Genomic DNA, 43,407 nt, shown 5'->3' with positions numbered 1-43,407 from the left:
GCCCGCATCGCTGAGGAAGCTCGACTGGCTGAGGAAAAACGTTTAGCCGAAGAGGCCCGCATCGCTGAGGAAAAACGCCTTGCCGAAGAGGCCCGCATCGCTGAGGAAGCTCGACTGGCTGAAGAGGCTCGTATCGCTGAGGAAGCCCGACTGGCTGAAGAAAAACGTTTAGCCGAAGAAGCCCGCATCGCTGAGGAAGCTCGACTGGCTGAGGAAAAACGTTTAGCCGAAGAGGCCCGCATCGCTGAGGAAAAACGCCTTGCCGAAGAGGCCCGCATCGCTGAGGAAGCTCGACTGGCTGAAGAGGCCCGCATCGCTGAGGAAGCTCGACTGGCTGAAGAGGCTCGTATCGCTGAGGAAGCGCGACTGGCTGAAGAAAAGCGTCTCGCTGAGGAAGCTCGACTGGCCGAAGAGGCTCGCATCGCTGAGGAAGCTCGACTGGCTGAGGAAAAACGCCTTGCCGAAGAGGCCCGCATAGCTGAGGAAGCCCGCATCGCTGAGGAAGCCCGACTGGCCGAAGAGGCCCGCATCGCTGAGGAAGCGCGACTGGCTGAAGAAAAGCGTCTCGCTGAGGAAGCTCGACTGGCCGAAGAGGCTCGCATCGCTGAGGAAGCGCGACTGGCTGAAGAGGCCCGTGCTCAAGCTCGAGCAGAAGCCGAAGCCCAGGCTAAAATGGCGGCTGAGGCTCAGGCCAACGCTCAGGCAGCGATGGAACAAAATCAGCCTGCGGCTGAACCCCAAATCCATTGGGTGATTCAATCCCGTTCTGTGCGTGTTCGCCAGGGACCTGGAAAAAATCATACCCCTATTGGGCTGGTCCGACAGGGTGAGGTGATGGTTGCCCTAGAGACCCAGGATGGCTGGATGCGTGTTCAACAGGAACACACCCAAGCAGAATCGATTAAGGGCTGGGTTTACGCCAAGCTGTTACGCCCGGCAGCGGCGGTTGAACCCCGTGGTCCACTGGCAGAAGTTGCGGTCAAACAAGCCAATATGCGCACCGAACCCTCTGCAGAATCCACCAAGCTGCTGCGCCTCTACGCAGGGCAAGCGATGGTTATGCTGCAAGAGAGCCAAAAAGGGTGGCAAAAGGTACAACGGGCAGATGGGTTGGGGGGTGCTGGCTGGATCCGTGCTGACTTAGTGCGGGAAGTCGAACAACAAGCCAATACTCAGGTCGCTGAAGAACCCCCTTCACTGCCGCCCATGGATAAAGCCCCAACGGTAGCAGCCGAGTTATTAACCGTTCCTGCCATTCCCTCAGAAGAAGCAGCGTCTGCATCTCAAGCCTTTGTCGGTGAAGAGGGAGAGGGCCTAGAGTCGCTGGTTACACCCGATCTTGTGATGGAAAGTGAGGCTGAGCCTGAGATCATACAGCCCAACCCACTGGAAACATTGATCCACAAACGACCCAAAGATTCTGCTTTTCAGGAAGCCTTGGCTCAACTGCAGCTCGACACCCAACGCTTGGCTGGAAAAGTGTTCTTTGAGGATGTGGGCTTAAGCCAGGATGGTACCCTGATCTTGGTGGGTAGTGACCATATGTTTGAGCCGATCATTACGCGTAATTTACGGCGTCGTAAAATGATTATTCTCGCACGGGCATGGCGGGATAGTAAAAACCTGCGTGACGGTGTGAATATCATTCTCTTTAGCCGTGATGGCACCCAACAGATGCAGATGTTTTTACCTTAAGACATTGACCGTCAGCCTCCCACCTTGGGAGGCTGACGATCCAACATCTTACCCCCTTAAGCGCTCCCCGGCCTTTGTACACCTCTCAGGATCTTTCCACGTAATTCAGACTGGTGAAATTACCCAATTCCACGTATTCTTAGGGGATCTTTACCCGTGACTTTCTGTCAGCTCTCAACCCTGACACTTCATGGGCACCGTGGGGGGTATAGTAGGGATGCATCATCAAGGTGATAGAGATCCAATTTCCAACCACACTCAGGACACCACCTGTCTTGCTCCTTCCCCTGCCCAATTGAAATCAAGCACTTACCACGCAACCCGTCGTGTTCTAACCTTGGTCACCCTCTTTACACTCTTGGTGGCACTGGGGCTTGGTATTATGCTGGGGGCCCTTCCCCTACTCAATTTTTATCAAGGTCATGTTGAGCAGTGGTGGCATGCACTTTTTAACCATCTCTGGCTACTTCTGCCTGCGCTGTTTCTCATGGTGGCCTTAAGCTTTTGGTTGCTCAAGGGTGTCGTCCGGCCACTCTTACTGGCTTATGATGGCCGTATTCAAAACTTGGAACAACAACTCCACAGCCAACAGCGCCAAACCGGTACCGACCAAGCGGCACTGGCACAAGCCAAAAAGCACTCGGACCAGATGGTTCAGATGCTCAAATTTTTGCACCGCATCTCTGAAGAGACCCAAACCAGTACCGACCAGAAAATCCGTCAGGGGTTGGATTATGGGCAAGCACTTTTTGGTATGGAGGCGGCCTTTATCAGCCAGGTCCGTGATAATGTCTGCCGCATTACCTACGCCATGGGTCGTGAAGAGATGTTGCAGAACGGTAGCCGCCTACCTGTTGATAAAAACTGCTGCCTACACCAGCTTAAACCCGATAGCGAAGGCACCATCCCCCCCCTGATCAATCAGGCCTGTCATCATATGGTCTGTGCCCAGCGCTTTGGCTTTGAGACCCTGATTTCCGCCCCCTTGGTGGTGGAACATCAATCCTATGGCGTACTGGCCTTTGCCAGCCATCAGCCCGCACCACAGCTACCCCAAAAAGCTCACACCACCATGCTGCAGCTCATGGCCCAATGGATCGGTGCCCATTTGGCTCAACAGCAGCGTATGCAGGCACTACAGTGGAGTAACGAGCGGTTAGCACGTTTTCGGGCTACCCTGGATAACCTGGATGACATGATCGCTTTGGCCGACCCACGCACCTTGCGTTTTGTCGATGTCAACCGCGGTATGGTGGAAGCCACCGGCTTATCCCTGGATGAGCTGTTAACCAAAAGACTGTCGGACCTGACCACAGCAGAGGCACAATCGAGCATTGCTCAAACCATGAATCGTCTGGTGAAGGGGCAAGATCGTACGTTGCGCTTTGAGGTTACCCTACCCCAAGCCGATGGCACCGCCCTGCAAGCGGATGCCTTGGTGCAGTGGGTCGAGCTTGAAGAGGGCAAACCCGTTGTGGTGCATCTGCTACGCGATGCCACGGAACTTAAAGAGGCCGAAGGGGCCTTGCGGGTGAGTGAAGAGCGATTGAAATTTGCTCTAGACGGTTCCAATGATGGTTTGTGGGATTGGAATATCAACCATGACGATCTTCACTGCAGTCCCCGATTAGAGGCGATGCTGGGTTTTGAAACAGGTAGCCTGACCGGCAGTATGGCCCGGCTTAAGGCGATGATCCTGGAGCAGGAGCGCCCAGGGGTAGAGGCACTTTTACGCATCCACCTGGATGGCCATGTGGATCTCTACGAGGCCGAATATCGCATTACCACCGCAAGTGGCCGATTGATGTGGATTTTAGACCGGGGCAAGGTCGTTGAACGAAACCAGCAAGGCCAACCCTTACGCGCCGTGGGTACTTTTGCCGATATTACAGCCCGTAAGGATATGGAGGCCGCACTCCATGAAGCGAAAGTAGAGGCAGAGTCTGCCAGCCGTGCCAAAAGTCGTTTTTTGGCCAATATGAGCCATGAAATCCGTACCCCAATGAATGCCATTCTTGGCCTCTCCTCATTGGCACTGGAACAGGCCAAAGATCAACGCCAACGGGATTTTTTGGAGAAAATTAACCATTCCGGCCATTTTTTAATGGGCCTGCTCAATGACATCCTGGATCTTTCCAAAATTGAAGCAGAGCGCATGGATCTGGAAATTCACCCCTTCCGCCTGGATGAGCTGCTCAAACAGTTGGCCGCCAATTTAATGCCGACCTTGCGCAGCAAAAATTTGGAGGTCCACTTTTTTATTGAATCTGGTACGCCCCTGGCGCTGTCTGGGGATGGTCTGCGCTTGGGGCAGGTACTGCATAATCTACTAAGCAATGCGGTTAAGTTCACCCATGAGGGCGAAGTGCGCATCACCATAGGGGCCAAACCAGATCAGCAGCAGGCCAACCTCTACTTCTTTACCTTTCAGGTTCAAGATAGTGGTATTGGCATTCCCTCAGAGCTTCAATCTAAATTGTTTGAACCCTTTATTCAGGCGGATAGCTCCACCACCCGTCAATATGGGGGCACCGGTCTGGGCTTGGCCATTTGTCGACGCTTGATGGAGATGATGAATGGCCATATCACCCTGAACAGTCGTCCTGGTGAGGGTTCACTGTTTACCTGCTTACTCCCCATACAAGCCCAATCGGCCATGGCGGTCTGCTGCCCAGCCCCGGAGGATGCCTTTAAAGGTTTACGCCTGCTTATTGCCAGCCGCAGCCCCTCCCTACCCGATAGCATTCACTTTTCCATGCGGGCGATGGAGATGAAGACGGAACATGTGACCGAGCCAGAAGCTATGGCACAACTGTTACATAGCGGCTTTCAACCGGATGTGGTGTTGTTGGATGAAAACTGTGGCTCCCCTGAAAACCTGCTCACTGCCGTGCAGCGGATTATACAAAACAGCACCCCTAAAAAACGCCCCACTATTCTCATGACCACCCTGCACCAGAATCACGCCTTCTTAGAGCAGCTCAGCCATGCGGGTATGGATGGTCTATTGGATAAACCCCTACTACCCACAGCGCTCTATGATGCCCTGATGCGTATTCTGCACACAGGCTCTTTGGATATGGGGGGTGGTGAGGATATCAGCAGCCGAGATCATGCCACCCACCTGGCAGGCTTAAATATTCTACTGGTGGAAGATCATGAATTGAATATGGAGGTAGCCAAGGCGATTTTGGAACGGGTCGGTATTCGGGTCATAACCGCCCAGCATGGGGAGGAGGCATTGGCCTTGGTCGAGCAGACCAAAGGGGAGGTGCTGGATGCCATTCTTATGGATCTACAAATGCCTATTATGGATGGATTTGAAGCGACCATTAAAATCCGAGCCCTGGACCATTGTCACCAACCCCCCATCATTGCCTTAACAGCCAATGCCTTTAGCCAAGATCGTGAGCGGGCCCTAAAGGTGGGGATGAACGATCACATTACCAAACCCATCTCGCCTAAACAGCTCTACGAGGCCATCAGTCGCTGGACCGAGCCCAAAGATCAGCTGCTAACACATATTGATCAGCTCAGCACTGTGGGTACTCAGGAAGATGCCATCTTGCTTCCCCATTTGGAAGATTGGCAACAACAAGCGGTATTGGAACGCTTTGAAGGCAACACCACACTCATTTTAAGACTGTTGGATCGTCTGGTGGAGGAGTGCCAACTGTTACTTCCCAAAGTTGACGCTCTTTTAAAAGAGCAGAACTGGCCTGAGGCGATGGGTGTGGTTCATGGTTTTAAAGGGATCAGTGGAAACTTAGGTTTAGAAGCGCTGCAACGACAGGCCCTCTCTTTGGAGCAATCTCTCAGAGCGCACGCGGTGGATCCGCAACGGGCACAGCAACACTGGCAGACACTCTCCAGCTCTATCCAGATCTTCGTAGAATCCTACAGCAGCTGGCAGAACCCCCATGAAGTTGAGACCATGGAACCCGTGGATGATCGCCAGCCTTTAGCACCGAAGATACGCGAAGAGCTCTTGCTCCTACTGGCACAACGACAAATGCAGGCCCGGGAGCTTTACCGGCTTCATCAAGCGGCCATTGCCCAGTGGCTGGGAGAAACCCGCGCCGAAGCGTTACATACGGCCATGGAAGAGCTCGACTTTGCCACGGCAGAAAAGGTCATGATCAGCCGAGCATAACCGACCCTACACCATAAGATTGGCCACACCCTCCAGCGCCAACCCATCCACCTGACCAGCGGCATATCGGTAGGAGGCCAAACAAGCCACCATCGCCGCATTATCGGTACACAACCCCGGTGAGGGATAATAGAGGGTAATCCCCTCCTGCTCACACCGCTCGGTAAACCGTTTACGTAGGGTACGGCTGGCGGCCAAGCCTCCAGACACTGTTAAAGCCTGGCTCTCTTGTTGGCGCACAGCCCGTAGGGCTTTTTCGACCAACACATGGCCAATGCTATCGAGCAACGCAGAAAATACCGGGCCTGAGGGAGCATCTGGATTGGCTTTCTGAAAATCCCGCAGTGCGGTTTTTAACCCACTGAAGGAAAAATCCAGATTTGGCCGGTCCAACATAGGCCGGGGAAAACGGTAGAGATCGGCGGGGTGTTCCTGACTGGCCTGATCAACCGCTTTACCTCCTGGCATGGGAAAACCGTACATCTTGGCCACTTTATCCACACACTCACCTGCGGCATCATCCAGACTGCGCCCAATGACTTGCCACTGAAAATGGTCTTCCTGATGAATCAGTAGGGTGTGCCCCCCTGCAACAATCAGATGCACCACCGGCAGAGGAAAAAGATCCTGCTCAATAATATTGGCATAGGGGTGCGACTCAATATGATTAATACCAATTAAGGGAATATCCAATGCCATGGCCAGACTTTTGGCCACCGTCAACCCCACCAACAAGGAACCCAGCAACCCTGGTGTATTGGAAACGGCAATCCAGGAGAGTTGTGCATACTCTATATTGGCTGTCTTTAAAGCTTGATCCAACAGAAGATGGATCACCTCCAAATGCTTACGCGAAGCCCGCTCGGGCACCACCCCCCCGAACTCAGCATGATCCTTGAACTGAGAGAGTGTCACATTGGCCAACAGCTCGCGGTGACCTTGTATAATGGCGACAGAGGTGTCGTCAAAGGTCGTATCAATGGCTAACCCAATAGAACTCACTTGGGGGCTCCTTTTTTGGGCATTTGAGTGGTGGACTCCGGTTTGATATAGAGCGGGTTCAGTGAAGAGGCGCAGGCACTGGATGGATCCTGAGCAAATTTGGCCGTGGCCACGTCAAGTGCCTCCAACACCAGATGCTCGGTCAGCAGCATGGGTAACAGGTCAACCTGATCCAGCGGGGGTAACGTAATACGATGACGCTGCTTTAACCGACGCAAAATCATAGGATGATCCTGCGAAGCCACCCACACCTTTTGCAAATCACTTAAAACAATGTCACCAGTTGGTGTTGCCTGGTCACCCTGCCACTGGTAGTGCTGATAATAGACCTCATCCCTAAACACATTGATGGCTGAGGTTAAAACCGTTGGTTTATCGATCTGTTTACCCGCCCTACTGGCCAACAGCTCCAGACTACCCAACCCAATTGCCGGTACCTGCAACACCCGGGCAAAGGTTTTAATGGCCGCCAGACCAATACGTAGACCGGTAAAGGCCCCTGGCCCCTTCATACCCACCAATAGATCCAGTTGGTTAAGTGACCAGCCAGCACCCGCCAGCTGATTTTTGAGCATTTCATGCAAAACCCCGGAACAGCGGGTACCGGTTTCCGCCCAAAAATGGGCCACCGTCTCACCATCCTGAGCCAGAGCAATTTCGGTTCGGCTGGTTGTGGTATCCAGTGCCAGGACCTTCATGGCCGGGCCTCCTTAAGGGTGGAGAGGTCCTTTATCAGTGGTGCATACACCGCATCTTGGCTCTCCACTTTTAAATGATGCACAGGCTGATCGGGTGAGCCCTGGCGTTCCAGTGTCAAAGCCAGGGTGGGTAGATCCGCTAAAATCTCTGCTGCAATCTGGGGCCATTCAATGAGAGTAACACCCTCTGGATTAATCCAATCATCCACATCCATCATTGAAAAAGCTTCTGCCTCTTCAATACGGTAAAGATCCACATGGTAGATGGCCTGTTCACCCTGGTAGATATTGGTCATGGTATAAGTGGGCGAGATCACCGTACGGGGATCAACCCCCATCCCCCCGCAGATCGCTTTGATCAAGGTGGTTTTCCCTGCAGCCAGATCCCCTGTAAACAGGCAGATGGCATCTGTAGGTAATAGGCTTCCGATACGGTTACCCACCTGCTCCGTACGTGCCAGACTCTCCAGCGACGTCTCCCAGTGAGAGGGTGTGTTCATAACAAGATGGTCCAACATGAAAAAGCGAGGGGTGAATAGGCACACGGCTAAGGTTTTAGCCGTGGGGGATAAGGCGCTTGTCTCTTTCGAGCAAGCACCTTATCAACGCCCATTAGGCCAGGGTTTCAGAAACCTTATTTTTAATGGCTTCAGCTGTGGCCGGTAAAATGTCACAACGGGTGGGTAGTTCCATCAGATCAGCCATAGCCGCTGGCAGTGCTACTGGATTTCCGGTTGCCTGCTTGACTGCATCGGCAAACTTAGCAGGGTGAGCTGTAGCCAGACACACTACATTTTCCGTGCCCTCAGCCGCAGCCACACCAACGGCGGTGTGGGGATCTAGCACATAACCAGACTCTTTAAACACACGGGTAATGGTTGCCAAAGTCTGCTCTTCACTAATGGCTTGAGCACTGAAGATGCTCTGCACTTCGGCCAACTGCTCCGCAGAAACGGAAAAACCACCGGTCTCTGCCAACTGCGCCATACAGCTTTTGACTGCCTGACCATCCCGACCCAACAGGTCAAAAAGGTAGCGTTCAAAGTTGGAGGAGATTTGAATATCCATTGAGGGGCTGATGGTCGGTGCCACATCCCCTTTACTGTAGCGACCCTGAAGAACAAAACGGCTGAGAATATCATTCCGGTTGGTAGCCAAAATCAGCTTCTCGACAGGTAACCCCATTTGACGGGCCAAATACCCGGCAAAGATATCTCCAAAATTCCCCGTAGGGACCGAGAAGCTCACTTTTTTGCTGGGGTCTCCCCCCGTCACACGGGCCCAAGCACGGAAATAGTAGACAATTTGTGCCAAAATACGGGCCCAGTTGATGGAGTTTACCGCACCAAGGCTATACGCCTTCTTGAACGCCAGATCATTGAACAGCGTTTTGACAATGGCCTGACCATCATCAAAATTCCCCTCAATGGCGATGTTGTGAACATTTTCGTCCAACACCGTGGTCATCTGCCGTTCTTGTACGGGTGAAACCCGCTTATGGGGGTGCAGGATAAAGATATCAATCCCCTCCTTACCCCGTACACCATGGATCGCCGCAGAGCCGGTATCCCCGGAAGTGGCACCAATAATGTTCAGGCGCCCCCCCTGTTTTTCCAGCAAATATTCAAACAGGTTACCCAAAAACTGCAGGGCGACATCCTTAAAAGCCAAGGTTGGACCGTGGAACAGCTCCAAAACCTGAACGTTCCCGACCGGCACAACCGGGGTAATCTCTTCATGTTCAAACTTAGCGTAGGCATTGATCACCAACGGACGCAGATCCTCTTCAGGAATATCCTCTTCCACAAAAGGGCGCATCACTTCAATGGCCAACTCCTGATAGGAGAGTTTGGCCCATTGGCGCAGGGTATCGGCATCAATCTGTGGTAGCTTTTCAGGGATCAACAATCCACCATCGGTGGCCAGACCCATCATAACCGCTTCGGAGAAAGAGATGGGGGAAACACCGCCCCGGGTACTGATGTAACGCACAGTCTCAACCCTTTACTAAATTTGAAAGCTCACTGACCCGCCATGTAAAACACACACGTTTCGTGCGTACGGCACCATGACCAGACCATCCATCTACCCATCCATCATAGCCTTACAGTGTACGACGATTTCATGCCCTAGGTAAACACCAGATAGAGGCCGACGCCATAACCCGCACCGCGCTTAAACTCCGCATATATACGTATTTATAGTGTACTTAACACTTACCCACACGCCATAAAACACGGCTATTTAACGCGAGTTTTTGCTACTTTTGGCAAACTTTCTGATATATTAATACCCACATAAGTGTGCATAGCATTAGAAATTATCTAAAAATCTGGTATCTTACCTTTTATACCTTTCTTTTTTGTCTTATCAAAAAGGGTTAAAAAAACAGACTGATCCTACCATGGAACAGCTCTTTTTTCTGACAAACCCCGTTCATCCCATGGTCTTTTAAGGAGTCACCATGCGCTCTCCTGCCTTGCGTTATGCTGTGTTGGCCTCTGTGATCTGGACCCTTATTCTTGGTCTCTCCCTCTCCTGGCAAATTTCAGGGGAAAAACGTCAGACCCTTGAAATGGCGACCAATACAGCAAAAGCAAATTTTAATAAAGACCAAGCCTATCGTAACTGGGCATCCACCCATGGTGGTGTCTATGTCCAACCGGATGAACGCACCCCACCCAGCCCCTACATGGCCCATGTACCAGATCGTGACCTACGCACCACCGAGGGCCGCCAACTAACCTTGATGAACCCCGCCTATATGCTACGACAGATGATGGATGAGTTTGGCCAACTCTATGGCATTAAGGGGCGTATTGTCGGCACAGTGGCCTTAAACCCAAACAACCAAGCCGATTTTTGGGAAACACAATCCATCCGGGAGTTTAAACAGGGTCGCAAAGAGAAGATGGAGCTCACCCAAATTAATGGGCAGCCCTACCTTCGGCTTATGAAGCCCATGATCATGAAAGAGCACTGCCAAAAATGTCATGGGCACCTGGGTTTTGAGAATGGCTCCGTCAGGGGTGGTGTCAGTGTTTCGGTACCCATGGCCTCCTACTACCAGTTGGCCGAGCAAGCCATACAAACCAACACCCTGACCCATGGCGGTCTGTGGGTATTGGGTATATTGGGTATCTCGCTGGTCGCACGTCGTAGCCACAACAGTTTTTTGGAACGGCAACACCACTTGGGTGAACTGCGTCTCTCAGCCCATGTCTTTGACCACTCCCAAGAAGCCATGATGGTTACCGACCACCGTGCCCGTATATTGAGTGTAAACCACGCCTTTGTTGAGCAAACAGGCTACAGCGAACGCGATGCCATGGGGCAAACCCCAAGTTTACTGAAATCCGACCACCATGATCCTCTATTTTATGCGGAGCTGTGGAAGACCCTACTCGCTTCAGGCTCCTGGCAAGGAGAGATCTGGAACCGCCGTAAAAATGGGGAGGTCTTTGCAGTTTGGGAGACCATTGTCATGGTTAAAGATGAGCAGGGTGAACCCAAACACTTTATTGGTGCGTTTACTGACATTACCGAAAAGAAAGAGTGGGAAGAGCGCATTCATCATCTGGCCCACTTTGATATGCTGACGGAGCTGCCCAACCGAGTATTATTCAATGACCGTTTGCAACATGCTCTGGATCAAGCCAAACGGGAAAAAAACCGCATGGCCTTGATGTTCCTAGATCTGGATGGCTTTAAAAAAGTTAATGACTCCCTGGGCCATGCCCATGGTGATCAGTTGCTACAAGAGGTGAGCGAACGCCTGACCCACTGTGTGCGCAGTGCCGATACCTTGGCACGCTTAGGTGGAGATGAGTTTGTGATTTTGCTGGAGAAAATCCACGACCAGCAGGATGTCCAGATGGTGGCGGATAAAGTACTTACAGCCTTGCGGGTACCGGTGGAGCTGGAAGGTAAACATGAGGTATTTGTCAGTGGCTCCCTGGGTGTTGCACTCTACCCAGAAGATGGAGATGATCTACGCACCTTACTCAAAAATGCCGATACAGCCATGTACTCCGCTAAAGAGAAGGGCAAGGACCGGGTTATCTTTTACCAGCCGGAAATGAGTAATATGGCCACCGTGCGGTTGGAATATGAAACAGCCCTACGTCATGCCCTTAAGGAAAACCAGTTTCAGGTACATTATCAGCCCAAGTTTGATCTTGTTTCCCAGCAAATTGTGGGTTTTGAGGCACTGGTTCGCTGGTACCATCCAGAAAAAGGGACCATCTATCCGTCGATCTTCATACCCCTTGCCGAAGAGTTGGGGTTGATCGGCGACATTGATGCCCAGGTGATGGAAAAAGCCATTGAGGATACCGCGCAGTGGAATCAAGCCGGTTTTCCCGTAGTCATATCCGTCAATCTATCTGGGCTGGAGTTGGAAGGTGATTGTGCCCTGGCGGAACGTATTGGCGCATTATTAGAACAATACCAACTCCCCCCCCATCAGTTACAGATTGAGATTACCGAATCGGTCTTCATGGAGATGGATGATAAGCTCCAGGCCTCCATTGATGCTTTACGTGACCTGGGTATTCAGTTGGCCATTGATGATTTTGGCACCGGCTACTCCTCTTTGAGCTACCTAAAAAATCTGTCGGTGGATGTCATTAAAATTGACCAGTGCTTTATCCGAGAAATTACCCGCACCCGAGAGGATCAAGTGATTGTACGTGCCGTGATTGCCATGGGAGAGTCCATGGGGTTAACGGTGGTCGCAGAGGGTGTAGAAGAAGAGCTACAGTCCCACTTTTTGAAAAAAGAGGGGTGCCGAGAGATCCAAGGGTATTGGATCAGTCGCCCAGTACCCATTGATGAGACCATGCCCCTTTTGGAGCACTACAACAAACTGAGTGCATAACCAACAGGGCCTGGCACCCTCACTTTCTGCGCGACCAAACAAGCAAAGGGCAGGAAGTAACCCAGCCTGTGACCAGACATCGTTTAAGCGCAAGAGATCAGGCTAGCGGTGTAAGTGTGACATTCAACCCCCCCTATGGCAGACCAACTAAGCTGTGTGTGCGGGTTATACATCACACCCTGCACACACATGACACACTTAAGGCTTAAGCGGTTTATCCTGCCAGCGGGTATTCCATATCTTCCGAGCCTCTTCCACACCGCAGCAGTTCAAGGGTAGCTGTAACCCGCAGGTGGGGCAGGCAATGTGTATACCTGTGGGTATGGGGGCACCATGGGCATTGGTGGCTTGCGCCTTAACGGTGGTTCCACACAGGGGGCAGGGCTCAAAGCCGGGTAAGGGATGCATGGCTCTACTTTCAACACATACGGTGGATCAGCCCCACGGTTGAAGGGGTATGGGATAGGGCCCCTGCCCTAGAGGCGCACCCCTCCTTCATAACCGATTCCTTAGGGGCACCAACCGCTAAACTCGCGGTTCCGGCATCCGGCCAAATGGCATTCATACCCCTCTCTACAAGAGGTTGAGCGATCTACTGTTCCAGGTGAGTCAGCGATTTTACGTGAACAGCGGGGGTGTGCTGACAGGGCAAGGTGTCTCCACATCTGTGCCGAGCAGACCGCTTTGGGGTGTTGAAACCCTGGCCAGCTCCACGCCGATTATCTTTCCAACATACCCAGTAAGATCAGGCCAATGGCAAATTTAGAGTGGGGTGAGGGGACCAGAGGGTGTCGCGCTTTCAAGGTTTCAGCCAAGGCTTCAATGGGTGCCAACTCACCCTGGAGCAGTTCCAGCTCCACTTCACACAGCCCTTGTTCTTTACCCCCCGCTTCAACCTGGCCACGATCCAGGGCCATCTCTGCTTCGGTACCACAGGGAAAGGTTAAATGGACCGCCCGACGTTCAAAATCTGTCACCATGAGGGGTTGCAACACCGCTTGAGGAGCTTGAACACGTAGATGGTCCAAGGCTTCCCGCATTTCACCTGGGGGAAAATCTTCTAGGTTTTGAGGGTTATGGGGCAAAAAGCCCTCCCACTCCTCGCGGCGGGAAACACCATTAACCACACCACCAAAACCCTTAACCGCAGCCCGCCAGCGCCCATCCCCTTCAGGACGAGACCGAAAGGCCAAATGGTTGTGTAGCAGAATATGCGCTGCCGTATCATAGTATGTTGCCCGATAATCCACCCGCACGGGGGGGGCCGCCAGAGCAGCAATGGCGGGATCCTGCAGGACAGCATCCAGCGTCGCATAATCTGGAGCCGTGAGTTTAATCTCTAACTCCAGAGCCATGGTTTACGCTCCTTCCGGTTTACGGGCACAGATCCAGTATTGACACCCCCCTACCCGCTCGCCATCTGCAACCTCTACCAAACCCGCTTCAGCCAACTGACCACGCAGGGTATCAATCAACAGGCGGTGATCCTCAGGAGGCCCCATCTTTTTGCCATCCGGACGTTGAGGACACGGCGCAAACTTCCCCCAATCCAGGGCCATTAAAACACCACCGGGTTTAAGGAGCCGTTTGATCTCCAGCAAGGCATCCGCCACCGTTACTTCGTGCAGGGTAAAAGCGATAAACACCCCATCATACTGCGCGGCTTCCAGCCCGGTTTGAACCAGGTCGGCACAATGATCGTTCAGGTTGGGGTGGTGCCCCATATGTTTGCGAAAGAAATCCAGCACCTCTTGCTGTAACTCCACCGCCATAACCGATCCTTCAGGCCCCACACCCTCCAATAAAGCCGGAGTAAAAAAACCTGCGCCACAGCCAAGATCCACCAACTGCATACCTGGGGTAATGCCCATCTGTTGCACCAGAGCCGGGGCATCATCAATACCACGACGGGAAGGATCCAGCAGACGTTCCGCTTTTTTAGGATCAAAGCGATGCTTGGGGTGATGATGATGGCCCATTACGGCACCTCCAAAATACGTTCCACCCAATCCCGTAACGCAGGCAGGGTCATGGAACCTGACATCTGATCCTTTAGCTGACCATGGTCAAACAGCATTAGGGTGGGGATGGAGCGAATATTAAACTGATTGGCCAAAATACGATTTTCGTCGGTATTGACCTTAACAATTTTCATACGTCCCATCATTTCACGGGCATAATCGGCCAGCAAAGGGGACATCTGACGGCAAGGTCCACACCAGGGGGCCCAAAAATCGACCAGAACCGGCATAGGTGAGCGTAGAACTTCATCATGGAACTCCGTTTCACCCACGGTAATGGGAAAATCAGGGCCAACTCGGCTTAAAGGCTCCCCACATTTTCCACAGCGGGCATTAAAACCAGCTTTGGTGGTAGGAATTCGGTTTCCAGCACCACAACTGGTGCAGTTGGCGATGAGAGGTTCGCTCATAAAGGCGTTTCCTGAGATAAGGTCATTAAAAAGTTTCTATCTCATAGATGAAGGTAATGGGCCACTTTTTTCAAGTGATAAAAAGGCAGAAAAGTGCGCTTAATTTTTTGATTTTTCAAAAGTGTCACCGCAGCTGGTGTAAAAAAGCCCCCGTTGGGTGGATGCTTCCAACCTGAACGGGGGCTCTTATAGATACCGCTACTCGGCAGGATTTTCTGCCTACTTTCGGACTTTATAGCCTTGAGCTTGCCAGTTGATCATACCACCGGTGACGTTATAAACCGTCTCAAAGCCCGCTTTTTTAAAGCCTACAGAGCCCATCATGGAGCGGTTACCACTACGACAAATAACCGCAATTTCCCGGCCCGGATATTGCTTAACCATATCTGGGGCGCGGCGGCTTACCTCATTCAGAGGAACCAAAACGGCCTGATCAATACGGCCATCACTGTTGAACTCTGCGCTGGAACGTACATCGATGATTAATGGGGGCTGTTTGCCACCCATCATCTTAACCAGATCGTGGGGCGTGATGTTCATGATGTTATAAATTTTGGCTAGGATGGGGCCTTTAAAGAGCATCCCCATCAAGATGAGAACCATTAACAGGGTTACCCAATTGTCTTGCAACCAACTCATGGTTTTTTCGATCCGTGGTAGTCGTGGCTGGAAACATGCGCACGCACAAAACCGCCAGGATCAAGCCAAAGGCCAATCCTGGTGGTTTTGTTGTGTCGCACAGTTGGGGGTATTGGGTCTTTCCATTGGAAGAGTGTGTGTAAAAAAAGCCTTGGCCCTATTTTTTGGCAGCGGCCTCTTCCTCTTCTTGACAGAAAATTTTCTTGGTCAAAGAGACCAGATCCAACACCTTGCAGTCCCCAACCCGGTAGAAGACCTGATTGGCCACCCGCCGGGAAGAGAGAATATTTTTGTCCCGCATGATGGTCAGGTGCTGAGAAACATTGGATTGAGTCGTTCCTACCGATTCAACCAACTCTTGCACCGAGAGCTCTTTTTCGTTCAGAGCAACAATGACCTTAAGACGCAGGGGATGAGCCAGCGCCTTCATGCATCGGGCGACCTTTTCAACATTGTTTTCATCAAAATCGCAACCCACGCATCACCTCAAAGTTTGATGGGTCTGGCATGAGACCTGCCGACCTCAGTTATGTCATTATTAGCTTTTTAGCTTTATCTAATAATAATAGAAGTGTAACGCAGCAACGTCAATCCAAATCGGGGTTAAGCAAATGAGCATGGCGTACCATATTTGGGGTAACCGTGCCAGACCCAATGCAGCCAGATAGAGATGATTATGAATGAAGCCGCAATCCAACCAATAATCGACGGGCCACTGACTGAAAAACAGGTACGTGACTACCTACTGGCCAACCCATCGTTTTTTAACAGCAATGAGGATCTGCTGCCCGCGGCCATCAACGCATCGGGGCGGGTTCTTAGCTTGGAGGCTAGTCAGCTTAACAAACTGCACCAAGAGAATAGCCGGATCCAGGAACATATGGATCAGATCATGGAGCGCATCCGTCAAAACGATGCCATTTACCATGCCTTTCATACCATCCAAAAAACCTTGTTGGTGGAGATGGGCCGTGATGTAGCCAGCCTAATCAACCGGTTCTGCGATGCCTTGGAAGATACCTTCAAGATCTACCGTGTTGCCCTTACCATAAGCGATACAGCACCGGCCATGTTACCGTTACGCCATGCCATGCAAAGTGACCCTGCATTGGCGGGTGCTTTAAGCGGGCGGGTTAATCTCTTGGATCATGCCCAGTTACAGAGCATTTTAGGCAACAGCAGCCATTCGGTGATCCGTGTGGGCCGTGAAGGGGGGGATCGTACGCCCTTCTTTGGTCTGCAGGCTGAACAGATTAAAAGTGATGCGCTGATCCCCATATTCACCCCCCCCTTGGATCTGCTCACAGAGGAAGGCCCAAAGCCTGAGCCGATCGCCTCCTTAAACCTGGGTGGTGAAACCCCCAACCGTTTTCTACCGGGTTACTCCACCGATCTACTACAGGATATGACCGATATCTTTGTCTTAATTCTGGAGCGTACCCTGGAGGCCAACTGACGCCATGGCCCTTCCCCATCAGCAGCGTTTTTTTGATCATCTGATGCAGGAGCGCCGTCTTTCTCCTCATACGGAAAAAGGGTACCGGCGCGATCTTGAGGCATTTGAACGCTTTTTTGCCGACTATGAAGGGGAACCGTTGACGGCGGATAACCTGGCGGCGGTGGATAGTGACCACATCCGCTCTTTTTTAGGGCGGGGTCATCGGGAGGGGTTGGCAAGGACCACCATGCAGCGACGCATGGCGGCTTTAAGGGCTTGGTTCAATTATATGGATCGGGAAGGGTTGGTGACGGGTAACCCTGCGGCTGCTGTTTCCAGCCCCAAGGCCCCTAAGCGGCTACCCCGTGCCCCCAGTGTGGAACAGACCATCAATCTACTGGACCAAAGTGCACCTTTACCCCCTGCACCAGAGGCCAGCGATTTTGATAAAAGCGCCTGGTCTAATCTACGTACCTTGCGTGATGCCGCCCTGATGGAGCTACTCTACAGCGCAGGGCTACGTATTAGCGAGGCATGCAACCTGGATCGGGCGGATGTCGACCTCAGTGCTGGTCAGCTACGGGTCAGACATGGTAAAGGGGGCAAAGAGCGCATGGCGCCCATGGGCCAAAATGCCATTCAGGCCATCGAAGCTTGGCTACAGGCACGCACCAAAGCCAAACCCCATATGGACCCCATGGGACCCGTCTTTACCGGCCAGCAAGGTAAACGTTTAAACAGTCGTGAAGGGCAACGGCTTTTGGCCAAGTGGCGCCAGCGGCTTGATCTGCCAGACAGTGTTACCCCCCACGCCCTGCGCCACGCTTTTGCCACCCACCTGCTCCAAGCTGGGGCCGATCTACGCGCCATTCAGGAGATGATGGGCCATGCCAGCCTGTCGGCAACTCAAAAATATACCCATCTTGATATGCAAGCCCTGGCTAAGGTGTATGATGCCGCGCATCCCCGGGCCCAACGTCGTACACCCCGACCCAGCACCACCCCAACTTTTCGTAAAGAACCATCGTGACTTCACCACTGTTTAACAGCTTGATCAAATCTTTAATCTTCCCACCAGGTAATCTGCTGATCCTGATGGTGTTGGCCTACCTGTTAATTAATAGATGGCCCAGGCTGGCAAAGTTTACCTTGATGGTGGCGATCCTGGCACTTTATATACAGAGCGCCCCCTGGATTTCGGAAATGATGGTCCGCCACCTGGAATCCCACACCGTGGCCCTGACCCCAAAAACAGCCCCGAACGATCCGGCGCAATTAACCGTTGTTTTAGGGTGTGGCCGTTACCCCGAAGCCCCTGAGTATGGCGGTAAGGACACCCTCTCGACCTGCGGTTTGTCTCGGGTACGTTATGGGGCGTATCTCTACCGTATGACAGGACGACCAATTTTAGTCGCCGGGGGTATGCCCTATGGTGAAGAGAGCTCTGAGGCCGACGCCATGGCTGAAACCTTAGAAAAAGAGTTTCGTATTCCTGTCATGTTTCGGGAAGGGACCAGCCGTAATACCTGGGAAAACGCCAAAAATACCGCCAAAATTCTGAAGCGTGAGGGGTTAAACCATATTTTTTTGGTTACCCACGCCAAAGATATGCGACGTGCGGCTTGGTCCTTTAGACAGCAAGGGATCCGTGTAACCGAAGCCCCAACACTGTTTAAGACCAAATCTGCGGTGTGGCCGCTCCCTTATCTGCCCAATAATTTATCTCAATTTAAGTGGGCGCTTCACGAAATGGTGGGGATGCTCTATTATCAGCTTACCGCTAAATAGTTTTGGAAGATCTGTACACTTCCATACCGCCCAACTTCTCATAGGAATAAAGAAGGGCTCTTGGCGTATACTTCTTCTTTTTAAGGGTTGCGTAGCAGATGCGGCAAAAACCCTTTAACCGTCATGTAACCATAGATATTTTGTCGATGGATACTGTGGAACGTTTGATCCTACATGGGTGTGACATGGAACTAGACCACGTTATATCCGTATGGAATAGATAGATCTGAAAGTTTAGGCCCACTGTGGAAACATTGCTGATCCTGTTTTTTATGTTATTGCTTTCGGGCTTTTTTTCTGGCTCTGAAACCGCTTTAACAGCTCTTTCCCACTCCCGTGTAGAAGCGCTGTTGCATGAAGACCGCAGTGGAGCCCGTGCTCTGCATGCACTCAAAAGCAACACAGACCGTATGCTGATCACACTGCTGATTGGTAATAACCTGGTCAATATTGGTGCTTCTGCCATCGCCACTGTGCTGGCTACCCAACTGTTCGGTGACATGGGGCCGGGTTTGGCAGTAGGTGGCCTGACCCTGTTTATTCTCATTTTTGGTGAGATCGTCCCCAAAACCTTTGCAGCCCGCAACATGGTCACCATTGGTCTGATTGTAGCACCGCCGCTGTTTCTCTTTGCCAAACTGGTTTTTCCCCTGACTTGGCTGCTGGAGCACATCACCCAATCCATGGAACGTTTTTCCAATGCCAACGAACCTATGGTGACAGAGTCTGAGCTTCTCTCCATGGCCCGCCACGGTGCCCGTGAAGGTGCGATTGAGGCGGATGAAGAGGCCATGATCAAACGGGTGTTTGAGCTTAATGATCTTTGCGCAGAAGATATTATGGTGCCCCGTGCCCAAATGGTGACAGCCGATGGAGACCTGACCGTCACCGAAGCGGCCAAAAGCCTGCTGGCCCAACCCTATGGACGGGTTCCATTGACCTTGGGGGATTCCGATGAGATCCAAGGGGTCATTTATGTCCGGGATGTGCTGGAAGCCATGGTGCATGAGGATGGTCAGAAAAAACTACGCGAAATTGCCCATGAACCCATCTACATTGCCCAAAACCAGCGCCTGGATGACCTGTTAGAGCGCATGCGCGGTCGTAAAGAGAAGATGGCGGTTGTCGTAGATGATATGGGCATGGCCCAAGGGTTATTTACGCTGGAAGATATTCTGGAAGAGGTGGTTGGCGAGATTTATGATGAATCCGAAGGGCCTGAGCATACCGCTGTGGTGGAGAATCAACCGGGTGAAGTGCAGGTTGATGGCATAACTGAGATGCGCCATGTGATCGCCTATTTCAAAATGGACCTTAAGAGCAAGCCCACCGACCGTGTAAACCAATGGCTATTGGCCAATATTGCCCGTATTCCCATGCCGGGCGAGTGTTTTAACATTGGTGATCTGGAAGTGGAAGTCAAACGGGCCAGCCGCCGACGTATTCACAAGGTTCTGGTTCGCAAGCCGGGTGTTGCCAGCACAGTGGATGGATAAGCTGTCGATAGACAAACCGTATAAAAAAGCCCTGGCAACACGTGCCAGGGCTTTTTTCTTATGGCTTAAACCCACCTGCTCAGTCGATAACGGAAACCATCTTTTTACCGTGCTCTTTGGCAGAGTTGACAAAGACTGCCACCACTTTGGAATGGATGGATAAGCTCTGTCGATAGACAAACCATATAAAAAAAGCCCTGGCAACACGTGCCAGGGCTTTTTTCTTATGGCTTAAACCCACCTGCTCAGTCGATGACTGAGACCATATTTTTACAGTGGTCTTTGGCAAAGTTGATAAAAGCTTCCACCGCTTTGGAGCGAAACTTCTGCTTCTGGTGGATAAAGTTGATGGTACGGGTAATACGTACACCCTGAACCCGTTTGGCCACCAAAGTGCCCAACTTCAACTCTTTGATCAGTGAAGCGCTAGAAACCACGCCAATACCGATTCCCCCTTCGACAGACCCTTTGACAGCCTCAGTCGAACCCAGCTCCAGCACAATATCCAACTGGTCATAAGGCAGACCTGCTTGGAGCAGATGATCATGCACCACCTGACGGGTACCAGAGCCCTCCTCACGACTGACAAAGGGGTAGGCTTTTAGCTCTTTAACGGGAATTTCGTCCAATGAAATAAGGGGATGATCCGGGGGTAGGATAATCACCAACTCATCATCCAAGCACCCTTCGCGGGCAATGTTCTTATTTTTAACCGGTCCCTCAATCATACCCACATCAATGGTGGCATCTTCCAACTTACGCACAACCGTACGGGTATTATCAATGGAGAGGCGGATCTGTACATCATTGAACTGATCACGATAATCGCTGAGAATACGTGGCAGCAGGTACTCACCAATGGTGGTGGATGCCCCAACTTTAACCACACCACGGGTCACACCTGTTAACTCACTGACCGCTTTTTCGGTCTCTCGGTAGAGATCCAAAATACGTTCAGCATAGCTGTAGACCTCCTGCCCAGCTTCGGTCAGGGAGATACGGTTATGGTGACGGTCAAATAGGCGGGTATCAAAATGCTCTTCAAGCTGGCGAATTTGAAAAGTGACCGCAGGTTGGGTCAAATAGAGCTCCTCCGCCGCTCGGGTAAAGGATAGATGCTTGGCAACCGCGTAGAAAACCCGTAAACGTGTATCGGAAAAACTCATGACTTCCCCCCCTTGCCACATTTGGCAGGTGGCAGCGCTACACTCCAAAACCCAAAAAAATTCTTATAACGTATTTGATATGTTAAAAAAATCTCTGATCGATGTATAGATAAAAATCACTTAATCAGGATAGGTTGACCAAATAAGGCTGGGAATGGTGTCGATGTCTAAACAGTTAATTGATCAGGGTGCCCAACTTCGCACCCTTTATCGCAGCTATGTTCGGTGGTTGAATGGCGGTGCTTACAACCAAGGAAAAATGGCTGTAGAAACCACATTTATGCAGGCTGTAGAACCCTTTAGCACACTTTTTTTTGATGCTTATGGGGTACTATATGGCGGTGCCACCCAACAGCAAGGTGTGGCAGATGCCATGCAGCACCTGCGCGATCAGGGAAAGACCATTCGCCTACTGTCCAATAATGGGCATGAGTCCCTACCGTCCATTCAACAGAAATTGGCCCAGCGCCATGTACACTTTGAGATTTCAGAATTGATCACATCGGGCATGGTGGTCTCCGACTATTTACAACGCAGCACACTGCGGAACACCCCCTATTTACTGATTGGCTCTGCCCAGAGCCGGGCGGCCTATGCGCCTAACCCAGATCAACTGGAACGCCCCCCTGGCGATAACCGCTTGGCACAGAGCCCTCCCCGCTCCTTACTGGTCTGTAGTGACTCTCTGTATTGGGATACCCCTTACCAACCCCATGTGGAGGCCATTATGAGCCGCCAGTCTCTCCCCATGTTGGTGGCCAACCCCGATATGGTGGTGCCCCTACCCGATGGTGGTTGGATGCCCGTTGCTGGTCATGCGGCCTTAGATCTGAACCAACGCCATGGGGCGCCTTTTATTGGCTTGGGCAAGCCCTTCTCACCGGTGTTTGAAAAAGCTTTGGCCTCGGTACCCCATGTACCCCTTGAAGAAATAGTGATGATTGGGGATACCCCAGAGACCGATATTCTGGGTGGCAACCGCATGGGCCTAAAAACCTGCCTGGTGGGCTCGGGTACACTGGCGCATATGGACCTGAGTTGGCGGGATTATTGTGCGGAGCAATCCATTTTACCCGACTTTTTTGTCCCAGCGGTCTCACCTTAAGAAACCGTAAGCAGGGTTTTTTTTGTGGGACTACCCCCCTCAAAACAGACAGATTTGAGGGGATTTTACCTGCAAAAGTGTCAGGTTCTGAATTTTTTTTGCACCTGCAAAAGGTGAGACGGAAATACAACCTTATTAGAGCAATCATCGCTATCTTCAGTACACCACACGGTTTTTTTCTGCACTGCATAGAAAAGGCTCTGGTTTGTAGAAGCCAGAATCTTAGGACGTGATTCAAACCGTTACAAATACGGGCGTTATCGTATTGCAAGCCTTGTGGGAACCGGCTAAAATCTGCCGCTGCTGGAGTCTACTTTTTGTGTTCCACAGAACTACGCATGTAGATTACCAGTCTTTAGACTCTTTTCCATGTTTTAGGAGGGAGCCTTGAATAAGCTCTTCTTGTACAGTCTGGCTGCGATGCTGGTACTGTTGGGTATGCCGGAACTGGCCATGGCCGCAGGCGGTGGTATGCCGTTACCGGATAATCTGCCCGATCTCACCGAGATGTGGGTTGGTCCAACAGCTATTGTGATCTTTGTGCTTGCCTATGCTCTGGTAATGGGTGAAGAGTTTACCCACATGCGCAAATCCAAACCTGTGATCTTTGCAGCAGGTTTGATCTGGGCCATTGTCGCGTATGTTTATGCCGACTTTGCCGGTGGTATTGCCGACCCAGGCACCCAAAAAGCCGTACAGCATGCAGCAGAAGCTGCTGTACGTCACAACATTCTGGAATTTGCTGAACTGTTCCTGTTCCTTTTGGTTGCGATGACCTACATCAACGCCTTGGACGAACGTCAAGTCTTCCAGGCGCTGCGTGCGTGGTTGGTCCGCTCTGGCTTTAGTTACCGCCAGATGTTCTGGATGACCGGTGTGCTCTCCTTCTTCATCTCCCCCATTGCAGATAACCTGACCACAGCACTGTTGATGTGTGCGGTGATCTTGGCGGTGGGACGAAGCAGGCCCCAATTTGTGGGTATTGCGTGTATCAACATTGTGGTTGCTGCAAACGCCGGTGGTGCTTTCAGCCCCTTTGGTGATATCACGACCCTGATGGTTTGGCAGAAGGGCGTAGTACCTTTTACCACCTTCTTCCTGCTCTTCGTTCCCTCACTGGTTAACTGGCTGATCCCTGCCTACATCATGGCCCGTACGGTTTCTACCGATACACCGGAAGCCAGTGATGAAGTGGTGGAAATTCGCCGGGGTGGTTTTGTGATCATTGGTCTGTTCCTGATGACCATCGTCACCGCAGTAAGCTTCCATAACTTCCTGCACATGCCCCCCATGGTCGGTATGACCACCGGTTTAGGTCTGCTTAAGCTGTATGCTTACTACCTAAAGCTGACCCACTCCCGCGAGCAGCATGGTGAAGATGGCGAGATCGGTGATGTCCGCTTTGATATCTTCCGTAAGGTGGAACGGGCTGAGTGGGATACACTGCTGTTCTTCTACGGTGTTATCCTCTGCGTTGGTGGCCTGGGCTTCATCGGCTACCTGGAGATCGTCTCCAAGGTTATGTTCATCGACTGGGGTCCAACCTGGGCCAACATCACGGTGGGCTTCCTCTCCGCCATTGTGGATAACATCCCCGTTATGTTTGCGGTGTTGACCATGATGCCTGAGATGGACATGCTGCAGTGGTTGCTGGTTACCCTGACCGCTGGTGTCGGTGGCTCTATGCTCTCCATTGGTTCCGCAGCGGGTGTTGCGCTGATGGGTCAAGCCCGCGGCATGTACACCTTCTTCGGCCACTTAAAGTGGGCACCTGTCATCGCGATTGGCTACTTTGCCTCCATCGGTGTGCACTTCTTGGTCAATGCGAACCAGGCTGGCGTACCCGTAAATTGATGCTTAGGGTGTGAATCATAAAAAAGGCCGGATCCAACAGGGTTCGGCCTTTTTTTGTCGCCAGACAGCATGCTTTTATATTGGAATTATTGTTGTCACATCATCATAATAGGGCGCCAATGATTGCTGTGCATCCAGAGACCCCCTGCCTTTAGGGGCATATGGTCATCCCAACAGCATGTGGCGCATCATTATGTCGGCATCCGGGGCTAACTGGCCCCAAGAATGCCCCGTCAACTTCATACTTTTTCAGGGATTCATCACCTTGAAAAGATTATACCCTGTACCCCAAGGCAGGACGACTCTATGAAACGCAAAAGTACCATCGGTATCATTTTCTTCACGGTCTTTCTGGACCTGCTTGGTTTTGGTCTGGTCCTACCGCTGTTGCCCAACTATGCCAGCGACCCTATGTTTAACGCCTCCACCTTTGAGATCGGTGTGTTGATGGGGGTCTACTCCCTGATGCAGTTCCTCTTCTCACCGCTGTGGGGACGCCTTTCTGACCGTGTGGGACGACGCCCTGTACTGATTATTGGTCTCTTTGGTTCGGCTTTTTCCTACCTGATCTATGGTCTGGCAGAGAGTTTGATTGTACTCATTCTCTCCCGTGCTCTGGCTGGGTTTATGGGGGCCAACATTGCTGCAGCCCAAGCCGCGATGGCAGATCTGACACCCCCAGAAAAACGTGCCCAGGCGATGGGTATTATTGGTGCTGCGTTTAGTTTGGGCTTTGTATTGGGGCCAGCAATGGGGGGTTATTTAGCCGCAGAGTTTGGGATCAGCGCAGCCCCCTTGGCCGCAGCAGCCATTACCGGCATTAATGCGGTGGCCGCCCTGTTCCTGCTCTCAGAAACCCGCGATCTAAGCCAGGAACAGCAAGAGCCCCTGGCCAAGCGTGCCCACCCGCTCTCCCTACACCCCTGGCAGCAGGCCCGTAACTATCCTGGTGCCTTAATGGTCTGCCTGTTCATGGGTATTTTCATCACCCTATTTGCCGCTTTTGAGATGTCCCTACCCCTATGGACACAACTTGTCATGGGGTGGAGCAGTGGTGCACAGACCATGTCTGAAAATGGCCACCTGTTTGCCTTTGTTGGGGTGGTTATGGCCATTGTGCAAGGCGGTATTGTGCGTCGGCTGGTCCCCAAATGGGGGGAGATCCGCACCGCTTATACCGGTTTGATCCTGATTGCACTGGGGTTGATGCTACTGGGGCAAGCGTCTAGCTATACCATGATCCTGATTGCACTGGCCTTGGCCGCCACCGGTGCAGGTTTAGTGCATCCCGCATTCTCTTCACTGGTTAGTCTGAATACGGATAAAGATAAACAAGGTTTGATGATGGGGCTGTTCCAGTCCATGGGCGCACTCGGCCGGGTACTGGGTCCGCTATGGGCCGGGTTGGCCTTTGTCTCTTTGCAGGGGAATGTCTTTCTGCTCAGCGCCCTGGGTATGGCCTTCCTGCTGGGGACGCTCATTCCCTTAAGTCGGGATCGGATTATGGACGCCCGCCAAATAGCCGCGCAAGGCGCAGAATCATAGAACCCAAGACCTGCTCTGGGGGCCGAGATCCCTCGGCCCCCTTGAGCAACCGGTCTGTCTCCTGGCAGGTGATTAAAGCTTCCGCCAAATTTTTTGCCGGTACTTGATTACACTGGGCCAGAAAACGGTCTTTCTCTTTCCAGAAAATACGTAGCTTACGGGTAACTTCATCGCCCCCCATACCACGCTGCATCCAACCTTGAGCCTGGGCCAGACGGCGAATACGCTGGGTCAACAACCCAAGCAGCGGCAACGCTTCGGACATACCCCCGGATTGCACCAGTTTATCCAGGGTGCGTAGGGCTTTTTTGGCATCCCCCCGTAACACCGAATCTGCCAGATCAAAACCACTATGTATGGAGGCCTCACCCACTACAGCACGGGCGGCATCCAGGGTAATGGCACCCGGTTTTCCCACATAGAGATAGAGCTTCTCCAACTCCCGCTCTGCATTGCGGGTATCCCCTTCGAGCAATTGAACCAGCATGGGTATGAGATCTCGATCTGCCGCACGGTACCCATTGGCTTTGATATGCTCTTCAATCCACCCCCCCATATGGCGCCCCTCCAATGGATAGAAGGGGGTTACCCAGCAGCGATCATGTTTTTCCAACCCTTTACGTAGCGCGTTTGAAGCTTCCAAGTTGGCGGAAAGAAACAGAACAACGGTGGAGCTGGAAGGTTCGTTATCCAGATAGGTCACAAAAGATTTACGTTGGGGGGGGCTCAGTTTATCTGCCTCTTTCACCACCACCAGGCGCATATCTGCCATAAAGGGAATAGACCGACAGGCACTGAGAAAATGCCCTTCATCCAGGTCCCCTCCATAGAAGCGTTCTAGGTCAAAATCACGATCAGCATCCCCACCTAGCACCCACTTTTCAACCGTTGCGGCGGTCGTTTCAATACGACCCTGCTCCTGCCCATAAAGTAATATGGCCAAAGGGTAGGATTTGCCTTTGAGTTTACCGGGCAGATCTCGATCTTTTATTTTCATAACAACCGTCGCGGGGAAAAGGTAATAACTGCGGATAAGATAACAGGAACCCCCCCCATAAAGGCAGGGTTTTGGTAAGCGCACACCCCATACCTGTTGGAACAGAGGGTGGACACCCCCATTCGTTAAAAGGCTCTAGGCCAATACTTAGCCCATACGCTCTTGAATACGACTGCACAAACCGGTGTGACGTTGCATATTTTCTTTAAAAGTAATGGCCATCTGCAACGCAGGCTGCGAACCCACCAACACAACCCCTTTACGGGCACGGGTTACACAGGTGTAAAAAAGATTACGGTAGAGCATTTTCTGATGGGCCGTCACCACCGGGGTGACCACATAACCAAACTGCCCTCCCTGACTTTTATGCACAGTGATGGCATAACTGGGGACAATATTGCGCATCTGCTCTTCATCCAACAGCTTCTGCGCACCATCAAACCGAGCGATGATTTGCCAAACCCCATGTTGGTCTTTTTTTAAATCAACAATCTCACCTTGATCCCCATTGTACAGCTCCAGTTCATAATCATTTTTGGTCTGCATCACCCGGCAACCGGCCCGGTAGGCAAACCCCTCCAGTTCAAAAACCAGCTCTCCCTCTTCATAAGGGTTAAGCGCCTCATGCAGTTTTTCATTAAGCGCTTTTACCCCCACTTCTGTCCCATGCATGGGTGTAATCACCTGAATATCCGCTGCTGCGATCTCCCCCACGGTGATCATTTTTTGCACCCCATCCAACATACGTTGGGCACAGTGGTGGAGATGATCCATCCCTTCACGTACTTCGACAAACTTTAGATCTCTGGCCATCTGGGGGCGTCGACCGGCTAATATTTCAACCGCGCCAAGTGCAATACCTGAACCCTCAGCTTGACGGTGCACCTCTGTTAACCGAGCCACCGGCACCACACCGCTATGAATGAGATCCTGCAATACCCGCCCAGCCGCGACAGAAGGCAACTGATCGGCATCCCCCACCAACAGTACCCGACAATGATCCGGTAAGAGCTTTAACAAAGAGCTGGCCATCCACTCATCCATCATGGAGCTCTCATCCACCACCAGCAGGTCACAGCTAAAGGTCTGTTTACCTTCGACCTCCTCATCACTATTTTTACCCATAAGACGGTGGATGGTCAGCGCAACCTCACCGGTGGCTTCCGCCAACTGCTTGGCCGCCCGACCTGTGGGTGCACAGAGCTTGACGCTCTGTTTATGGGCAACGGCATGTTCAATCACATAACGGGTAATGGTCGTTTTACCCATACCTGGCCCACCGGTTAGGATGGCCATTTTTTCACCGGTTACAGTCGTCAGAGCCGCTTGCTGGTCAGGAGATAAGGTAAAAGCACCGCGGCTGACACGTTGGATCCAATCTTCTGACATACTGCCAATGGGGTTAGGACCCTGTAAGCGGTTTAAATGAAAGGCGATCTCTTTTTCATAACCATGGTAACGGGCCAACTGTACATGGGTGGTTCCATCGGCATCCACCACCCGCACCACCGGCCCCTCCCCCAGGTCCAAACGATCCAGGACCATAGATTCCAGTTGTTCTTGCTCATCCTGAAGCTGGAGCAATACCGCCAAGCGCTGGTGAAAAGTGGTCTCCTCCAATAGGGTATGACCTTCACTCCCCGCTAAATGGCTGAGCACCTCCAACATGGCCGCTTCAATACGCCGTGCATCAAATGGGCTGATATCCAGCGCTAATGCCGCACGGTCTGCACGTTGAAATGAAATGCCCCGCACTTGTGCCAATAGATAGGGGTTCTCTTTCAATATTTTTAAAGCATCCTGTTCAGGATGGCTCTCTTTTAACTTACGACTAACCGCACGGGTTAACGCCGGACCAAACCCCAACTGATAGAGCATCAGCATAATCTGCGCATCGGCTCTGGCACCTTGCCAATGTTGAATAATCTGCTCTTTGTTGGCCCGCCCAATCCCTTTGATCTTTAAGAGGGCATCTGGCCGTTCATCAAGCATATCAAACAGCCCACTTCCAAACCTTTGTACCAACTTAGGGGCCAGGGTTTTGCCAATGCCTTTAATACCCCCGCCTTTTAGATAAAGGGTTATCGCCTCTTCCATGGTCGTGGCCTGAGGTTCAAATTTTTCTGCCTTAAACTGTAACCCATATTTGGCATTGCTTACCCATAGGCCATGAACACGCACACGCATCTCTACCGCAGGTGCCGGTAAGGTACCCACCACCGTGTGGTTTAGCTCGGGTGCTTCATCGGGGGCGACCGCCAACACCCCATAACCGGTCTCAGGGTTATGGTAGATAATCTGGTGAATACGTCCTGTAAAGCTCTCCATGGTCACTGCCTAGGCCCTGAATGGTTGAGAGGAAATGGTAGCCCAACGGATAAAGATAACAGGGGGAAACCTAAACCCATAGGTGATGAATCCAAGCACAGAGTGTCTACCAATTTTTTGGTTTACGTGCCCCATAGTATCAGGGAGCTTGAGCGTGGTTTATCTTCCAAAATCCAATTGGTTTGTAGATATCTGGTCAATGGTATTCATGCATCGGTTGAGCGCCACGAGAGATCTCAAGCTGCTTTAGGTCATCTTTCAGATATATTTGGAGATTATACATTGATCATGCCCTCTTCCATGTCACTAAAGTAAAAAAATCCCCATACAGCCACCCCTACCCCACCCACCAGAAAGCTGAATTATCCTAGCCCTTTATCGAACATAGTTCATTTTCAACCACTCGATTTAGCCGAGATATAAATCATGCTTATCTTTTCTTGATCCTAAAAAAACACCACAAACAACCATTTTTTTGGTACGCTTTGTACATATCTAAAAGGTTATATACATGTTGGGATCTGTCCTGAGCTTGATCGGAAAACAGGTGTGAAGAGAGAGAGAAAAATTATCACGCCCCATAAACCCTATGGAGCACGCCATGACCATTACCATCCGTCAAAAAAAAGAACCGATTGATACCGTGGTTATTACCCTGCCAAGCGAGTTTAAGTTTAATGCATGGAAGGAGTTTATGGATAAGTGTGAGAAGGAGTTGATGCACAACCGTATTGAGTTTGATATGCGTCAGGTAGAGTATATTGATAGTGCTGGGTTAGGTATGTTGCTTTGGGCCCAGAACATTGTGGATACCAGTGGCCGAAAAATACATATTATGCACTGCAACGAGCGGGTAAAAAAGTTGATCAATGTTGCCCATTTTGAGCGGTTTTTTATACTGGAGCATTAGGCTCAGAAGTGACCGGTTTATCCTCCAGGGTAAGGGTCACCACCAGCCCACCCTGGGGGTGGTTCCATAAACGCAATGCGCCCCCGTGGGCATGGATGATATTGCGTACAATGGCCAAGCCCAACCCGGATCCCCCTGTATGGCGACTTCGGGAAGTTTCTAACCTTTCAAAGGGCTCCACCACCCGGTGTAGATCTTCTTCAGGAATACCAGGACCATGGTCCCGAACCTCAAGCCATAAATGCGACCCTTGCTGCTTGACCGAGAGGCTTACCTGCTTGCCATATTGCACCCCATTACTGATAAGATTACTCAACGCACGTTTAAAGCTATTGCGCATCACCCAAAAAGGCATGGAGTCGGGTATCTCTAAATCGATCTGGTGCCCTAGCTCGGCAAACTCCTCTTGTAAACGCTCCAACATGGCACAGACATCTATCCGTTGCCGCTGCTCTTTTTGCTCCATACCACGGATAAAAGCCATAGCACCGCTGGTCATCTCCTCCATCTCTTTGAGATCTTGAAAATAGGCGTCTTGCATCTCCCCCTGCTCAAGCCGCTCTGTTCGTAGACGCATACGGGTTAGTGGTGTTCGCAGATCATGGGAGATCGCAGCCAGCAACTGTGTCCGCTCCTGTACATGTCGTTTAATGCGCGCCTGCATACCATTTAAGGCCTTAGCGGTCTGACGCAACTCCCGACACCCTTGAACCGGCAGCGGATCACGGTTGATATCCTCCCCCAAACCATGGGTGGCTTTAACCAACAGGGTCAATGGACGGGTGGTTAGATGAATGGCCACCACAGACAATACCATCGCCCCAAAAAAGAGCCCGAACAGGGCATAGATCAGATGGTCCGGACGGTTAAACACCTCTTTGGGTAGATGGTTATGAAATTCCACCCATCGACCATCTTTTAACTGCACCTGGGCCAAAAAGGAGAGACCATCGGGGAAGATCCGCTGCATTCCCCCCATATGTTGCTGGTGATGACGTTGATGCACATCCATTTCAGGATGTGCCGCTACGGTGGGGTTATCCCAAGCCAGCATTTTGACCCTTAAGGCCCAACCCGGACCAAAGATGGTCTGCAGATGTTGGAAAAACTGCAATGCCATGGGGTGGCTGGGGGTACTATGGATAATCGCTTCGGCCTCCGGCTCTAAAATCCGCACAAACTGTAGGGAGGTCTCCATCAGTTTAAGCAGTTGCTGGCGTTCCGATACCGGTAGCGGATCCAGTGTCTCCACCACCCCTTTTAGCTGGTAGGCCGCCTGAATACCCCCATAGCTGGAAAGGGCATCCCCCCGTTCATGCAGGTGTAACACCGCACTTAGGGCCAAAACCAGAGAGATACCGGTGGTTAAAATCATCAACAACTGACCAGAGAGGGTACGGGGCAGAAGATCAAACTTCATCGAGCATCCACCTCTGCTTTAAGAATGTACCCTTTTCCCCAAACCGTTTTTAGAAGCTGGGGCTCCTTCGGTTCCTGCAACCGTTTACGTAAACGCCCGATCTGCACATCAATACTTCGGTCATAAATCTCGGCCTGACGCTGCCGATAAAAAGCCATAATGCGATCCCGATCCAAAATCTCATTGGGATGGTTAAGAAAAGCCAACAACAGGGTGAACTCACCCCGTGTCAACTCTACGATCAGCCCGTCGGGTGCGATCAGCTCCTGGGCCGCAACATTAAGTTGCCACCCGGCAAAGTGGTAAATGGTAATTTCCTTGGGTTCTTTGGTGCGCGGCATGGCCCGTGTACGGCGCAACACACTGCGCAAACGTGCCAACAATTCTCGCGTACTAAAGGGCTTGCTTAGATAGTCATCTGCACCCATCTCCAGACCCACAATACGGTCTGTCTCCTCACCTCTCGCCGTGAGCATAATAATGGGAATATCTGCGGTCTCTTCCCCAATGCTCAAACGTTTACACAGGCTCAAGCCATCTTCACCCGGCATCATCAGATCCATAATGATGGCATCCGGCTGCCACTGTTTAATGGTCACGTCCAATTGATGACCATCGGGTAGGGTCTCCACCTCAAATCCATTTTCACGCAGATAGTCCGCCACCATCTGGCGGGTCTGTTGATCATCTTCCAAGATCAGAATACGGTCTGCAGCATCCATGGTCGGTTATCCGTTCATCGCAGATCAGCACGAGGGTGAGGAATGAGTATAACAATGGATTATCGTGATGCCCAGGTCCACACCATGCACGATCGGGGATGTATGGACGTTCGGACAGGCTAAGCTTTAACACCTATATACGACACAATTGTGACAGGGCAGATGATTATGTCGTATTTATGAAACAGTTCTTAGATTTTGTCATAAAACGATAATATATGCTTTATGTTTCAATCGATTATTTACATTAAAAACGTACACAAGCGCACCTGTATCTGCCATTATTTGTACGTGGGTTCGTCCCACCCTGGGTAATGTCTATGGTTTGATGGTAGAGATCCAGCAATCTCCCCCGAATACCGTCAAACCATAGGCCCCCCTAGGAACCTGTTCCAAGCAGGAGACAGCACCAATGAAGCGACACGTTCCCCTCTTCACCATAATTTTTATTATTTTTTGCTCAAACGCCAAGGCAGAAACAAACTTTTTGGTGCTTCAAAAAAGTTTGGGTATGCATCCAAGCGTTCAAGCCTTAATGCATAAAGCACAAAGCTATACCTACGCTGCCCCCGGTGCCATGGGACTACCCAACCCCAGTATTACCGTAGGGGTTAATAATGTGCCTGTTTCGACCCCCACCCGCTTTGACCGTTTTCTGCCCAGTAACAAATCCGTTGCGGTGGCCCAAAGTTTTCCCAACCGGCAAGGTCGGTTGGCCAAACGTCAATTGGGGCTCAGCCAGGGCGATCTGGTACGGCAAGAAGCCAAACAACAGCAGGCCAAGTTGACCCTTGAGCTTCTAACCACCCTGGCCCAGCGACAACGCGTGGCCCAGAGCATGTTGGCCATTAAGAACCAGTTGGTAAAAATCAGCGAACTGGACCACTGGCTTAAAGGGGAGTTAGAAGCGGGTAAAGCGGTCTATGGACGGGTTGAAGAGTTGGATATTCAGCGCAGTGAGTTACGAGAAGCCCTGTTAAGTCTGGTGGGCGAAGATCAGCGCTATAAAGCGACCTTACACGCTTTGGTCGGCCAAACCCCCCGCACCTCTCCACCCAAACTTACGCCACTGGCTTGGACCGTCACAACCCCATTGATGGTGCAGACAGCCCAGATAAAAAAACAGCTGGCCAAACATAAAGTGGATATTGCCCAAGCCCGGTTAAACCCCGACTATGGCGTCAGTGCTGTATGGCAACAGCGGGTCAATAATGCCAGCTTTAATGGGGATGACTGGTATGGGCTTAAAGCCACCATCCGGGTCCCTTTGTGGTCCAAATGGAACCAACAACCCAAAATTGCCGGGGCCAAAATGGCGGTCAAACAGGCCACCCTGGCCATGGATGATGCCCAACGTACAGCCCGTGCCCGCTATGATGCCGCGCTGGCTGACTACCACACCAGTCTTCAACTGCTGGACGCCCTGCAGAAACGTCAAAAAGAGATCAGGGACCTTGAAGCTGCCATGGAACGCCGCTATGAAGCGGGCGAAGTGACATTGGATCGTGTCATTCAACCGGCCATCTCCCGCATTCGCTTAGGTTTGGATAGGGCTCGCCAGCAAGCACGGCAGATCACAGCTGCGGCTAAAATACACACCCTCTTCTATGCCCAGGTAGACCCGTAATGTACAAAACCCTCAATGCCGCCCTGCTTTTTTTACTTCTGGTGGTTCCACAACTGGGATGGGCTGAAGCAGAAAAAGTACGCTACACCTGTCCCATGCACCCCCACTATATTGCTGAAGAGATGGGTAGCTGCCCCTTATGCGGTATGGACCTGGTAGCCATGGCCGCAGCGGGTGAAGCTGCAACCACTCAGGGCCATGAACGGACCATGGTCACCATTGCTCCTGAGATTATTCAAAATATTGGTGTCCGCTACAGCCAACCCCAGCTCACAGAGTTTGGTCGTCGTATCCGTGCTTTTGGTATGGTTATGGAGAATGCACGGGCACAAAGGGTTGTGGCCAGCCGTGTCTCTGGCTGGGTAGAAAAACTGCATGTCACCGCTGTGGGTGACCCGGTTAAACGGGGCATGGTGCTCTACCGTCTTTTCAGCCCAGATCTGGTGGCGGCACAACGGGACTTGATCAGCGCTGTGGAGCGTGCCGGTAATGGCCGCCTACATGCCGCAACCCAGCGGTTGATTGCCTTGGGGCTGGACCGCCGCTTTATTGAACAGTTAAAAAAAAGCCGCACACTGGTCCAAAAAGTCCCCTTTTATGCGGATAGTTCAGGCATTTTGAGCAAACTCAATATTCGCCAAGGTAGTTACGTCAAACCCGGTATGGCCATCGCCACCGTACAGGACTACCGGACCGTCTGGCTTAATGCCAGTGTCGCAGAAAAGGATCTGGGGCGAATTACCCCACAGACCCCTGTCTCCGTCATGCTGCCCAACCTACCTGGACGCCCGGTTCATACCAAGATTGATTACATTCACCCCACCATTGATGCCGCCAGCCGGACCGGCACCATCCGTCTATTACTGGATAACAGCGACGGTGTGCTACGACCCGGTGCTTATGCTGATGTCATCTTTGAAGTGGGGGTGGATAAACGGTTGGCCCTACCCAATGGGGCACTCCTTAACAACGCCTTAGGTTACCATGTTGTGGTGGCCCTGGGGGAAGGACGCTTTCAACCTAAAACTGTTAAAGTTGGGCTCTCTAGTGGTGGTTATACTGAACTACTGGAAGGGGTAGATGCCCATGATCAAGTGGTTATCTCTGGGCAGTTCTTGATCGATTCCGAAAGTGCCCTACGGGAGTCTTTTACCAAGTTGGAGCGTCTAAAGACCCCCCTGAACATGCTTAACCCAACCTCCTCTGAGATGGCCATGATTGACCATCTGGTGGATGCTGCTCTCTATCTGCATGAAGCGCAAGTTGATGGGTATGATATTGAGGCCAAACAGCTCCAACCAGCCCGGGATATTAAGGCGCTCTTATGGCCACGCTTTGGGCAAACCCGCTTGGGGTCGATCTTGGAACAGAGCGATCAGGCCCTGGCCCGGGCCCAACATGCCCGTACGGAAGCGGACCTTCTTCTCGCCCTACACGATTTGGTCACCGCACTACAACCGTGGATTTTTAAAGGCGCTGCACCTCACTATCAGAAAAAAGACCTGCAACTCTTTACCGATACCGCGCAAAAAGTATGGTTGCAACTGGGGCAGGATGCCGACTCCCCTTATGGTTCAGAAAAAGCCCAAGCCACACCCTACCCACCCTCTCCGGTAGCTGGGGCTAACCATGACCCCGCATGAACCAGAAGTACCCAATCTGGGGCATGACCCTACACACTCCTTAATTGCCCGTTTGATTGAGTGGTCCATCAATAACCAGCTTATTGTGGTGATCTGCACACTGGGGTTGGCGGTGGCAGGCCTTTTGGCATTAAAAAGTACACCGCTGGATGCCATTCCTGATCTATCCGATACCCAGGTTATTATCCGAACGGAGTTCCCCGGCCAAGCACCGCAGATTGTGGAAGATCTGGTGACCTACCCACTCTCCACAATCCTGCTGGGGTTACCCAAAACCAGTGCCGTACGTGGTTACTCTATGTTCGGAACCAGCTTTGTCTATGTCATCTTTCAAGATGATGTGGATATGTATTGGGCCCGTAGCCGTGTGGCAGAGGCACTATCGACCGCGCAAAAAGATCTACCCGATACCGCAACCCCACGTATGGGGCCCGATGCCACCGGTGTTGGGTGGGTGTATCAATATGCTTTAACCGATCGGACCGGCCAGCATGATCTGGCCGATCTACGTGCCTTGCAGGATTGGTTTTTAAAGTTTGAGTTAGCCACGGTACCCGGCGTTTCCGAAGTGGCATCGGTCGGGGGGTTTGTTCGGGAGTATCAGGTACGTATTGACCCCAATCGGTTACGGGCCTTTGATGTTCCCTTAAGCCGGGTACGCCAAGCGGTCAAATCTGCCAGTATGGAGGTCGGTGGCCGGGTACTGGAACGGGCTGAAACTGAGCTCATGATCCGCTCGACAGGCTATGTAACCAGCCTGAAAGATCTGGAACAGGTGGTGGTTTATGCCAAAAATGGCCGTCCGGTTCTATTAACCGACGTGGCCCGTGTGGTGGAGGGGCCTGAATTACGCCGGGGTGTGGTGGAGCTCAATGGTGAAGGAGAGGTAGTTGGGGGCATTGTGGTCATGCGCTCGGGCGAAAATGCTTTAAATGTGATCCAGGCCATTCACCACAAACTGGATCAACTCCGCCCTGGTCTCCCTCCTGGGGTAGAGATCCACACCGTTTATGATCGTGCCCCCCTTATTCGGGGAGCGGTAGCGTATCTCAACCACAAACTGCTGGAAGAGGGCTTGGTTGTTGCCCTGGTATGTCTTGTTTTTCTTCTGCATGTCCGTTCTGCGCTGGTTGCCATTATTACCCTGCCACTTGGGGTGTTGGGGGCTTTTACCATTATGGCCAGTCAGGGCATAACAGCGAATATTATGTCTTTAGGGGGAATTGCCATTGCCATTGGCGCCATGGTGGATGCCTCGATTGTCATGGTGGAAAATGCCCATCGTAAACTCAGCGAACTGCCCCAACCACGATCCCCTGCTGTGCGTCGCGAGGCACTGATCCTTGCCGCCAAAGAGGTCGGACCCGGACTCTTTTTTAGTCTATTGATCATTACCGTCTCCTTTTTACCTGTCTTTGCCCTAACCGGTGAGAGTTACAGACTATTTGCACCCCTGGCTTATACCAAAACCTATGCCATGGCCTTTGCTTCCATACTCTCCATCACCATTGTACCCATTTTGATGGTTTGGCTAATCCGGGGGCATATTCTTAAAGAGTTTAGCAACCCTTTAAACCGGCTCTTTGTGGGCCTGTATAAACCCCTTTTGTGGGTCAGTTTAAAACAGCGCTGGTTGACCCTGCTTCTTGCCATAGGCGCTCTAGCCTCTCTTCAGGTTCCCCTTAGTAAACTGGGTTCTGAGTTTATGCCTGCCCTCTATGAGGGTGAGCTGCTCTATATGCCCACGACATTACCCGGGGTCTCTATTGGTAAAGCCAAAGAGGTGTTGGCACAGACCAACCGTTTGATCATGACCGTGCCTGAGATTGAGCGGGTTTTTGGCAAGGTAGGTCGCGCCGATAGTGCAACCGATCCTGCACCAATCTCCATGATTGAGAGCTGGATCAAATTGAAACCTAAAGATCAGTGGCGAGCTGGGTTGGATGTCGAGGGGCTGATTAAAATTCTTGATCAGCGGGTTAAACTACCCGGCTTGGTCAACAGTTGGGGTTACCCCATTAAAATCCGTATGGATATGATCTCTACGGGAATCCGTACACCGGTTGGTATTAAAATATCGGGTCAAGATCTTAAGGAGATTGGCCGCATTGCGCTGGATGTAGAAGCGGCGGTTAAAGAGGTAACAGGCACCCGTAGCGCATTTGCCGACCGGGTTAGTGGGGGTCGATATCTGGAGATTGACCCCAACCGGGAAGAGCTGGCACGGCGCAACATTGATCTGGGCTTGTTTCAATCCATTATCCAGACAGCCTTGGGCGGTATGAAAATCGCCGAGAGTGTGCAAGGTCGTGAACGCTATAATATTCAAATGCGCTACGACCGACCTTTTCGGGAATCGCAACAAGACTTGGCAGAGATCTTGGTCCCAACCCCCATGGGCCAACACATACCTCTAGGAGAACTGGCCACCATTACCTATACCGAAGGGCCGCCTATGATTAAGTCTGAAGACGCACGCCTGACCGGTTGGGTCTTTGTTGATATCAGCGGCCGGGATATCGGGCGTTATGTGGCCCAGGCCCAAGCACATGTTGCCAAAGCGGTCTCCTTACCTGCCGGGTATGCCATTACCTGGTCTGGTCAATATGAACAGATGATCGAGGCGCGTGAGCGGCTTCAGATCGCCATTCCTGCGGCAGCCGCCATTATTCTTGTACTGTTGATGATCCACTTTGGCCGGGTAGACCGCACCATTATGGTCATGACAGCGCTACCCTTTGGCTTGGTGGGTGGTCTATGGGCTGTGCATCTGGCCGGGTTCAATCTATCGGTGGCTGTGGCTGTTGGTTTTATTGCCCTGGGGGGAATTGCGGTAGAGACAGCCGTGGTCATGCTACTCTATATCGACCAGCAGGTTCGGCAAGACCGGCCAACCCACCGAGATACTCTGTTTACCAGCATCATGACCGGTGCTGCCATGCGGGTACGACCTAAATTAATGACTGTCTCTGTCATCATTGCCGGTCTATTACCCATTTTTTTTACCGACGGACCCGGATCCGATGTCATGCGTCGTATTGCACTGCCCATGGTCGGCGGCATGTTGAGCACCACGGTCATGACACTGATTGTGATTCCCGTCCTCTATTTTTTATGGGAAGCCAGACATCTACCTGGCCACGCCCCACAACCCCAACAAGAACATACCCAACACTCTGGAGACACCTGATGCAGAAATCCATTTTTGCCCTGGCTTTCACCGTTTCCCTTTCACTGCTAGCAACACCCGGTTTTGCGGGCTCCCACGAAGGTATGGGGCATAGCATGAACCATAGTGGCCATAAAATGGACCACAGTGGTCACAGCATGCCCATGAAGAGCAATAAAGCAGAAGCCATGGGGCAACTCCATAAGGTCCATGCCCACCATAACATGGTTAATCTAACCCATGATCCTATTCCCGCATTGGGTTGGCCTAAAATGACCATGGACTTAGCTGTCAGTAAAAAGGTGGATTTAAAGCTGTATAAACCCGGTGACCGTGTCCACTTTACGGTGAAAAAAGGCCGGGATAACCAGTTCCGCATTATCAAAATGATGAAGCATTAATAAGATGTGAGGTGAGAAAAGGTGTTCCCATGCGTCCGAACACCTTTTCTCACACACTTACTCCTTTTTGATCCCTATCCATATTTTTTGTATGGTTTGGCTGTTTTCCAAGCCATTTTCAATGCTAATAGTCTTTTTAAAATCTCCAAATTCAAGGTAGAATGGTTTTTCTCTTGTGCGAGATCAAGTAGACCTCGCTTAACTTCTGCATTTTCTCACCAGCTCAATATGAGCTAACCCATGGAAATCATGCAAAAGTCTATCCTTATAACCGTGAGCTGGTTGCTTTCTCTTTTTCTGCTGATCACGACAGCAAGTGCGCAAGAAAAAGGCATGGAGAGCATTACTTTACAGCTAAAATGGAAGCATCAGTTCCAGTTTGCTGGGTACTATGCTGCCATACATAAGGGTTTTTTCCAGGATGAAGGGCTTGACGTTGCCTTGCGTGTTCCCAAAGCCGGGGAAGATCCAGCTCAGTTGGTTGCCACCGGTACTGGTGAGTACGGTATTGGGACATCAGAACTGGTGGTCTCCCGCAATAAAGGCCTACCGGTTGTGGCTTTGGCTGCTGTCTACCAACACTCCCCCTATGCCATTGCTTCGCTGAAATCTTCTTCCATCAAATCGGTTCATGATCTAGCCGGTAAACGAATTATGTTAGAACCCCAGGCTGCTGAAGTCTGGGCCTATATGCGTAATGAGGGCATCCCCACCAGCACCTTACAGCTGGAGGAGCACACCTTTAATACCGAAAGTCTCATTTCCGGTAAGGTGGATGCCATGACCGTTTATGAGACGGATGAACCCTATACGTTAGAGAAAAAAAACATACCCTATAACCTGTTTAGCGCCCGCTCTGCAGGTATCGACTTTTATGGGGATGTGCTGTTTACCACCCAAAATGAGATTGATGAACATCCTGAACGGGTGGCCGCTTTTCTTCGAGCCTCCCGCCGGGGTTGGCACTACGCTCTCAGCCATATCAAAGAGGTTTCTGGCTGGATTTATGAGCACTACAGCCAACGCAAAACCGTGGATCAACTGCTTTTTGAGGCCAAACATGGTATTGCCCTGATCCGCCCAGATTTGGTGGAGTGGGGCTATATGAGCCCTGGCCGGTGGCAACACATTGCGCAGACCTACCATAAACTGGGTATGCTCAGTGATGACTGGTCTTTAAAGGGGTTTATCTATGACCCTAAGCCCCAAACCACCGACTTAAGCCATCTGTACCAGCTATTAAGTATGTCCCTTTTGGCTTTAATTGTCGTGGCCGGTATTGGGGGACGCTTTTATGTACTGAGCAAGCGTCTGCATCTTGAAGTTCAAAAGCGCCAAGAGGCCGAAACACAAGCCCAACAAGCGTTGGAAGAAGAACGTAATTTGCTGGCCATTATGGCCCACGATTTTCGTGGCCCCATCAATCTCATTTCTGCCAGTAGCCAGCTTATTGAAGTAAGCCCATGTGGTACCACCCCCATTGCCACACGGGAGCTGCTAAAAATTAAAGGGGCGATACAGAGCTTGGATACGCTTATTAATAGCTGCCTAACCTGGGATCGTATGGAAGGTGCCTATCAAGGGGATTATGAAGATCTAGAACTTATTCCATTAATCCAAGAGGTTGTTAATAACCATCAAGAAATGGATCCAGATCGCCCTATTGTTACACGCTATCTGGATGAAAACATCCGCATATATGGAAGTCCAACCCTATTGGCCATCGCTTTGGGTAATCTCTTGGACAATGCCAGAAAATATGGTCCTATAGGTGCTCAGATCGAGTTGAAGTTACACCGCGTCACCGATAAAGTGGAGATTCGGGTTGTGGACCATGGGCCAGGTCTACCGCCTGATCAGCTAACACAGGTTTTTAAAAAGTATTACCGTAGTACACCTAAAACATCGGGTAGTGGTAGTGGCATTGGCTTAAATGCAGTACGCCAAATTGCCCAAGCTCACCAGGGAACAGCCCGGGCTGAAGCCGGTTCAGGGGGATGTTTTGTGATTACCCTACCGTTGAAAGAGGAAGAAGTATGAGCTGTATTGCACTGGTAGAAGATGAGATCGCCTTTCGCCAAACGGCACGGGATTTTTTAACCATGCAGGGTCTGCAGGTATTTGAGGCAGACAATGGCGAGCAGTTGAACCAAAGGCTCAATCAATCACCCCCCATTCAGGTGGTTGTTTTGGATGTGAATCTATCCGGCAAAAATGGTTTTGCCATTGCGAGTGACCTGCAAGCACAGCATCCCAATATGGGTATCATCATGCTCACCGGTCGCCACACCACCGAAGATTATCTCACCGGCTTGGCTTCTGGTGCAGATATCTATCTCACGAAACCTGTCGATTTACGTATTTTAGAGGCTAAAATTCAGGCGCTGTTACGTCGTTTGGGTACCAACCAGCCCAATGTGACCCGTTGGACCATCAACACCAGCACCTGGAGCCTGACCACCCCCCATGGTCAGAACATTCCCCTGACATCAACCGAGTTGGCGTTTCTGACCATGTTGGCAGATACCCCGAGCGAACCGGTACCTTACCCCAAGATTGTCTCGATCTTTCAAGAACCTTCTGAAAATGACATACACCGCGCTTCGGTTCTGCTTAACCGGTTACGTCAGAAGGTGATGAAAGAGAGCGGTGAACGCCTACCGGTCAAATCAGCCCGTAGTGTGGGCTACAGCTTTACCGCCGAACTGGCCATGGTATAGCGGTTACCATTCACCTTGGTTTGGCATGCTTAGCCAAGGCTCTTGGGCTGGTAGGGCATCCCCTTTTTGTAGCAGCTCAATACTGATCCCGTCAGGACTGCGGAAAAAGGCCATATGACCGTCCCTGGGTGGACGGTTAATGGTAACCCCACCTTTTTGCATGGTTTCACACACCTCATAGATATCCTCAACCAGCAGGGCCATATGACCAAAATTGCGCCCACCTTGGTACGCTTCAGGGTCCCAATTGTAGGTTAACTCAATCTCTGGAGCCTGCTCCGAGCGTGCTCGGTCAAGATCTTCCGGTGCAGCCAAATAGACCAAGGTAAACCGACCTTTTTCACTCTCCTTACGCCGGGTTTCCACCAACCCCAACAGATCACAATAAAAGTGGCGTGAAGCTTGTAGATCAGCAACCCGGACCATGGTGTGTAAAAAACGCATTTTTCTGCTCCTTAGATAAATCCTTAATGCACCAATGGTAACGCATAATCCATATACCGTATAAGGACCAGCGTGTTGGTACACGCTATTTTAAACGAGACCACGCACCATATTGTTCTTACTTATCTTCCCCACCCTCTATTCAGATATTTTACCAAGAACGGACCTACCCCCATGGTCACGCGACCAGACCATGCTTGAAGAACATATTCATTAAACCCCAAAAATAGCCCTCTTTAGAAAAAGGCACGCTTATGGGAGCTTTCTACGCAGGGGAAAATTCCGAGGTTCAGGGACATATTTGGATGGTATAGAAAGAACAGAGGAGATCAACAGGGGTTAAGATTAGATACACGTATCAGGGACACATTCTAAAGAGATATGAACCACAGCAGAGCAATGAAAAGACCATGAGGCGTTGAGATCAGGTCGTGTCGTACCCAGGTTGATTCACTCATAATCAGCAACCGTTTCCTAGTCCATTTCACCCACACGGGTTGTGGCGCGTGTGCATGGCTATAATGCCCGACACCGGTCCTAGTTGTGGCAAGGAAGGTATGCCGCCTTGGTTGCCGCATAACTTTGCATAAACTCCTGACTATAACGCTTAACAGCCACCCAGTCCTGCCGTTTACAAGCTGCATCCATCTCGGTCGCACACAAGGCAAGCTGGATCGCACCAAAGGTCGCCGCACTGCTCTTAAGCGGGTGTACCTCCCGTGCGATGATCTCCCAGTCCTCATCCTGCAAGCCCTGTTCAATCACTTGTACCCGCATTTGTGCCTCCTCCATAAAGACAGCTAACATGCGTGGTACCAAGGAGATATCAGTCTCTGAGGCAAGCTTGGCCAGCACTGTCTCATCCCGCACTGGGGCCGAGGAGGCCCAATGTTGGTTCTCTTCAATAGGTTCAGGTTGTCGTTCACCCAACAGTGCCATTATACCGTTAAACAGCACGGCACGGTTGATGGGTTTGGTTATGTAATCCTGAGCGCCGGCCTCCAAACATTGCTTCCGTACCTCGGGGTAAGCATTGGCGGTTAACGCAATGATCGGTATCTCCCCCAAGGGTGGCGCCATGGCACGAATCCTCTCCATCGCCGCCCAACCATCCATCTCTGGCATGGCCAAATCCAT

General features: G+C 51.4%; 35 protein-coding genes (1 of these 35 cut by a window edge). 17 read left to right on the top strand and 18 right to left on the bottom strand.

What is annotated here, in order from left to right:
• On the top strand, positions 1-1,695 hold a 1,695-nt coding region (locus tag V5T57_RS06365; protein WP_332890338.1), incomplete at its 5' end, for an SH3 domain-containing protein.
• Between the two features lie 217 nt (positions 1,696-1,912).
• The gene (locus tag V5T57_RS06360; protein ID WP_332890337.1) at positions 1,913-5,848 is read left to right on the top strand and encodes a response regulator; all 3,936 of its coding nucleotides are present in this window, start codon (positions 1,913-1,915) and stop codon (positions 5,846-5,848) included.
• 6 nt (positions 5,849-5,854) lie between these two features.
• Here the strand turns inward: V5T57_RS06360 and tsaD are convergent, their stop codons facing one another.
• The 4 genes from tsaD to thrC form a co-directional block, all read right to left on the bottom strand.
• Positions 5,855-6,850 carry a tRNA (adenosine(37)-N6)-threonylcarbamoyltransferase complex transferase subunit TsaD gene (gene tsaD / locus V5T57_RS06355; protein WP_332890336.1) on the bottom strand — a complete coding sequence of 332 codons (996 nt, stop codon included), beginning with the start codon at positions 6,848-6,850 and terminating at the stop codon, positions 5,855-5,857.
• Positions 6,847-7,548 carry a tRNA (adenosine(37)-N6)-threonylcarbamoyltransferase complex dimerization subunit type 1 TsaB gene (gene tsaB, locus V5T57_RS06350; protein ID WP_332890335.1) on the bottom strand — a complete coding sequence of 234 codons (702 nt, stop codon included), beginning with the start codon at positions 7,546-7,548 and terminating at the stop codon, positions 6,847-6,849. Before tsaB ends, tsaD begins: the two co-directional genes overlap by 4 nt.
• On the bottom strand, positions 7,545-8,048 hold the full coding sequence (tsaE, locus tag V5T57_RS06345) for a tRNA (adenosine(37)-N6)-threonylcarbamoyltransferase complex ATPase subunit type 1 TsaE (protein WP_332890334.1): 504 nt from the start codon (positions 8,046-8,048) through the stop codon (positions 7,545-7,547). Before tsaE ends, tsaB begins: the two co-directional genes overlap by 4 nt.
• Positions 8,049-8,160: 112 nt before the next feature.
• Positions 8,161-9,540, bottom strand: a complete 1,380-nt coding sequence (thrC, locus tag V5T57_RS06340) for a threonine synthase (protein ID WP_332890333.1) — start codon at positions 9,538-9,540, stop codon at positions 8,161-8,163.
• A gap of 472 nt (positions 9,541-10,012) precedes the next feature.
• Here thrC and V5T57_RS06335 point away from each other — a divergent pair, with 472 nt between their 5' ends.
• Entirely contained in the window at positions 10,013-12,427 is a 2,415-nt protein-coding gene (locus tag V5T57_RS06335; RefSeq protein ID WP_332890332.1) for an EAL domain-containing protein, read from the top strand.
• A 198-nt stretch (positions 12,428-12,625) separates the two neighbouring features.
• On the opposite strand, the gene V5T57_RS06330 is transcribed toward V5T57_RS06335, so the two are convergent.
• From V5T57_RS06330 to V5T57_RS06300, 7 genes are all read right to left on the bottom strand, one after another.
• The gene (locus tag V5T57_RS06330) at positions 12,626-12,835 is read right to left on the bottom strand and encodes a hypothetical protein (RefSeq protein WP_332890331.1); all 210 of its coding nucleotides are present in this window, start codon (positions 12,833-12,835) and stop codon (positions 12,626-12,628) included.
• A 10-nt stretch (positions 12,836-12,845) separates the two neighbouring features.
• On the bottom strand, positions 12,846-12,992 hold the full coding sequence (locus V5T57_RS06325; RefSeq protein ID WP_332890330.1) for a hypothetical protein: 147 nt from the start codon (positions 12,990-12,992) through the stop codon (positions 12,846-12,848).
• A 154-nt stretch (positions 12,993-13,146) separates the two neighbouring features.
• The gene (locus tag V5T57_RS06320; RefSeq protein ID WP_332890329.1) at positions 13,147-13,782 is read right to left on the bottom strand and encodes a CYTH domain-containing protein; all 636 of its coding nucleotides are present in this window, start codon (positions 13,780-13,782) and stop codon (positions 13,147-13,149) included.
• Between the two features lie 3 nt (positions 13,783-13,785).
• The gene (locus V5T57_RS06315) at positions 13,786-14,406 is read right to left on the bottom strand and encodes a class I SAM-dependent methyltransferase (protein ID WP_332890328.1); all 621 of its coding nucleotides are present in this window, start codon (positions 14,404-14,406) and stop codon (positions 13,786-13,788) included.
• Positions 14,406-14,858 (bottom strand): thioredoxin TrxC, encoded by a 453-nt coding sequence (gene trxC / locus V5T57_RS06310; RefSeq protein ID WP_332890327.1) that lies wholly within the window; start codon positions 14,856-14,858, stop codon positions 14,406-14,408. Before trxC ends, V5T57_RS06315 begins: the two co-directional genes overlap by 1 nt.
• A 219-nt stretch (positions 14,859-15,077) precedes the next feature.
• Positions 15,078-15,497, bottom strand: a complete 420-nt coding sequence (locus V5T57_RS06305) for a rhodanese-like domain-containing protein (protein ID WP_332890326.1) — start codon at positions 15,495-15,497, stop codon at positions 15,078-15,080.
• 157 nt (positions 15,498-15,654) lie between these two features.
• Positions 15,655-15,975 (bottom strand): ArsR/SmtB family transcription factor, encoded by a 321-nt coding sequence (locus V5T57_RS06300; protein ID WP_332890325.1) that lies wholly within the window; start codon positions 15,973-15,975, stop codon positions 15,655-15,657.
• A 198-nt stretch (positions 15,976-16,173) separates the two neighbouring features.
• Here V5T57_RS06300 and V5T57_RS06295 point away from each other — a divergent pair, with 198 nt between their 5' ends.
• From V5T57_RS06295 to V5T57_RS06280, 4 genes are all read left to right on the top strand, one after another.
• On the top strand, positions 16,174-16,953 hold the full coding sequence (locus tag V5T57_RS06295) for a DUF484 family protein (RefSeq protein ID WP_332890324.1): 780 nt from the start codon (positions 16,174-16,176) through the stop codon (positions 16,951-16,953).
• Between the two features lie 4 nt (positions 16,954-16,957).
• Positions 16,958-17,965 (top strand): tyrosine recombinase XerC, encoded by a 1,008-nt coding sequence (locus tag V5T57_RS06290; protein WP_332890323.1) that lies wholly within the window; start codon positions 16,958-16,960, stop codon positions 17,963-17,965.
• Positions 17,962-18,723, top strand: coding sequence for a YdcF family protein (locus tag V5T57_RS06285; RefSeq protein WP_332890322.1), 762 nt, complete (start codon positions 17,962-17,964; stop codon positions 18,721-18,723). The genes V5T57_RS06290 and V5T57_RS06285 overlap by 4 nt, the downstream gene beginning before the upstream one ends.
• Positions 18,724-18,968: 245 nt before the next feature.
• The gene (locus tag V5T57_RS06280; RefSeq protein ID WP_332890321.1) at positions 18,969-20,219 is read left to right on the top strand and encodes a hemolysin family protein; all 1,251 of its coding nucleotides are present in this window, start codon (positions 18,969-18,971) and stop codon (positions 20,217-20,219) included.
• Between the two features lie 245 nt (positions 20,220-20,464).
• Here V5T57_RS06280 and V5T57_RS06275 read toward each other — a convergent pair whose 3' ends face one another.
• Positions 20,465-21,385, bottom strand: a complete 921-nt coding sequence (locus V5T57_RS06275; RefSeq protein ID WP_332890320.1) for a selenium metabolism-associated LysR family transcriptional regulator — start codon at positions 21,383-21,385, stop codon at positions 20,465-20,467.
• Between the two features lie 163 nt (positions 21,386-21,548).
• Here V5T57_RS06275 and V5T57_RS06270 point away from each other — a divergent pair, with 163 nt between their 5' ends.
• The 3 genes from V5T57_RS06270 (at position 21,549) to V5T57_RS06260 (ending at position 25,889) form a co-directional block, all read left to right on the top strand.
• Positions 21,549-22,490, top strand: coding sequence for an HAD-IIA family hydrolase (locus V5T57_RS06270; RefSeq protein ID WP_332890319.1), 942 nt, complete (start codon positions 21,549-21,551; stop codon positions 22,488-22,490).
• A gap of 438 nt (positions 22,491-22,928) precedes the next feature.
• Entirely contained in the window at positions 22,929-24,344 is a 1,416-nt protein-coding gene (gene nhaD, locus V5T57_RS06265) for a sodium:proton antiporter NhaD (RefSeq protein ID WP_442918172.1), read from the top strand.
• Positions 24,345-24,650: 306 nt separating this feature from the next.
• Positions 24,651-25,889 carry an MFS transporter gene (locus tag V5T57_RS06260; RefSeq protein ID WP_332890317.1) on the top strand — a complete coding sequence of 413 codons (1,239 nt, stop codon included), beginning with the start codon at positions 24,651-24,653 and terminating at the stop codon, positions 25,887-25,889.
• On the opposite strand, the gene holA is transcribed toward V5T57_RS06260, so the two are convergent.
• Both holA and recD2 read right to left on the bottom strand, forming a co-directional pair.
• The gene (gene holA, locus V5T57_RS06255) at positions 25,846-26,886 is read right to left on the bottom strand and encodes a DNA polymerase III subunit delta (protein ID WP_332890316.1); all 1,041 of its coding nucleotides are present in this window, start codon (positions 26,884-26,886) and stop codon (positions 25,846-25,848) included. The genes V5T57_RS06260 and holA overlap by 44 nt on opposite strands.
• A 147-nt stretch (positions 26,887-27,033) precedes the next feature.
• Positions 27,034-29,214 (bottom strand): SF1B family DNA helicase RecD2, encoded by a 2,181-nt coding sequence (recD2, locus tag V5T57_RS06250; protein WP_332890315.1) that lies wholly within the window; start codon positions 29,212-29,214, stop codon positions 27,034-27,036.
• 601 nt (positions 29,215-29,815) lie between these two features.
• Between recD2 and V5T57_RS06245 the strand changes: the two genes are divergently transcribed.
• Positions 29,816-30,124: an STAS domain-containing protein gene (locus V5T57_RS06245; RefSeq protein ID WP_332890314.1), complete on the top strand. Its 309-nt coding sequence runs from the start codon at positions 29,816-29,818 to the stop codon at positions 30,122-30,124.
• Here V5T57_RS06245 and V5T57_RS06240 read toward each other — a convergent pair.
• Complete coding sequence (locus V5T57_RS06240; RefSeq protein WP_332890313.1) at positions 30,108-31,544, bottom strand: ATP-binding protein; 1,437 nt, start codon at positions 31,542-31,544, stop codon at positions 30,108-30,110. The genes V5T57_RS06245 and V5T57_RS06240 overlap by 17 nt on opposite strands.
• Positions 31,541-32,266 (bottom strand): response regulator, encoded by a 726-nt coding sequence (locus V5T57_RS06235; protein ID WP_332890312.1) that lies wholly within the window; start codon positions 32,264-32,266, stop codon positions 31,541-31,543. The genes V5T57_RS06240 and V5T57_RS06235 overlap by 4 nt, the downstream gene beginning before the upstream one ends.
• Positions 32,267-32,777: 511 nt before the next feature.
• On the opposite strand from V5T57_RS06235, the gene V5T57_RS06230 reads away from it, so the two are divergent.
• The 6 genes from V5T57_RS06230 (at position 32,778) to V5T57_RS06205 (ending at position 41,826) form a co-directional block, all read left to right on the top strand.
• Positions 32,778-33,893, top strand: a complete 1,116-nt coding sequence (locus V5T57_RS06230) for a TolC family protein (RefSeq protein ID WP_332890311.1) — start codon at positions 32,778-32,780, stop codon at positions 33,891-33,893.
• Positions 33,893-35,536, top strand: coding sequence for an efflux RND transporter periplasmic adaptor subunit (locus tag V5T57_RS06225; RefSeq protein WP_332890310.1), 1,644 nt, complete (start codon positions 33,893-33,895; stop codon positions 35,534-35,536). Before V5T57_RS06230 ends, V5T57_RS06225 begins: the two co-directional genes overlap by 1 nt.
• Positions 35,523-38,726: an efflux RND transporter permease subunit gene (locus tag V5T57_RS06220; RefSeq protein WP_332890309.1), complete on the top strand. Its 3,204-nt coding sequence runs from the start codon at positions 35,523-35,525 to the stop codon at positions 38,724-38,726. Before V5T57_RS06225 ends, V5T57_RS06220 begins: the two co-directional genes overlap by 14 nt.
• Entirely contained in the window at positions 38,726-39,106 is a 381-nt protein-coding gene (locus V5T57_RS06215) for a copper-binding protein (protein WP_332890308.1), read from the top strand. The genes V5T57_RS06220 and V5T57_RS06215 overlap by 1 nt, the downstream gene beginning before the upstream one ends.
• A 240-nt stretch (positions 39,107-39,346) precedes the next feature.
• Positions 39,347-41,146 (top strand): ABC transporter substrate-binding protein, encoded by a 1,800-nt coding sequence (locus tag V5T57_RS06210; protein WP_332890307.1) that lies wholly within the window; start codon positions 39,347-39,349, stop codon positions 41,144-41,146.
• The gene (locus tag V5T57_RS06205) at positions 41,143-41,826 is read left to right on the top strand and encodes a response regulator transcription factor (protein ID WP_332890306.1); all 684 of its coding nucleotides are present in this window, start codon (positions 41,143-41,145) and stop codon (positions 41,824-41,826) included. Before V5T57_RS06210 ends, V5T57_RS06205 begins: the two co-directional genes overlap by 4 nt.
• A gap of 3 nt (positions 41,827-41,829) precedes the next feature.
• Here the strand turns inward: V5T57_RS06205 and V5T57_RS06200 are convergent, their stop codons facing one another.
• Both V5T57_RS06200 and V5T57_RS06195 read right to left on the bottom strand, forming a co-directional pair.
• A complete protein-coding gene (locus V5T57_RS06200; protein ID WP_332890305.1) occupies positions 41,830-42,270 on the bottom strand; it encodes a VOC family protein in 441 nt (146 codons plus the stop codon).
• A gap of 537 nt (positions 42,271-42,807) precedes the next feature.
• Positions 42,808-43,407 carry the final stretch of an ATP-binding protein gene (locus tag V5T57_RS06195; protein WP_332890304.1) on the bottom strand. Its footprint extends 2,028 nt past the window's final position, so the window shows 600 of its 2,628 coding nt (coding positions 2,029-2,628); the start codon falls outside the window, past its right edge — the gene reads right to left on this strand; it ends in the stop codon at positions 42,808-42,810.

The organism is Magnetococcus sp. PR-3 (genome assembly GCF_036689865.1).
Lineage (GTDB): Bacteria > Pseudomonadota > Magnetococcia > Magnetococcales > Magnetococcaceae > Magnetococcus.
Note: the sequence above shows the minus strand (reverse complement) of the source record. Positions and strands in the feature narration are given on the sequence as shown.

Coding starts and splice junctions, on each gene's coding strand:
- V5T57_RS06230 (WP_332890311.1), top strand. CDS start 32,778: ATGCATCCAAGCGTTCAAGCCTTAATGCATAAAGCACAAAGCTATACC.
- V5T57_RS06225 (WP_332890310.1), top strand. CDS start 33,893: ATGTACAAAACCCTCAATGCCGCCCTGCTTTTTTTACTTCTGGTGGTT.
- V5T57_RS06245 (WP_332890314.1), top strand. CDS start 29,816: ATGACCATTACCATCCGTCAAAAAAAAGAACCGATTGATACCGTGGTT.
- V5T57_RS06305 (WP_332890326.1), bottom strand. CDS start 15,497: ATGAGTTGGTTGCAAGACAATTGGGTAACCCTGTTAATGGTTCTCATC.
- V5T57_RS06290 (WP_332890323.1), top strand. CDS start 16,958: ATGGCCCTTCCCCATCAGCAGCGTTTTTTTGATCATCTGATGCAGGAG.
- V5T57_RS06275 (WP_332890320.1), bottom strand. CDS start 21,385: ATGAGTTTTTCCGATACACGTTTACGGGTTTTCTACGCGGTTGCCAAG.
- V5T57_RS06295 (WP_332890324.1), top strand. CDS start 16,174: ATGAATGAAGCCGCAATCCAACCAATAATCGACGGGCCACTGACTGAA.
- V5T57_RS06260 (WP_332890317.1), top strand. CDS start 24,651: ATGAAACGCAAAAGTACCATCGGTATCATTTTCTTCACGGTCTTTCTG.
- V5T57_RS06235 (WP_332890312.1), bottom strand. CDS start 32,266: ATGGATGCTGCAGACCGTATTCTGATCTTGGAAGATGATCAACAGACC.
- V5T57_RS06220 (WP_332890309.1), top strand. CDS start 35,523: ATGACCCCGCATGAACCAGAAGTACCCAATCTGGGGCATGACCCTACA.
- V5T57_RS06320 (WP_332890329.1), bottom strand. CDS start 13,782: ATGGCTCTGGAGTTAGAGATTAAACTCACGGCTCCAGATTATGCGACG.
- V5T57_RS06205 (WP_332890306.1), top strand. CDS start 41,143: ATGAGCTGTATTGCACTGGTAGAAGATGAGATCGCCTTTCGCCAAACG.
- V5T57_RS06240 (WP_332890313.1), bottom strand. CDS start 31,544: ATGAAGTTTGATCTTCTGCCCCGTACCCTCTCTGGTCAGTTGTTGATG.
- V5T57_RS06360 (WP_332890337.1), top strand. CDS start 1,913: ATGCATCATCAAGGTGATAGAGATCCAATTTCCAACCACACTCAGGAC.
- V5T57_RS06270 (WP_332890319.1), top strand. CDS start 21,549: ATGTCTAAACAGTTAATTGATCAGGGTGCCCAACTTCGCACCCTTTAT.
- V5T57_RS06215 (WP_332890308.1), top strand. CDS start 38,726: ATGCAGAAATCCATTTTTGCCCTGGCTTTCACCGTTTCCCTTTCACTG.
- V5T57_RS06325 (WP_332890330.1), bottom strand. CDS start 12,992: ATGAATGCCATTTGGCCGGATGCCGGAACCGCGAGTTTAGCGGTTGGT.
- tsaB (WP_332890335.1), bottom strand. CDS start 7,548: ATGAAGGTCCTGGCACTGGATACCACAACCAGCCGAACCGAAATTGCT.
- holA (WP_332890316.1), bottom strand. CDS start 26,886: ATGAAAATAAAAGATCGAGATCTGCCCGGTAAACTCAAAGGCAAATCC.
- V5T57_RS06335 (WP_332890332.1), top strand. CDS start 10,013: ATGCGCTCTCCTGCCTTGCGTTATGCTGTGTTGGCCTCTGTGATCTGG.
- V5T57_RS06200 (WP_332890305.1), bottom strand. CDS start 42,270: ATGCGTTTTTTACACACCATGGTCCGGGTTGCTGATCTACAAGCTTCA.
- V5T57_RS06315 (WP_332890328.1), bottom strand. CDS start 14,406: ATGGGCCATCATCATCACCCCAAGCATCGCTTTGATCCTAAAAAAGCG.
- recD2 (WP_332890315.1), bottom strand. CDS start 29,214: ATGGAGAGCTTTACAGGACGTATTCACCAGATTATCTACCATAACCCT.
- trxC (WP_332890327.1), bottom strand. CDS start 14,858: ATGAGCGAACCTCTCATCGCCAACTGCACCAGTTGTGGTGCTGGAAAC.
- tsaE (WP_332890334.1), bottom strand. CDS start 8,048: ATGAACACACCCTCTCACTGGGAGACGTCGCTGGAGAGTCTGGCACGT.
- V5T57_RS06330 (WP_332890331.1), bottom strand. CDS start 12,835: ATGCATCCCTTACCCGGCTTTGAGCCCTGCCCCCTGTGTGGAACCACC.
- V5T57_RS06210 (WP_332890307.1), top strand. CDS start 39,347: ATGGAAATCATGCAAAAGTCTATCCTTATAACCGTGAGCTGGTTGCTT.
- nhaD (WP_442918172.1), top strand. CDS start 22,929: ATGCCGGAACTGGCCATGGCCGCAGGCGGTGGTATGCCGTTACCGGAT.